This window comes from Paraglaciecola sp. G1-13 (assembly GCF_055809255.1).
Genome location: NZ_CM147903.1, coordinates 4,496,445 through 4,554,115, shown reverse-complemented (window position 1 = coordinate 4,554,115; position 57,671 = coordinate 4,496,445). Strand labels below are relative to the sequence as shown.

Below are 57,671 nucleotides of genomic sequence, written 5' to 3'. Positions count from 1 at the left end.
GTCTTTACATACTGCACAGGAGGGATCTACCAAATACTCGTGACTACAATATTCCTAATTTTTCTTTAAATTGTAATAATTACTTCTTTTTGCTCAGTCACTTATTTGCTAAGTTAAACAAAAAAGCGAGAAATATGATGATAGTCCGACGAACGTTACTCAAAGCCTTTATTACTTCTGCGATGGCGAGCGCGTTGATTCCGCTTACATCAGTAAGTGCCGCATCTTTGGCTGATGCTGGTGAGCGCTCAGTAAAAATTCGTAAACCCAAGCGCTTAAAGGCAGGCCAGACAATTGGGCTTATTGCTCCAAGCAGTAATACCTGGGAAGACGAAGAGATCTACTTCGCCATGGATATTATTCGCTCTTTTGGTTTCAAGGTGAAAACGGCCACTCATCTATTTGATCGTACAGCATATTTAGCGGGTACCGATAAAGACAGAGCGAACGACGTAAATAGCATGTTTGCTGATAATACCGTAGACGCTATTTTTTGCTTACGTGGTGGCTATGGCTCGCCACGAATTTTGCCTTATTTAGATTATGACCTCATCCGCCAAAACCCCAAGGTGTTTCTCGGTTATAGCGATGTCACTGCGCTGCTTAATGCGATTTACACTCGAAGCGGCATCATGACCTTTCACGGACCTATTGCGAAACAGAGCTTTACTGAGTACACCTTAGGTGAATTCAAAAGCGTGTTGTTCAATCCTGTGAAGAGTATGCCACTGGCCACACCGCCGGTGTTTGAACCCGCCGAAGGTCAAGCCGAGAAAGACAACCGTCTTACAACCGTTACCGAGGGGCAGGCATCGGGCGTATTAATTGGTGGCAATCTGTCGCTTATGGTGAAGTTAGTGGGTAGCCCTTATGAGCCAGATTACGCAGGCAAGATCCTATTCTTAGAAGACGTTGAGGAAGCGCCCTACCGGATCGACGGTATGCTAACCCACCTTAAACTGGCAGGTAGATTGGACAAGGTAGTAGGTATAGTGTTTGGTAAATGTACCGATTGTCAGCCGAGCAGCGGCCCGTCCTTTAGCGTTGAACATGTTCTAAAGGACCGTTTGGGTGACTTGAACGTGCCTGTGCTAAGTGGTGTGATGATTGGTCACATTAAAGATATGGCGACCGTACCTGTTGGCGCAATGGCAACACTTGATGCGAGCAAGCAACAATTAACGCTAGATGAAAGCGCGGTGCTTTAACACCGCGTTTAACCATCTATTTCGCGGCATAACTCCTAATAAACGCCGTTACTTACGACCAACTACGCATTTTATGACCATAAAATGCGTAAAAACCTATCATTAAATAACCCGGTAATAGTATCCAATAAGCTTGTTGGCTATTACTCGCTTGAGCCAATTGCCCATAAATAATTGGCATCAGCGCGCCCCCTGCAATACCCATGATTAAAATCGCAGAGCCTTTTGGGGTAAAACGCCCCAAATCCGCTAGGGCTAAAGGCCACAGCGTTGGCCACACCATGGCATTGGCCAAGCCCAGTAAGGCAATTAACGCGACGCTGTTTGGAATGACGGCGATCCCGGTCCATCCCCAGAGTAATTGCGCTAGCATGGTTTGCTCATTTGACGAGAACAGCAATAAAACAGTAATAACCAAACCGCTAATGGCACTGATGCGCAGGGCATTTGCTTGTGATACAAAGCGTGGGATACACACCAAGCCAAGAAAGTAACCCAACACCATAAAGCCCATAGTGTATGACGTGAGCGTGGTGGCGTTAGCGACTCCTATGCTCGCACCATATAAACCAATCGTGTCGCCGGCGATAACTTCCACCCCCACATAAAAGAACAGTGCGATGGCGCCAAGCACTAGCTGGGGAAATTGCCAAATTACGCTTTTAGTTTGATGACGAGCGCTATCTTCAAGCGCGTCTGACTCGTCATTGACAGGAGACTCTAGTAAAGCCAAATCGGGCAGCGAAATACGCGACAAACCACCGGCTAATGCTAGCAAGGCAATGGCCATACCCACGTATGGCGTAATCAATTGATGAGCCATGCTTTCGATTTGCAATTGCTGTTGCTCTGCAGGCAACTGATTGACAGTCGCTAGGTTGATGTCGCTAAAGCCGCCTAATACCCATGCGGTGAAAAGAATAGGCGCTAATATACCAGCGCCTTTATTGAGTAACCCCATAATCGCGATGCGCGCAGCAGCACTTTTGGTTGGCCCGACATTGACCACATAAGGGTTAGCAGCAGTTTGTAAGATGGTTAAGCCGCTGCCAATAACGAACTGCGCCACAAGGAATATCCAAAATTCTTGCAGTAACGCTGCAGGGATAAAACCGAGCAAGCCAAGGGCAATAATGCTTAACCCTAATACCATGGATGACTGATACCCGACCTTTTCCAAGATCATAGCCATGGGCAACGCCATCACCACGTAGGCAAAGTAAAAGCACGATGCAATCATCAGAGCTTGAGTTTCAGAGAGCTGACACACCACTTGTAAAAAAGGGATCAGTGCGCCGTTTAACCAAGTTACAAAGCCGAATATAAAAAACAGCAGTGCAATAATGCACATGGGCATAATGCTTGAGCGCGGCGCAGAAGTAGTGAGTGTCATGGGTTGTCCCTTATTCTTATGATTGTGGAATGAATTGACCTGATTGGCATAATGCCGTGATATTTAGCGCATCATCTAGTACAACAAAGTCCGCTTTTTTGCCTTTGGCAATAACGCCATGGGTGTCTTGTAAACCCAGATACTGAGCAGGTGTGGTACTGGCCATTGTGATGGCGTCTTCAAGAGGAATATGTAAATCGCGCACCGCATTTTTGATCGCGCTAAGCATGTCTAAATGGGAGCCTGCTAGCGTACCATTATCTGTGGTTAGTTTATTGCCAACGCGCGTGATCTTCTGTGTACCGAACATAAAGCTGTCATCGTCAGTGCCGATTAATCCCATGGCATCGGTAACCAGCATCATTCTTTCTTTCCCTTTGATTTTAATCGCTATTTCACTGCAAATTGGGTCAATGTGGTAATGATCTAGAATTAAGCCCGCATAGGTATCTGGTGTATTTAGCGCCACCCCTACCATGCCAGGTGCGCGTGACAGCATGGCTGACATAGCGTTGAATAAGTGAGTGAACCCATCTGCGCCGGCCTCAATTGCCTTGAGTACGGTTTCTGCATCAGCGTTGGAGTGGCCTAGGCATACTTTCACTCCATGCTGGCACAATTGTGTAATCACGTCTGGGCTAACATTTTCCGGTGCAAGTGTCACAATCACTTTCCCCAAATCTTTGCGTAAATAAAGGGCTAATTCATCATCTGTGATAGGGCGAATAAAGGCTTCATCATGCACGCCTTTTTTCGGTTTGCTTAAGTGTGGTCCTTCAAAATGCACCCCAAGGATCCCAGCCACATTTTGGTCAATGGCCTCAGCCATAATCTGTGCTGCGTGTTGCATGACAGGCAGTTCATCCGTGATCAATGTTGGCATTAACCCTGTGGTACCAAATTTGCGATGAGCTTGGCTCATCTGGGCTAAAGCTGCTGTGGAAGGTGACTGGTTAAACAGTACGCCGCCACCCCCGTTAACTTGTACATCGATAAAACCAGGTACCACTGAACCGGGGTAAAACGCCAAATGGGCGTCATTAGAAGATGTTGCTGTTATATTTTGGATGGTGTCTTGTTCAACGATTACAGTTTGGTTATTCAACCAGCCGTTTGAGGTCAGTAAGCGCTCACATCTAAATTGCATATCAATGGGTCTCTGTTATTTTTTTAAGGCCCTGAGGTCGGTCTGGATCTCGACCATAAGCTTGAGCGATACGCTCAATGTCTACATAGAAACGCAATACCACCAATAACGGCAGGCAACGAGGGTGCAGTGTAAGCTTAGGGTGCGACAGAGATACAACGCGACCCCCTTGTTGGGCGAACGTGTGTATCTGGTTACTATGCACGTCAGTTGTTTCATCTTCAACTTGAACATCAATGACATGGAGTTGATTAGCAAGCATGGCCGACGGGCCGTGCATAAACTCGGCGCTGCTGAAAGCTTCACAGTGTATCGCCAGAACTTCTTTTAATTTCAGCGCCATTTCACGGCTGATAGCGTAACCAAAACCGCGTCCTAACATGACGCAATGTCGAATCTCGTGCAGTAAATCAGGCGTTAGCTGCGCAGGCTGTGCGAGTACCTGTTCTAACGCGTCCGGCAGATTAGTAAGGCTATCGAGTAGCGCGGTGTTGTTATTCCAGTAGGCGCACAATTGCAGTAATGCACTCAAACTGGCTAAGTAGCTTTTGGTTGCGGCAACCGATTGCTCTAACCCCGCCCCCATTGGCAATACATAATCAGCTGCTTGGGCTAGGGGAGACTGTTCGTCGTTTACCAAGGCCAAACACATAGCGCCACTGGCTTTGGCTGATTTCACTTGATTCACAATATCAGGGCTACGGCCAGACTGGGAAATGGCAATCACTAAGGCGCCTTGGTGATTGACAGATTTATGGTAAATACCGAACACCGAAGGGGCAGACGCCATAACGGGTATGCCTAGCTCAGTTTCTAATAAGTATTTAGCGAAAACACCTGCGTGATCAGATGAACCACGGCCAATCATTAATACATAACTGGGTTTTCTCGCTTTTATTTGGCTGACGAGTGTTTCACACTGCTCGGCGTTACGAATGAGTTGCTGACGTATAACAGATGATGTTTGCGCCGTTTCTTGCGCCATGAAGCTACTCAATGGGAACCCCTTTTATGTTGATAAAGTGTACAGTGGATTTAGAATAATAAATTATTCTTTATTTTTCTATATTTTATAATAGTTATTTACAAATAGTCTGCAACTGGGTACTGTTTGGTTACTGCAAACTAACCACTTTTTTTATGATCACGACTGCCTTTGCATACATCAGTGTTTTACTCTTTATCGCGGGGGGACTAGCCCTAGTAGAAGAGAAAACCCGTTGGAAGTTATTCCATTATCTACCCGCCATCGTATTGCTGTATTTCACAGTCATGATGATGTCTACGCTGGGTTTATGGAGTAAAACAGCAGAGATCAATCAGGCGTATTCTTCCCTTAAGGCAAATATTCTTCCGGCTATGATCTTCTTAATGTTGCTGGACGCTGATTTACGTCAAATTAAACGCTTGGGCGGCAAGATGCTGTTGGCATTTTTTGCCGCAGCGATCAGCATTGGTTGTGCATTTGTCATTGGTTTTGCGCTATTTAAAGGCTTTTTAGCCCCAGATGCGTGGAAAACGCTAGCGGCGCTAAGCGGCAGTTGGATGGGCGGCACAGGTAATATGGCTGCGGTGCAAGCGGCGCTTAATGTGCCTGATTCCAGTATGGGTTACACCTTGCTAATTGACTCAATTGATTACGCCATGTGGGTCATGTTTCTGTTGGCGTTGGTTCCCCTCGCGAATCGTTTCAATCATTGGACTAAAGCTGATGGTAAAGCCTTAGAAGAAGTCAGTGCCAATTTAGCCAGTAAACAACAGGAATACACAGGCAATAAAACCACCTCTATGTTGGTTTTGCTGTCTGGGGCAATGTTGGTCTCCATCCTATGTCAGCATCTTGCTGCTGCTTTGCCTGTGACAGAATTTTTTACTAAAACCGCATGGACTGTGATGTTGGTCACCGTTTTGGGTGTTATTTGTGCAATCACTCCCATCAGCAAAATGTGGGGGGGAAAGAGTTATCATCCCTCATGCTGTATCTCATTATTGGCTTGATTGCTTCGCGTGCTAATTTCAACGAATTAACCCAAGCGCCTATATATATCTTGCTTGGCTTATTTATTTTGGCTGTTCACGGTGGGCTTATGCTACTGGTGGCCAAGCTGTTCAAACTTGATTTATTCACCTGCGGTATCGCGTCGTTGGCCAATATTGGCGGCGTGGCATCTGCTCCTATACTTGCTGCTGCTTATTCTCGAGCGTTAATCCCTGTGGGCGTGTTAATGGCCATGTTGGGTTACATAGTTGGCACCGGCGGCGGCTTATTGGTAGGGCGAGCGTTAGCATGGCTAAGCGCAGCGTAAACGGAGAACAATATGAAACGTATTTTATCAATCGGGCTGTTACTGGCATGCGCTTTAAGTGCGACTGCATTGCCTGCCAGTGCTCTACAGCATCCTACCAAAGACCTGCAAAAGAATTGGGGAACTGATGTGATGAATGTAACACAAGCTCAGTTGCACGCTGATCACTGGGAGCAGAAGCTAAAAAGTCCTGAACAACTAGTCATGACCCAAGAACAGATCAATGCGCATAACCAAGGGTTAATTGAGCATAACCGTTTTGTTAGCGATCCCCTAAGTAGCCCAGATTCACTTACTGACAAACAACTCACAGCGAAAATTCACAGCATCAGCAAAGTGCCCAAAAGTGCGCGCTATTTTGTTGGTGGACGCCAGTTAAGTGCTCAAGATTATGAGCTTTATCAAGACAATATGACTTTTGCCCCAGCACCGAATGGTCACAAAGTGGGATTTGGCTTAATGGTAAAGCGCGCAGCACTGCGTACCTTTCCAACCGATGATAGAGTGCTGAACTCAGGGATGGATGTGGACCTTGACCGTTTTCAAGAAAGCGCTTTGTTTCCAGGGGACGCAGTTGCGATCCTAACCTACAGCAAAGATAAGCAGTGGGCATTGGTGCAAGGGTTTAATTACCTCGCTTGGACAAGAGTCGAAAATTTTGCCCTTGGTACTAAACAGCAAGTTGCTGAATTTAAAGGCGAAAGCGATTTCGTTGTGATTACCGGAGCCAAGGTGTTCACTCAATACGTGCCTGACATGCCAGCAGTGTCTGAGCAACAACTTGACATGAGTGTACGTTTGCCTTTAGTTAGCGAAAATGAAGTGCCAACCGCGTTATACGCCCAAAACCCTTATGCCAATTACGTGGTTTGGTTACCCACTCGTACACCGCAAGGGAAGTTGAGCTTACAAAAAGCCCTTATCGGGCGAAGCCAAGACGTGCATTTGGGGTACATGGCATACACCAAAGCGAACGTTATTCGCCAAGCCTTCAAGTTTTTAGGTGAACGTTATGGTTGGGGGCATGATTATAACGGCCGTGACTGCACGGGGTTTGTGGGAGAAATTTATCGCTCGTTCGGCATTTTAATGCCACGCAACTCTGGTGACCAGGGTGGAACAGACTTCGGTATTGATAACCGGTTTTCCAAGCAATCCCCTATGGCAGATAAACTAGCGGCCATTGACGATTTAGAAATAGGTGACTTACTTTATATTCCTGGCCACGTGATGCTCTATTTAGGCGATGAGCAGGGCCAACCGTTTGTGATCCATGACGTAAAAGGCTTGGCGTATTTTGATGAGCATAAAAAGCTCTACAAAGGCACCTTAAACGGTGTGTCCGTCACGCCTTTGTTACCCCTTCGCCTGTCGGAGAAAAACAGCTATGTGGATCGTCTCTACAACATTAAGCGTATACGGTAAGCATTAATGAGCGCACAGTATTCTGGTTTAGATTGGTTAGTTTTTGTTGCTTATGGCTTGTTGCTACTGGGCTCAGGTTGGTTTTTTAATCGCCGCTCAGCAAACAGCCAAGATTACTTTCGTGGTGGTAACACTATGCCTGTATGGGCGGTGGCCATATCTGTGCTCGCCACTTCGCAATCTGCAGCCACTTTTTTAGGCGGCCCCGACCAGGGTTACCGCGGTGATTTGTCTTATTTAGCGACTAACTTAGGCGCGTTTGTGGCGGCGTTCTTTGTTGCCACTTTTCTTATTCCTAAGTTTTATAAATTTAATGTGTACACCGTATACGAATTGCTTGAAGTACGCTTTGGCCCCACAGCGAAGAAACAAGCAGGTTTGATGTATTTATGTGGCCGTATATTCGCGAGCGGGGCTCGTTTGTACATGGCAGCGATTGCCGTATCGATGATTTTATTTGCCGACATTGAAGCATCACATGTAGTGGCTGCAACCTGCATTTTGACAGTCGCTGGTCTGATGTACACAGTGTATGGCGGCATCAAAACAGTGATATACAGTGATGTAATTCAATGTTGTGTGTATGTGGGGGCAGCGGTAGCGGTTATTTATTGTTTGCTGGCGGCGATCCCCAGTGATATGTCCAGCATCATGGCGGTGCTTGCCGAGCCAGGAGCTGGTCAAGCATCGAAGTTGGCGTTATTCAAATTTGATTGGGATTTCAGCCCCTCGGGCGTGTTTAACATCTGGTCAGTGTTTACTGGTTTTGTGTTGCTAAATATCGCCGCATTTGGTCTTGACCAAGACATGACCCAGCGCGTGCTAACGTGTAAAAATGCCAAAGAAGGCAGTAAAGCCATGCTGTATTCCATTGTTATGGTGATTCCGATCATGCTGCTTTTCATTGTTATTGGCTTGTTGCTATATGTTTATTACCAGCGCCCAGATTTAATGCATAGCGGTGCTGCAGGCGAGGTTTTACCGACCTTTGAAGGTGAGCCAGTCACTATTTTTATGTACTACGTACTCAATCATATTCCTGCTGGCGTGAAAGCGTTAGTAACCGTTGGCATCATTGCTGCAGCGCTATCGACACTTAATTCAGGGTTGAATTCTATGGCATCAGTGCTGGTGCAAGACATTTACGCACCTTGGCAAAAGAAGAAAGGTAATCGCCATAGTGACATGCATTTCGTCAGCGCTGGGCGCGTGGCTATGGGGTTGGTAGCTGCAGCACTAGGCGCTATGGCCTGCTTATGCTTTTATTGGCAACAATATACTGACACACCACTTTTACAGTTTGCTTTGGGTGTCATGGTGTTCTCGTACAGTGGCTTATTAGGTGTGTATTTCACCGCCATCTTCACTAAGCGCGGTAGCCCACAAAGCGTGTTAGCGGCGCTCATTTGCGGTTTTATGACGACGCTTTTATTTCAGCCTTATATTATGACGCTGTACTTACCACAAGACTGGATAGTGCACATTGGATTTACTTGGCAACTTTGTATCGCCACATTGGTCGCAAGCCTAGTGTGTTTATCAGGCAAAGGCAGCAGCGAATCGCAATTTCAGGGACAGGAAGCATGAACCATTCAATTCAATTCATACTTGGCTTAGACGGCGGGGGCACAAAAACGGTTGCCCGGCTCGTTGACTTACAAACCTCAATGCAGTGGCAAGTGAATGCTGGGGCAACGTCTCTGAGTAATGATTACTCCTTGGCGTTAGCCAGTATTACAGATGCTTGCAGGCAATTATTAGAGCAGGCGGACTGCAGCGCCGAGCAGGTATCGGCTGTGTTTGGTGTCGCCGGTGCCGGGGATAAATCCTTGGTGGTTAAATTAGAGCGTGAGTTAGCCTTCAAATTTGCCAAATTAAGTGTGGTGTCTGACGCCAAGACCTCCTTGTACGGCGCTAATGCTGGCCATCCAGTGGCTGTTGTAGCACTCGGGACAGGGTCGGTTGGTATGCGTATGGATCATAACCGCAACGAAAAGATGATAGGCGGGTGGGGTTTTTGTATCGGTGATGAAGGTGGCGGTGCGAAACTTGGCTACTTAGCGGTTCAAAAGTTGCTGTTGGAAATGGACTTGAATGGGGTAGCAAAAAGCACGTTAAGTTTGTTTGTGGCCAGCCAAATTGGTTACAGTCGCCATTCAATCTTGCAATGGTTAGCGATGGCGAAACCAGCTGATTTCGCAGCGCTTGCGCCACATGTTTTCAACCTAAAAGAAGAGTGTGTGGTGGCGTTAGAAGTACTCACTGCCCATGCCACCATGATCGAAAAATTAATCAAGCGTACCTGCGGCTCAAGTGATTTACCCTTGGTGCTCATGGGTGGTCTGGCTGAACCGAGCCAAGGACTGCTAAGTGCGACTTATCGCAATTTAATTGTGCCAAGTAAGGGAAACTCTCTTGATGGCGCTTGTTTGTTGGCAAAGCAATTGTGCTCGCCTTCATCCACTAACTAACCGAACGTAATCAATTTATGACTCAAGTAAATTTGCTCAGTGAATTAAATAGCATCGCTTCTGAAGGGCGCAACATAGATACGCTCGACATAGACACTTTGCCCACTCTAGCGATTTTAGAAAAAATCAATCAGGAAGATCATAAAGTTGCTGCTGCGGTGAGTGCAGCAATGGCGGATATTACCTCTGGAGTTGAAGCTATCGTATCAAGTTTTAACCGAGGTGGCCGTTTGGTTTATATGGGCGCCGGTACGAGCGGGCGCTTAGGCATACTCGATGCGGTAGAGTGTATGCCAACCTTTAGCGTGCCAGAGGGAATGGTTATCGGCTTGATCGCGGGAGGCGAAAAAGCAGTGATACACGCCGTTGAAGGTGCAGAAGATGACCGAGCAATGGGCGTAGCTGACTTAAAAGCCCTTAATTTTAGTGATAAAGATACATTGGTGGGTATTGCTGCCAGTGGCCGTACGCCTTATGTGGCTGCAGGTTTAGAGTACGCCAAGCAGTGTAAAGCAACAACTATTGCAGTAAATTGCAGCCCTAACTCTGTCATCGGTCAGATAGCAGATATTGATATTTGTGCCCAAGTGGGCCCTGAAGTCCTGACCGGGTCTACACGCTTAAAATCAGGCACTGCCCAGAAACTCATACTTAATATGCTTAGCACGGCCAGCATGATCCGCATTGGTAAGACTTATCAAAACCTAATGGTGGATCTTAACGCCAGTAATCAAAAGTTGTATGCACGAGCGGTACGTATTGTGATGCAAGCTACTGACTGCGAAGAGCAAACCGCATATGAAGCCCTTGATCACGCGAATAAAGAAGTCAAAGTGGCGATTTTAATGATACTTACAGGTGTTGATGTGCAACAGGCTCGCGAAAAGCTTGCTCAGAAGCAGGGTTTTTTGCGCCATGCCATGTCGCAAGGTGAGTCATGAAGCTCATCTACTTAGCGCTATTTACCTTATTGCTAAGTGCATGTGTGACTTCTTCTCAGGTAGAAAAGGGTAGCCCTGAGGCCATCAAAGTTGCTGCCCAGCGCTCAGAAGCATATCTGCCGCAACTAAAAGGTAAACGTGTCGGCTTAGTGGTAAATCAAACATCCATGGTGGGCAACAGACACTTAGCGGATTATTTGCTTGATGAGTCAGTCAACGTCGCGCGAATCTTCGCGCCTGAACACGGTTTTCGTGGTGATCATGATGCAGGAGCGCACGTAAACAGCGAAATAGATGCAAAAACTGGTATTCCTATCACCTCTATCTACGGCAAATTTAAAAAGCCGCCAGTGGAAATGTTACAACAACTTGATGTGGTGATATTTGACATTCAAGACGTGGGCGTGCGTTTTTACACTTACATCAGTTCGATGCACTACATGATGGAAGCCGCAGCAGAGGCGGGTATTCAGTTTATGGTCCTAGACCGCCCCAACCCTAATGGGCGTTTCGTCGATGGGCCAATACTCGAGCCTAAATACCGCTCGTTTGTGGGCATGCATCCTATCCCCGTTCTACATGGTATGACGGTAGCTGAACTCGCACGTATGATCAAAGGCGAAGGCTGGATAAACCAAGCGCAATCGCTTGATTTGGTCACCATTCCAGTCGCTAATTACTCCCGTAATATGCACTACTCACTACCTGTTGCCCCGAGCCCGAATTTACCCAATGACCAAGCGATTGGTTTATACCCAAGTCTGTGTTTTTTTGAGGCTACGCCTATTAGTGTCGGCCGCGGTACTGACTTTCCATTTCAGGTGTTAGGGTTTGACGATATTGAGTTAGGCGAATTTGCGTTCAGCCCAGAATCACGCCCTGGTAGCGCGCTGCACCCCAAGCTAGAAGGGAAGGCTCTACAGGGGATAGATTTGCAAGAAAGCCCTGAGCGAGGCCTTAATTTAACCTGGCTGGTGGGGGCGCAGCAGCAATTTTCTAGCCGTGGTATGCACTTATTTGACCGAGCTGATTTTATGGATAAGTTAGCCGGTACAGATTCACTGCGTAACGCCATAGAAGCAGGCCAAAGCGCTGGCGAAATTAAACAAAGCTGGCAAGCAGGATTGGCCAACTTCAAAAAACAACGTCAGCCCTACTTGCTCTACCCTTAAAATATTTATTCAATAGCGCTCAAGTAAGCAACTGTGCTTCGTGTCTGCGCGGCTCAAAAGCAAACTTAGGTAAAGACATCAGACATATCTAAATCTCTGTGGTTAAATACAGCTTTTTTCACTTAAAGCACGATATAACGTTCACACATAACAGAGGGCAGTATGGCATCAGCAAAGTTTCACAATACCTTTAGGCAGTATCATAGATGGATGGGGTTTTTCCTTGCGGGTATCATGACGGTGTATGCAGTCAGTGGAATATTGCTCATATTTCGTAGCACAGATTTTATGAAATACGAATACACCACGGTGCATGAACTAGACACTCAACTGAGCTCTAAGGCGCTAGAAGAGGCTCTTCATCTGAAAGGGTTTAAAATTCAGGCTGAAGATGAACAAGCAATTCGTTTTAACTACGGCGCCTATCAAAAAGCCACGGGTGAGGCGGTTGTCACTAAAAAAGATTATCCCAAGGTACTAGCCAAACTTGTCAGTCTGCACAAGGCTACTACAAACAGCCCTTTGTTTATTTTAAACATTACCTTTGGTGTGGTGTTGCTGTTTTTTGTCGTCTCCGCTTTTTTGATGTTTATGCCAAAAGCGAAGTTATTCAAAAATGGAATGAAAATAGCGGCAGGTGGTTTTTTGTTTGCTTTGCTTGTGGTGATATTTGGTTCGTAAATATTTGAGTTTGAATTCATAAAAAAGGCCTCAATTGAGGCCTTTTTGTTAGGTGACTTTCGCGTTACTCAATACCGTTTGTACCGAGTAGTGCTTTTACCGAATAATGCTTTTAGGCTACTAAAACCGCCCTTGATAAAAGCAACTGCAACGAAAGTAATCAATATAGATGTTACATCGCGTATGACAGTGTTATGTAACCGAAGCGACCGATGTTTTCATATGCACCAGTCTTTTCGCCTGTGCCAGTCGTTCCAAATGGAAGGTCACGGTTGAATACGTTGTCTACGCCAACAGTCAGTGATAGACCGTTTTCAAATGCGTAGCCTACAGTGACGTCTGAAATCGCGTACGAGCCATATTCCATCAAGGAGCTACGGTTAGGGTTAACCGCGAGCTCTTGGTTGTCAAAGATGCTCACACGCTCTAGATAACGGGTTTTGATACCAGCTTGCCACGCATCAACCATGTAGCTCATGCTTAACATACCTTGCCACTCTGATTCACCTGCAGTACCAGCATATTCAACAAAATCAGACGTATCTTCTTGGAACGGATACTCTTTACGCTCAATCAGGTACGTACCAATTAGGTTAGTTTTGAATGAACCGCCAAGCGCATCAAAGTCATAGCCAAGTTCGAAATCCACACCCGATGCATCTTGACCTGAAAGGTTAAGGGAGAAGCTTCTAATTTGTGATATTTCACCACTTGCATCACGGGTAATAAGCGAGCAGTAATCATTGCTGACGCCGCTCGTGTTATCAACACAACGATCAAGAATGGTTTGCGAATCAACTGAAGAAATAGCGTCAGTCAATTCAATTTTCCAGTAATCAACGGTGGCCACAAAACCTTCAAGGTAAGCCGGCTGATAAACCACGCCCACTGTAGTACTTTTTGATTCTTCAGCGCGAAGGTTAATGTTACCGCCTTGCTCGCCTTCGATTCTGGCTTGGTCGTAATCTGAATCGAAGTCAGCAGGTACACCCAGAGCTGCACAGTTTGATGTGCGCGTTGAAGCGTCAGCCAATTGACCTAGCTCAGACGTTTTACAAGGATCGTCGATACTGAAAAACGTTTGGCTCGCTTCACCGTACAGTTCACTGATGTTAGGTGCGCGTAGGGCTGAGGAGTGGGTCGCTCGAACGCGTAAGTCTTCATACACTTGCCAGTCTAGACCTAGCTTCCAGCTTTTTGCATTACCGATAGTGCTGTAGTCAGCAATACGCAGTGCGGTTTCAAAGTTCAGATCTTGAATACCTGGTAGGTCGGTTAGCAAAGGCGCTGAAAACTCTACGTAAGCTTCTTTAACATCGAAGTCGCCTTTATCTTCGCCTAATACGTTGAAGAACGTACCTTCAGCGTTATCTGGCTCTTCAATTTCACTTTCTTCTTTGCGGTATTCAATACCCGCGGCAAAACCCACATAGCCCGCTGGTAATTCATATATACCAGAGTTGTTGACTGAGCCGCCGACAACCGTTTGCGTAATGGTGCTGTTGCCAACAGAGGTGGTGTTAACGTAGTTACGTGCAGCTTCGCTTGGCGCGCCGTCACCTAGTAGGTTTAATGGCACACAGCCTGCTGCTTGAGCTGCCGTATCACGACAGACAATTGAGCCGTCGTCAGCTTCAACCGCATCTACTGCATTATAGAAGTTGGCCAGTACAAGGTTATTCTTGTTGGCACGCTCAAGCTTGGTTTCACCACGCGTGATATAGGTTTCAAAACCCCAATCATCGTTGATGTAACCTTCAAGACCAGCCACAAACGCAGTGGTTTCACGTTCGTCATCTTCTGTACGACGGCCAACATCAGTCAACATCCGGTCGATAGTAATTTTAGTCAGATTATTTGCACCCATAAGGGCTAGCAAGTCATCTCCTGCATACGGGTTATCGTTTTGGATAGTGATGGCATCTGCCTCGCTTTCAAAGAAGAAAAACGCAGGCTGACCAACATTAGTCGAGCGAGTACGTGCGTACTTACCTTCAACATAACCACGGATGTTGTCGGTTACGTCGTAGCTCAATTTAAGGTTATAGTTGGTGCGGTCAAACTCAGGCTGAAGCTCGCTGAACTGATTCAAATTAATAAAATCACAGTTTTCACATGCTATGCCGTCTACGTTATCACCTAGGTATACGTCGCGTACTGAACCATTAGGGTTGAATGAATAGTAATCATCGCCAATGGCAAAGGTACCAGCATTGCTTAAAGCATAGATACCCGCATTAGGTGTGTAGATATCGTCAGGGACATCTAAAGAATCTCTATTGTCATCATTTTGCGCGGTGTTAGCTAGATTGCGGAAAGAAGTAGATGTCCATGGGTTATCTAAGGCGTTCAAGCTTTCTTGGCTGCTGTGCTCCACTGAGAAGGCGATATTACCGCGATCATCATTGAAGTTAGTGCCGTAAGAGAATGAATACTTGTCGTTGCTGTAATCGTGGTTGTCAGCATAGCCTTTGGTTGCGCTAACTTGTAAGCCTTCAATCTTGTCTTTAAGAATAAAGTTAACCACACCCGTTACCGCATCTGCACCGTAAACCGCTGATGCACCGCCTGTGATGATTTCAACGCGCTCAATCCAGCTGGTAGGAATGGTATTGGTATCAACCGAAGAGGTACCCGCACTGCTCGCTACGTGGCGCTTGCCGTTGACTAATACCAGGGTGCGTTCAGTGCCCATTCCGCGCAAATCAAGAAGGCTCAAACCGGCGGTGCCGATAAATTGACCTGAGTTTGATAAAGAGTAAGTACTTGCTAATGCGGGTAGCTCATTTAGTGCTTCACCGATATTCATCGCACCAGTATTTAGCAAACTTTCGCCGCTAAGTACTGTCACAGGTGAAGGTGCGATAGCGCCTTCACGAAGAATACGAGAGCCTGTGATTTGGATTTTTTCTACTGAGTTCGCTGCATCGTCGCTCTGTTGTGCCAACGCGCTGTTTGTCATAACTATTGAGCCGCCTAAAAGCGCTAGCTTTACGGCTTGAGTAATTTTATGCATATGTGTCCCTGAGAAGGTAATTATAGGAAAGATAAAGAATCTATCTGCTATAAGTGCAGATTGCGGCGAATTGTATGGGGCATTAGCTGTTATTTCAAACAAATATATCGTAAAAACTTTGTTAAACAGTGTTAACAACTATTTACATTGACTTTTAATTGACCGTTTCAAGGTGGGTAAATGAGCGAAAAGGCTAAAATTTGAGCGCTGTCGATTCGTACGAAAATTTAGTGGTGCTAAAGATTTCTAATACCATCAGTAAGTTAAGCTGAGAAATTTTGCAATAAAGTAGATTAGCGTTAAAACAGCCTTCATTACGGCTATTTAACGCCAAAAGAGCGAGCACTAAGGTGGAATGTTAAGAAGATTGCCTAAAGTCACTGACCACTGAGTTCGTTTTCTCAAGTAACTGGCGACCCTGTCTTGATGATTGAGTGATCGCAATAAACAATATGTCGATAATAAACTCTTGAGCAGTACGGGCCATTATCGATGACAAACGCGCTGACTCTTCTTCTGCTACTGAATATAGTTTGATATCTGCAAGATCAGATACTGGCGTTGCGCCATAGCGAGTTACCGTGATCACTTTACAGCTGTTTTGCTTGGCCTGTTTCACTACATTGACAATTTCACGGGTACTGCCGGATTCACTGATGGCAAACACTAAGTCGTTTTCAGACAAGGTAGCAGCAAAGGCCAATTGGGCGTGCATATCAGGCTCTTCAATGGCTAACATGCCAAGTTTTTGAAGTTTATAAGAGAAGTCTTTCCCTACCAGAGCTGAACCACCTAAGCCACAAATCAAAATGCGCTTAGCTGATTTGAGTAATTCCACAGCTTGGTGAAACGCGGCTTCTTCATTAAGGTTTTTAGTCTCGGTTAATACTGCGACTTTGCTGCTAAGTAGCTTTTCTGACACTTGTTTGAAGCTGTCATTGAGGGTGATTTTACCGTGTAGATTGCCCTCACTCGCAGTTGAATTTAATGCGTCTATTACCCCTAGTTTGAACGCTGGATACCCTTTGTATCCAAGCTTTTGGGCGAATTTCACCACACTAGATTGACTGACGCCAACGACATTCGCGAGTTCTTGAGATGACAGATCCCTTACTGCATTTGATGAACTAAGTACAAATTTAGCGAGCTTTAATTCGCTATTAGAAAGGGTATCTTTAATGGCTTTTATTTTTGTGAAAGTAGACATTAAGCAACTCTGAGTAATAATTTATTATTTAGTTTACCGTAATTTTAACAATTTACGCGTAAAAAATTGTGAATTTATGAGCAATTAGCTTACCGCTAGTGCCGATGTCCGGCAAAGATAAATCGATAATTTATTCAAACTCTTTTAGCGTAGTATAATTTAAAATTGTTTGTATTTTGCACATTATTCCATTGCGTTAAGCAATCAAAAGCCTAGCTAAAATTTCGATTTTGATACACAAAGTTCAAAACGCATCACTGACCACTTGACCGTTATACGCGGCGCATTGTTCGACGCGCTGCTTCTGTATTTTTGACAGTGAATTAAGATCAAAATAACCGTATTCACTGTGCTCGTCACTTAGACTTATGGCCTGTTTCCCCAAGTGAACTTTAAAAATGCAGGCCTGAGAGTTATATGCACTATGAAAATACACTCCAGAAAGGTACTCAACTTCCACCTGCACACCTAATTCTTCTTGGCACTCTCGCAGCAAAGCTTGATGAATGGTTTCACCAGGCTCAAGAGCACCACCAGGTAAACCCCAAGCACAATGACCATAAGTGGCCTTTAGCAATAAAACTTGTCCTGTTTCATTGAAAATAACGCCATGGCTGCTGATGCGAAATGTATCGTTAAACGCCATACACATCCCTCAATTTATCTGTTGTTAAAAGGATATTATTTAAGCTCGGTCGCAGTTCACGTTTCACATAAAATACCACAATCCATCATCAAGACAGTGCTGAGGCCAGAAAATTTCATTTAGTTAATGCTGAATCTTACCAATGCTAACTGGCAGCGATCCCGAGGCCTGTTGATTACCTAACAGAATATTGGCCAAAGCGCGATAAATAGGACCTTCGTAGTGGGCATGGGCTGCTCCGTTTTCATCTAATTGCTCAGTAACTTGGGTGTTATAAGCAAAGGTCGCCAAAATGCCATCCAGATAATCTGCGTACTGGGTAACTGCATAAGGGGTGCGCATACTCACCATAAGCGATTTTTGATGGGGTTTAATGTCTTTTAGCAAGGTGAGAAGCTTGGCATCCAGCGCTTCTTTATTCGGTCTTGAGCGCCAATCAGTAATATCGTCCATTCCCCCCATTTCAACCAAGCTTTGCTGCGGGGTAATATCGGTGTAAATCACTAATTGTGCGTCACGCTGAAGGGCACGAAGGTTATCTGTGGGCTCGCTCACTAAGCTGGCACAGCTCATTGTCAGCTCAGGCCGTGGGTCAAATGTGTTAAGTGCATCAGTTAGTGCAGTTGTCATGGCCATGCATTTACTCTTGTCTGGCATGACGAGATGAATGCGCTTAGTGGATTGGCTTATCGGCCATGCTTGCTGATTTTTAATTGCCACAATGGCGTTATCCGCTAAGTCTTGCTCTATTTGTAGATGAGCAGGCGCAGCCAATATACTTTGCGCCCGAGCAAGTGCTTTGGCTGGGGACAACAGGGCAGTATTAGACGGAATATAACTTTGTTTTAAGGTTTGAATACGCGCTACTGACGCCTCTATTTCAGCTAACGTTACGTCGCCAATTTGAACGGCATAAGCTAGATCAGCAATCATTTTTTTAAGCTTAGGAATGTCCTGTGCAGTGCGAATAGCCAGTGGCATTAGTGCGATGTCAGTACCCGCCTTGAATGTTTGCAATACCGCTTGGGTAGGCTCATAAAAATGGGCGATGGCGGCCATATCTAACGCATCTGTGATGATCACGCCCCGAAAGCCCATTTGGTCTCTGAGCAAGTCGGTTAAAATTGCTCGAGACATGGTAGCCGGTAGTATTGTTTTGCTGCCGTCAGTGGCGGTAAATGTTGAGCTATCAAGGGCTGGGTATTGAATATGTGCCGTCATGATCATGCCCGGATCGCCATTATCAATGGCGTATTGAAATGGCGCTAAATCTACCGCTTTTATTTTGTGTAAGTCATGTTCAACCAAGGGTAAGCCCGAGTGACTATCGGTGTTGGTATCCCCGTGCCCAGGAAAGTGTTTCAGCGCAGCAATAATGCCGTTTTGTTGCATTGCTTGCATTTGAGCTAACCCCAGTTCAGCCACCACTTGTGGGTCTTCCCCGAATGAGCGCACGTTTATCACTGGGTTTTCTGGATTGACGTTTACATCAACTGAAGGAGCAAAATTAACGTTAAAACCCAGTACGGCTAACTCTTTAGCAATCACATCACCGCTAAGCGTGGCAAAGTGCGTTCCATGTTCGGCGTAAGTGGCACCAATGGCCATATTGCCGCTAAATGCAGTACTAATATTTTGCGGGATGCGCACCACGCGCCCGCCTTCTTGATCGATAGAGATAAGCAGTGGAGAGTGCCCGCCACTGGCTGAGGCTGCTTGTAAGTCACGATTCAGGCGAAGCATTTGTTCTGTGTCGACCAAGTTATTGGCAAACAAGATTATGCCGCCTACACCTGTGTCAGCAATCATTTCTTTAAGGTCGTCGGGTAACGTGGTGACAGGTGTAGTGCAGCGCTGTGTGGTTGCATCAAGCTCGTTTTCATCACAGAAATAGCGAATATCGAGCATCAGTTTTTGCGCAACTAAGGCTTCAATTTTAGGATCGATTGATGGTTTGCTTGTGCATGAAATACAAGCGATAACGAAGAAAACGATGAAACACAAATGCACTGGCCTAAAGCCCATGACTCACTCCTGAGAATAAAAATATATGGCGGTACTTAGTTGTACCGCAATAAAATAACGCGTGAAGAAAATAAAAAAATCCCCGCCAGAAGCGGGGATAAACAAACAACTACCTGTATTCGCTAAGGTAAGTCGCTAAGCTGGGTTAGTAGTTTAGGCTAACCGAAAGTTGAACACGGCGAGGGTTAATTAAGTTTCGTGCCTCACCAAAGGTGGCGCTAGAAAGAATGGGTTGATAGTTATAACCCGTCTGTCTGTCGAAAACGTTAAACACATCGGCTTTAAACTGAAGCTCTAAGTCTTCGGTAATATTGAAGGCTTGGGCGTAGTTTAAGTCTAACTGCCAATGGCTTGATTCACGACGGCTGCCAGCAGGTTCAGAGTAACGAATAGTTGAGCTTGAATAACCATAAGCGCCACCGTCCCACTCTTCCCAAACATCGCCAGATTGGAAGACAAAGTTAAAACCGATGTCAGCGTTCCAATCTGTTGTGTAGTAACCCAATGCTTTTAATACATGAGGACGGTCACCATTTAAGGTACCTGACTTGCCATCCCACAACATGCGGCCGCGACCATCACCTAAGTTAGATGAGCCAACAAACAAGTTACCGTCAGACGCTGTACTGGTAATGTCTTGGTCGTAGTTACCGTAGTAATGGCTCCATACATAAGACACGTTCAAGTAGTAGTTGTCGCCGGTGTAATCACCTTCGATGCTCCACTCGTAGTAGGTGTTTTCAGCGCCATCTAGTTCAGCAATAACATAGCTACCATCACTTGCAGACAGTCCCATGCTGGAATATTGCTCAGCTAAGTCAGGAATAAACAAGCCTTTATCGCGCAAGTGTTCAGGTACGCCACCAAACGGGCCGTAATCGCCATAGGTGCGGGCGTTATTCGGTTGATCTTCCCACGCATGAAGCGCTTTGCGTTGACGTAAATGGGTGCGAACGAAGAATTCGTTTGATATGTATTTCGTCATACCAATAGTGATCTCGTCCGTGCGACGTGCATCCATGTCATCTTGGAACAATTTACCAGATGAACCGTTTGCTTCGGTATTACCAATAAACGCACCATCCGCATCAAAGTAAACCTTTTGGGTTGATTGATTGTTACGATCCCATGAGGCCGCGCGGGCTAAAGAGGTGGTATCCGGATTATAACTCGCAAAGTTAGCAAACACGGTATCGCGACCGTTATAGGCCCAAGTGATCCCAAGTCTAGGTTGGATCATGTCCATAAAATCAAGCTCATACATTTTGTACTTGTTGCCAGGATCGACTTCGTAACCTGATGCATTCGCTGAGTTTTCTCTTAGGCCTTGTCCGTACAAAGTATCGTTGCTGAACAAGAAACCAACGTTGTAAGTGAAGTCACCGTGCTCAATGGTATCGTTCACTTCAATGTTGATGATTTCGGACGTTGACGTTAGCGGATTTAAGTTTTCTTCACCATTTAAACTGTTGGAGTATACTGTTGCGCTGTAATAGATAGCTTCGTCTGTTTCAAAGTCGGTATCTACACCCAACCCGCCGTTATAGCTGATTGCGCCCCATCCATTTGAAAGTCGAGTAAGCACTTCTTCGCTTTCTTTCCACTGTCCACCAATATGAATATTGTGAACGGTATTGCCTAGCTCCATTTCGTGGTCAAGAGCGACTTCAAAGCTCTTACGAGAGAAATCTTGGTTATTAATAAGTGAAGCGCCACCAATATTACCGCCACCCGTTAATACGCCAGCATCATCGGTATAGCCATAAGCATCGATAAGTACTTGAGCTGTTTCTGCATCAAAACCTTCGTCAGTTCTAATCGTCGGAACAAAGAACAAACCTTGCTGATCAAGGTTATTCAAATCAAGAGAGCCTCCAATAGTTGGGATAACACCTGAAAAAATGGTGTCAGGACGGCTAGAGTTCTCGTTCTTAAAATCACTGTATTGGAAGGTTAGCGTCGTGTAGTCATCAATTATATATGAACCATCAATGGTGAAAATATCTTGCGATACTGAGCTACCTTCGGATGTTGAATCAGTCGCTTTTGAGTCGACTGAGTCACCGACAACGTCTTTATCAGAGGTTCTGTAGCTGACGTTTAACAATACATCTTCGGTAGGCGCCCAGGTCAATTTACCGAAATATTCATCACGGTCACTTTCGTATTGCTTGGTCGGTCCGTACGCCGTTTCTTTATTATCGCGTGTTATCTCAGGGCCAAAGTATGAACCATAAAAATACAATTCATCCTCAATCAATGCGCCGCTAACATTGGCACTCATCCACGTTTTGTCTTCTTCAAAAGTTGATGTGGTACTTTCTGTTGTATCACGATCGGCAGATAAGCTTGCAGGCTCGATACGATACTCTACGCTGGCATGAAACTCATTAGTACCTGATTTAGATAAGGTATTAATTGAAAGGCCGCCGGCACGATTGAAGCCGATTGCTTTTGCGCCCCCACGGTCAATCGATACATAGGCAACGTCTTGGGTCGATGGTTCAGATGCAAGGTTACCGTACATGGGTAATGATACGTCTACCCCGTCAAAACCATATTTGTTATCTCGACCTGAACCACCTGCTGATGGGCCAAGTGTGGCATTTTCTGAATACTGCACACCAGGAATAATGGCCAATAAAGAGCGATAATCTTGACCAGTAGGTACGCGAGATAAAACGTCTTCGCCCAAAGAATTAGTTAATGAAGAGTCTCCTTCACGGCTGATGCGAGAGCCGACAATTTGAATCACTTCGGTGCTATCAGCAGGTGCTGCTTCAAATGCCACATCAACGTTAGATGTTTGGTCTAACAATACGTCGACTTGGGTTTGACGAACCGTGCCATCGGCAGAGGTGAAGGTCAGGGTGTATTTACCAGGCTTAAGAGCCGGTAAAACATAGCTACCATCCGCTTTTGTTTTAACTGTTCTAGGTTTTGGCATCACGTTACTTGATGCGGTGACAGTGACATCGTTTACCGAAATATCAGTCGCTTGCGTTTCAACCTTACCTTTAATGCCACCAGCTTGTTGTGCCATAGCGGCGGGTGCGCCAGCTAGAGAGCTTGCTAGTAGTACAGCTGAGAGAGTGGTTGCGCGATTGTTCCATGCACCTTGCATGGCACGGTAAATCCGTTGTTGTATGAAATTTCTAGATTGTGTTGCCATGTGTTCACCTATTTGTTGCTTGTGCTTTTTTATTTGAGGACGACGACTCATAAGCCTTCATTAAGTAGTTTTTATTATTGTTGTCTGAGCATTTAACAAACAATATTTGATATCGTCAAGAATAATATGTTCTTTATTGTTGCTTTTTTAGTAATAATTTATCTTTAAGGAGAGTGCTTTAAATCCACAAACTGCCAGTAAATAGGGAGCGCACTAAGGTCTCAAGGTATGTTTTATTACCTTTTTAGTCCTTTACTGGATCCTAGAAGTTAGCTCGATCGAAAAACACATCTGCTGAAATACAGAAAATTTCCAAGGTTAGCCTGTGGATTGCGTGTCTGCTGAGCAGTGTTGATAATCTGTACATTAAGTTATGGAATTATTATTCAAATTATTTATTATATCTGTAATTAATTATTCAAAAGTGAGTGCTTTTGAGTAGAAATAGTGATCTGGAAGATTCACAGGCAACGGGATATCCTCAGTGTTATGAAAAAACGTATTACGAGTTGGCAGCGATCTGTCTTGATATGCATATTAACGGTAGCCATCGTCAGTTGTGCGACCCTACCGATTAGTGAAATGCCCTCAAAAAACTTTAGCCATCGGGTAAAGTTTCTAGTGATGCATTTTACCGCTATTGATTATCAAAAATCGGTTCACGCATTGGTGGATGAAGGCGGATTGAGTGCTCATTATCTTATCCCTGAATCTAATGATCCCAGTTATCTTAAAGACTCGTTAGAAATTCTCAAATTAGTAGATGAAGACAAACGTGCTTGGCATGCTGGTAACAGCGTTTGGCAAGGGCGCAGCGAATTAAATGATTCATCCATAGGCATCGAAATAGTCAATGTGCCTGAATGCCACTTTGACAAAGAGGCCAATACAACCTCTGAGCACGGCGAGAACCGCTTATGCGTATTTCCCGATTACGACCCGAAGCAAATCGAGCTATTAATTGCTTTAAGCCAACAAATACTGGCCCGTAATCCAGACATATCGCCTACTAAAGTGGTGGGGCATTCTGATATCGCTCCGTCGCGTAAAAACGATCCAGGCCCAAGATTTCCTTGGTTTGAGTTGTACCAAGCTGGGATAGGTGCTTGGTATGAAAACGAGACTTTTGAAGCCTATTGGCAGCGTTTTAATCAGTACCAACCGAATATTGGTCTAATACAAAGTGCTTTACGTGCCTATGGCTACAATGTGCTGGAAACGGGCATACGTGATGAACAAACAAGCAATGTGATCAGTGCGTTTCAGATGCACTTCTTACCCTGGCAAGTGACCGGTAAAGCAGACAGTAAAACTGCCGCCGCTGTGTTTGCTTTACTCGATAAATACTTCCCTAAAAAAGCCAAAAAATTGATGGCCCGCTACATTGACGAGCAAGTGGCTGAGTCAACAGAGCCGATGGTGGTAAAGCAGGGGCAAGTGGATGAAGTATTCCCCATGCAGGAACGCAGTACTCGGCAGTGGGTAAACGACCGTGAACGTTTTAAAGCGTACCAAGGGCGGGGTGAGATTCAGATTAATAGTCAAGGTGCAGAGCAAGCTGATATCTACGTTAATGGGCAAAAACTCAATATAGCGCAACCCTTTGCGCCAGACGAACGGTACCAGTATAGCTTGAAGCGTCGCACCAAAGACGGCACTAACACCTTGCGCGTAGAGAATATTTTACCTGAGGGCAGCGAGCTCAAAGTGACTATTCCGTCACCTATCCTAATGGACACCAGCACGTCTCAGCAAAATCGTTTTGCACAAGTCGATGCACTGATTCAGCGAGATATCAATAACGGATTCCCCGGTGCGGTATTGTTGGTGGTAAAGGACGGGGAAATCGTAAAACGAACCGCATACGGTGATGCGCGACAATACTCTGATGGTGGAGAATTGCTCCCCGAGCCGCAGAAAATGCAGGTCGATACGCTTTTTGATATTGCTTCGAACACAAAAATGTTTGCTACCAACTTGGCCTTGATGAAGCTGGTAAGCGCAGGCAAATTAGACGTCAATGCGCCTATTCAGCGCTACATGCCAGACTATCAAGGCGGCGGGCGAGAAACGCGTTTAGTGCGCGATTTACTCACCCATACCGCTGGTTACGCCCCTCAAGTGCGGTTTTTTACGCCTGAAAATGGCGTCAGTAAGAGCTTGTATTCCCAGAACCCACAGCGAACGGATCAGTTACTGCTAAACCGTGTGCCATTTGCCATGGGGCGCAATGTTAAAGCGGTCTACAGTGACACTGACTATATGTTACTGGGCATGTTGGTTGAGCGTATTACGGGAATGGGGCTAGATGCCTACGTCGAGCATCAGATATATCAACCATTGGGGTTGAGCAATACCTTATTTAACCCGCTATTAAAAGGCCGAGCAAAAGGTGAATTTGCCGCCACCGAAATACAAGGCAATAGCCGGGGTGGTCGTGTCAAATTCGATAATATGCGCGAGTATGTGTTGCAGGGTGAAGTGCATGATGAAAAAGCCTTTTATTCACTTGGCGGTGTAGCAGGTCATGCAGGGTTGTTTTCTACCGTAGACGATTTAGCCGTGCTGGGGCAGTTGTTATTGAACGGTGGTGGCTACGGCAAAACTCAAATCTTTGATGAAGCAGTATTACAGCAGTTTATTAAGCCAGAAGAGCGTAACGACAGTTATGGACTTGGCTGGCGCCGAGCAGGCCATGGCCAAAGCAAATGGCATTTCGGTCCTTACGCTAGTGCTCAGGCTTATGGTCATACGGGCTGGACAGGCACCGTATCAGTGATTGACCCCAAATATGACTTGGCTATTTTCTTGCTCACCAATGCACGGCACTCAAAAGTGCAAGAAGACGAAAGCGGCCATGTCGAATTTGCAGGTAAAACGTTTGAAACCGGCAAGTACGGCAGTGTGATTAGTTTGGTGTACGAAGCAATTCTAGACAGTAAATAAACGATGGGCAGCCTTGCTTCAAAGGCTAAGCCTGAAGCATTGCTCCCAAATACAAAACGCAAGGGTAAAGCCCTAACATGCATTTAAGGCAAGCAACACTATGATTTTCAGCGGTCGCAACAGCATTAATCTCATTATCTCATGTTTGTGTTTGGGTAGCGTGATATGGGCAACGACGACAGGAGCACAAGTGAAGCAAAATGAGCGTCATCAGCCGATCGTAAACACATCAAAAATAGACATGCAGATCAGCAAAATCATGGAGAGGTTACATATTCCAGGTGTGGCGGTTGGCGTGATCAAAAACGGTAACGTGGTGCTCAAGCAAAGCTATGGTGTAAAGAATATTCACAGCAATGAGCCTGTGGATGCACAAAGCCTATTTAAAATTGCTTCAAATACCAAAGCCTTTACCGCGGCCGCGCTAGCGATATTGGTTGATGAGGGCAAACTAAGCTGGGATGACCCGGTGGTAAAGCATCTGCCTGACTTTCAGTTACATGATCCTTGGATAAGCGCCCATTTTAGCATTACGGATTTGCTGACCCATCGAAGCGGGTTAGGCCTAGGGGCAGGAGATTTAATGCTGTGGCCAGAGCCTTCCAGTTTTAGCCGTCAAGAAGTAGTGCATAATCTGCGTTTTCTAAAACCCACAGGGCAGTTTCGCGCCGACTACGCCTATGACAACTTGCTGTATATCGTCGCAGGCGAAGTGGTCGCCGCAGCAAGTGGCCAGCCTTGGGAGCAATTTATTGAAAAACGTATTTTTGCGCCCCTAGGCATGCAGCATTGCTACGCGGGTCATGTTCCTCAATCGCAGCAAGCATTCGCGGCAACCCCGCATGGCATGGTGGATAATAAACTAGCGACCATAGTGCGTGATGTTGATACCAGTAAACCGAATGTATCAGGCGCCGCTGGTGGTATTCAATGCAGTCTAGACGACATGCTGATTTGGGCTCAAGTGCAGCTCAATCAAGGTAAAACAGCAGATGGAAAACAACTGTTTTCAACCACCCAGCACCAACAGATGTGGTCGCCAAAAACGATCATGCCGGTTTCAAGTACGGATCAGCGCCATAACCATAGTCACTTTAGTGCCTACGGCTTAGGTTGGCGCTTAAATGACGTAGACGGGAAGTTGCGAGTGCATCACAGTGGCAGCTTGGCGGGTATGTATTCCTACGTAAGTTTCTTTCCAGAACTTGATTTGGGCATAGTGGTGCTGACGAATCAGCAATCCAGTGCGGGGCGAAGTGCACTCATGTATACCTTGATGAAACCCTATTTAGGCGACAATGCAACAGATTGGCTAAAAGTGTTTGCCCCCAAGTTATCGCCGTCAAACAACAAGGCAGTAAGTAACTATATGGCGAATAACAAAACCGCTCAAAAAGCACAGCAACTTGTTGCTGTGACTGCTGGCTCCCTAAATGCAGCGTTAGGTGCTTATCGTGATGATTGGCTTGGGGATTTCTTTTTAGAGCAAAAAGACGGCCGTATTCAGTTACGCTCAAAAAGAGTGGTAAAGCTTGTGGGTGGGTTATACAAAGGTGATGAAAATGACCGTTTTTTGGTGCGCTGGGATGACAGAAGCCTAGAGGCAGATGTGTACGCCAAGCTCTACCGTGACCAAAACAATGCCATAACCTTTATGAAGCTTATTCCTGTGCATGCTAATATTGATTTTAGCTATGATTTTCAAGATCTTACTCTGTATAAAATGATTGAGTAAGCAACTGATTTGCATCGTTTTTTATCATTAATGCTTGGGCGTTATTAAACGCCCATTTTAACACAAAAATAAATATCACTTTTTCGCAAAAAAATGTTGATTTAATCTACGTAAAGCCTATATTCCGCTCCAATATCATTGCCCAGACCATCCTACTGATGTGGCAAGCATGAGCTGTTAATTTTCTAATTGATTTTGCTTGGCTTGTTACGTTGATGGCGTGTCCTAAATACAAGTCAAATTGCTATTTGGAGCGCTGTAAAATGTTTAAAACGATTGTTGTGGTGGATAATGCCGAAGGCTTCCCTGAGCTGGACGCGAGCGTTATTGATTTCGCCCAGTACCTTGCCGACTACCCTAAAGTAGGCGAGCCCAAAACCCGTATTATTAACCTATGTGACACAGATAAATATTTGAGTCAGGGTTACTATTGCTCACTGTTGGCTGAAGCACGTCAACACAAGGTGTTACCAAGCGTAAACACCATTAATGATTTGAGTGAATCACTGACTGACCAAAGCAATATGCTGACCCCAGTACCCAAATATATGAGCACGGACTTATACGCTCATATTGACGATGAGTTACCCCAAGAAATTTTAGTGTTTTTCGGCTGGTCGCAAAATGAGCGCCACAAACGTATTGCCAAACACGTGTTTGAACGTTTTCCTGCGCCTATTTTGCGGCTCACTTTTAGCCGCGACGAGAAAGGCTTGAGCGTACAGCCAAAAGCCTTGGGTATCCGTGAGATTGATTCAAGCTTGTGGCCGCTATTTGCTGAGCGTTTGGAGCATTTTACTCAGAAGTATTGGCGTAGCCGTAGCAACAAAAAACGCTTCCGTTGGGACATGGCTATTCTGGTAAACCCAGAAGAGAAAACCGCGCCTAGCGACAGCAAGGCAATCCAAAACTTTGTGAAAGCAGCAGAACAGGTAGGTATTAATGCAGAGGTGATCACCGCTAAACAAGGGCCCATGATCAGTCAATTCGATGCATTGTTTATTCGTGAAACGACCGCGATAAACCATCACACCTACCAACTTGCCCGCAAAGGTGAGCAAGAAGGGTTAGAAGTGATTGATGATGCAACCTCTATTTTGCGTTGCTGCAACAAGGTGTTTTTGCATGATGCGTTTAGCTACAACAAAGTGCCGTCACCGAAGAGTCGTTTTGTGTCTAACTCGAGCGACCAAACCTGTGAGCTGCTAGAAGCTGAGTTTAACTACCCTATGGTGCTAAAACTGCCTGAAAGCTCGTTCTCGATTGGCGTGTTTAAAGTTGAAAACTTGGTTGAGCTAAAACTTAAGTTGGTTGAAATGTTACGCCAGTCAGCCTTAGTGCTGATCCAAGAGTTCGTGTACACAGACTACGATTGGCGTATCGGTGTGCTAAACGGCCGAGCAATTTACGCTTGTCGCTACTTTATGGCGCGTAACCATTGGCAAATTTACAACCATAGCTCGAAGAAACACTTCTCTGGTGACTTTGAAACCTTGCCCACGTTTGAAGTGCCTAAACCGGTGCTCGATGCAGCGGTAAAAGCCAGCGCCATTGTGGGTAAAGGTTTATACGGTGTAGACATCAAACAAGTCAACAATCAGGTTTACGTGATTGAAGTGAATGACAACCCAAGCTTAGAGTCGAAAGTGGAAGATTTGTACTTAGGTAAAGAGCTATACATGTTGGTGATGCAAGAATTCGCTAACCGTCTTGAGTTACGAGGCAAATAAGATGTCCCTGGGACACAAATTACAGCAACAATCGTCATCTGAAAACGCAGTGGCTGAGGACAATAACCCCACGCTGAGTAGTGTCAACACTGTAAGCATTCGTAATGCACGTGTGAATGACATTGCCCAGCTGGTGGAATTAGAAAATGCCAGTTTTCAATCTGACCGTTTGAGCCAGCGCCGGTTTATGCATTGGCTTAAGGCGACTGACAGCCACAGAGTTTTTATGGTCGCAACGGATGGCGAAAACGTATTGGCTTATGGTCTGGTGATCATGCGTAAAGGCACGCGCTTGGCACGCTTATACTCCATTGCAGTGAGCATTACTGCGCAAGGTATGGGTGTGGGTAGAAAACTACTATTGGCCCTTGAGCAGCAAACCCTTGAGCAAGATAAACTGTTTATGCGCCTTGAAGTCGCAACGAATAACATGGGTGCGATTAAGTTATACGAAAGCTTGGGTTACCGTAGTTTTGGTACGTACGCCAATTACTATCAAGGCTCGATAGATGCGCTGCGAATGCAAAAACCGATTCGCCAAAGTCTATCTTTGCAAACCTTGCCTGAGTACCCCTGGTATCAGCAAACCACGGAGTTTACCTGTGGCCCGTCGTCTTTGATGATGGCTATGGCCAATCTGAATGGCGAATTGGATATGTCGCAATCATTGGAGTTGGACATTTGGCGTCAAGCAACAACGATTTTCATGACCTCAGGTCATGGTGGCTGCCATCCAATAGGATTGGCGTTAGCCGCACATTCTTTGGGGTTCGAGGTAACGGCTTATGTGAATACCAAGGCGCCATTATTTATTGATGGTGTGCGCAGTGAGCACAAAAAGTACATCATGCAAGCGGTGGATAGGCAATTTTTACAACGAGCTGAAGCTCAAGGGATTAAAATTATATATACCGATCCTGATGTGAAAGCCTTGCAAAAAGGGCTCTCTAAAGGGGCAGCGGTCATTAGTTTAATTAGTACCTATCAGCTAGATGGGAAAAAAATACCGCACTGGGTAACAGTTACACACATAGATGAAGATTGTTTATACCTACACGACCCAGATCCTGATGATCTGCACCCGCAACCGATGGATTGTCAGCATATTCCCATTGCGCGGGAAGACTTTTTCAGCATGTCTGCCTTTGGTAAGAGCAAATTGCGTACAGCATTGTTGATTACCAAAAAATAGTTTAAAAACAATTTGTTATCATTAAAGGTCTGCTAAGTGTAGGCCTTCTTTTTTACAAATAAGCTTTTTTTTGTCCTTTCAATTGCCATGATTGAGGGTGAACCAAGGCAGTAAAAAAATCGTACAGCACTTAATTAGTTAATGTCTGCTTATTTGGTCTGAGGATTGCTTAAGTTAACAGTTGTAAAATTAACCTGAGTTGGCTCGTGATCCCTCCCATACACAAAGTATGTCTGTGATATAGTCCCTATTAAGCAAATACGGCTAGTTACACATGAGGGTAAGCAATCAGTTTACTCTACAGTTTTTGTTAATCCTTTAGCGAATTAACTCGGTCATCAGGCCGCAAAAATAACGAAAGCTAGAGATAGGATTACAAATACCCAACAAGAAGGAATCAACGTGTCTCAAATATTATTGGTCGATGATGATAAGGAATTTACCGACGTAGCGAGTAATATTATCGAGTTTTTAGGCCATGACGTCGAAATAGCTAATAATTTAGAAGAAGCTTACAACTGTATCGAGTTTCAGCGCTTCGACCATATATTGCTCGACTTCATGTTACCAGACGGTAGTGCGTTGCATCTAATAGACAAATTAAATACTCAGGACAAAGTCCCATTTGTGACCTTGATCACTGGACACCCATCGGTAAAAAGCATCATTTCCGGCATGTGCGGGCCTAACGTTAACTATCTTGTTAAACCATTACAGCGTGAAGATTTGGAACTGGTGTTATCAGGCAAAACCAAAGCTGTGAAAAAAGCCAAATCATCTTCTATCACTAGGCACTTTGGTTGTTTGGTGGGCGAGTCTGCTCCTATGCAAGAACTCTATGAAATGATTGAGCGGGTGGGTAAAACCAATGCCAATGTCATGCTAATGGGCGAAAGTGGTGTCGGTAAAGAAGTCGTCGCCCACGCTATCCATACTGCAAGTGATGTTGAAGGGCCCCTTGTGGCAACCAACTGTGGCGCATTATCCCGAGAGCTCATTGGTAGCGAGCTATTTGGTCATGAGAAAGGTTCATTTACTGGCGCCGTAGGGCGTAAAATTGGTGTATTTGAGCAAGCCCAACAAGGCACTTTGTTTCTTGATGAGATAACGGAAATGCCATTAGAAATGCAACCTAACTTGCTGCGCGTGTTAGAAAGTAAACGCGTTACCCGAGTCGGCGCGGTAAAAGACACGCCAGTTGATTGCCGGGTGATTTCAGCCACCAACCGCACAGTTGAAGAAATAGCCCAAAGCAAGGTGTTGCGCGAAGACATATACTTCCGCTTAGCTGTATTCCCCATCACGATCCCGCCACTGCGTGAACGTCTGGCGGATATTCCACTCTTGGCCACTGCTTTTATCGAGCAATTAAATGCAGAAAATGACACAAATTTTGCCTGGCAGAATGCGCAATTGGATCAATTAAAAGCGTATGGCTGGCCAGGTAACATTCGTGAATTGCGCCATGCTATCCATAGAGCCTTCATCATGAGTGACCCTACAGGTACAGAAGTCACTTTGCCTAAAAACTTTGAGTCCCCGTTTGCTAAAAACCAAACGTCGACCAATCAGGTTACCGCTGGGCAAACGATTGATGATGTTGAAAAAGAACTGATCCGGGTGACATTGGAAAAGGTAGAAGGCAACAAAACCCTAGCCGCTGAAATGCTTGGCATCAGCACCAAGACTTTATATAACCGTTTAAATGCTTGGGAAAACCAAGCTCAGGGATAAATCATGCAACCAACACAAGGCGCGCAGCCCGTCACAACAAACTCTTTGATACACGATGTGCGTAATCCATTGAATCGCATCTCTATGCAAGCTGAAATGGTTAAACTTGTGTTGGAAAATGACATGCCCAAGGAAAAGGCAATTGCTGCCTTGGATAAGATCCTCGTCGCCTGTCAAGACAGCAGCGCGGCGTTACAAAAGCTGGCTGAGCATTCACGCTCAGGTGCCGAGTCTTAATTTTTCACCTGTTTCGAATAAAGCACAAACAGCTCATTTTTAAAGGACGATCATGCACGTTAAACGCCTATTTGGTAATACCACTGCGACTTGGATCATTATTTCCATCATAGTGGTGGGCATCATAGGGACAAATCTATCCATTGCATTAAACACGGTTAATCAGCTTTCTACCGTGCAAACCGATTTAGATAAAACCAGCAATATTATTGTACGCCTTGAAAGCCTGCATTTGTCCGTAGTGGTCGCCGAATCAGGCCAGCGTGGGTATCTATTGACCGAGTACGAAGAATACCTCAACCCTTATCATGCTGAATTGCAGACCCTTGACGAGAAGATTGCGTTAGTCAAAAACATCAAGTCAGGTGTAGCGGGGCAAAAAGAGCGTATTGAAGAACTGCTGATACTCGTAAATGAAAAAATCACAGAGCTCACCTCCACAGTGGATTTAGCCTTAGAAGATCGCGAGAAGTCGGCGCTTAGGCAGATTATGACCAACCGAGGGCGTGATCTTTACCGTGAAATCCGTAAATCTATGCAGCAGTTAATCGACAGTGAATATCAGCATAGGCAAGCACTGTACACTCAGTTAAAAAGAATACAGCGCGACGCCAAAGTCAACTTTGGGGTATCGGCTATCACTAGCGGTTTGTTGGTTATCGGCATGTTTTTAATGGCTCGCATTAATTTACGAATTAGCAATCGCTATCAAGACGATCTTGAAGAGCAGAATGAGTCATTGCAGGAGAAGGTCGATCTGCGCACTCAAGAGTTAACCGTCTACTCAGAGGAACTCAGCCGAAGTAACCGAGAGTTAGAAGATTTTGCGTTTGTCGCTTCCCATGACTTACAAGAGCCTTTGCGAAAAATTCAAGCCTTCAGTGATCGCCTGACCACTATTTATAAAGACCAATTGGACGAGCGCGGTGTCGATTACATTAAGCGAATGACCACAGCTGCTTTTCGAATGTCGACTTTAATTAACGACCTGCTAGAGTTTTCCAGAATTACCACACGTGGAAAAGAGTTTGTTGAGGTTGAATTAAACAGTGTCCTAGATGAAGTCTTAAACGACTTAGAAATTGCCATTGCTGAGACAGGTGCGCAAATCGACGTCGCTCCGTTACCAAAAGTGTGCGCAGACCCTAGTCAGATGTATCAGTTGTTTCTTAACGTATTATCAAACGGATTAAAGTTTCACAAAACGGACGTTGCACCTGTGATCTCTGTATCAGTTGAGCAAAAAGACTTGCGTGATGAACTTCAACATGTTGATGTGCCAAGTTGCATTGTGACGATCAAAGATAATGGCATCGGTTTTGAGCAAACCTATGCGGATAAAATATTTTCACCTTTTCAGCGACTTCATGGTCGCACAGCGTACAAAGGAACGGGAATTGGTTTGGCGGTGTGTCGCCGCATTGTTGAGCGTCATGGTGGTACCATCACAGCGCTAAGTAGTCCAGATGAAGGGGCTGAGTTTACCATCACCTTGCCGATTGACGCCGTTGTTAACAAATATATGGGAGAGTAGAGTGCCTTTTACAAAAGCTAAACCAATCGTAATATTAATGGCAGATGACGATGAAGACGATCGTCTGCTCGCACAAGACGCCTTGCGCGAAAGTCGCGTACTAAATGAATTGCACTGCGTGGAAGACGGTGTACAGCTGCTAGAGTATTTGCGCAAAGAAGGTAAATACAGCGAAGCTGACGCCGCCCCAAGACCAGGGTTAATTTTACTTGATTTGAACATGCCTCGAATGGATGGTCGCGAAGCGCTCGAGCAAATTAAACTCGATCCAAATTTGCGCAGTATTCCTATCGTTATTTTAACCACGTCAGCCCAAGAAGAAGACATGGTGAAAGGCTACGACTTAGGAGCTGCTTCCTACATCACCAAGCCAGTCACTTTTGAAGGCTTGGTCGCTCTGATGAGTGCGCTAGGTAAGTACTGGGTTGAGTTCGTAGAATTACCTACCAGCAACAATTAAGGTCAGCCAACACGCATGTCAAACTCAATCTCTCGCTTACTACTCGTCGAAGACGATGAAGATGATTACATATTAGCGCGAGATTATATCGAGCAACTCAGCACGCTTGAGTTTGAAATTGATTGGGTCACAAATCAGCATGATGCGTTAGCAAAAATGGCTGAAAACCAGCACGATATCTGTTTGTTGGACTACCAGCTTGGGGCCGAAAACGGTCTAACAGTGTTAAAACTAGCAATTGAAGCTGGGTTTACGTCACCTATTATTATGCTCACAGGCCAAGCTGATGAAGAAGTAGATATGGCTGCGCTGGATGCAGGCGCGGTTGACTATATTATCAAAAGCGAATTGAGCAGTAGTCGCTTTGCACGGGCTATCCGCTACGCTTTGGCGCGGCGAGAGATTGAAAAAGAACGTGTCGACAGATTAAAAGCAGAAGCCGAAAACCGCTCTAAAGACAGATTTTTAGCGCACTTAAGCCATGAGCTACGTACGCCGCTAACGTCGATTCTAGGTTACACCGAATTGTTGATGGACTCTAAAATCGGTCAATCTGCTCAGTCCGAGTTGTCGATTGTATTGAACAACAGTAAACATTTATTAAGCCTGCTTAATAACATGCTCGACTTGTCTAAAATAGCCGCCGATAAGCTTGAGCTTAATCTCAGTGAAGTTAATTTAGATGCTTTAATTGCTGATGTTTACGCCCTGATGAATATACCTGCGACAGATAAAGGTCTGACCCTTTCCGTCATTTCAGATACCCCTCTACCACTGAAAATTACCACCGACGCGACCCGTTTTCGCCAAGTGTTGATTAACCTGATAAGTAATGCCATCAAGTTTACAGAGCAAGGCAGCGTCACCTTACGTCTGTGGTGTGAAGACAAACCCGGTTGTGAATTTTTACACTTTTCTGTGACTGATACCGGCATCGGTATCCCTGCAAATCAACTCAATAGTGTGTTTAAACCATTTGAGCAGGTTGCTGATGTAGTCTCAAGACGGCAAGGCGGAAGCGGGCTAGGCCTTGCAATATGTAATGAGTTAGTCGCTAAGATGGGCGGAGAAGTTAGCTTGCATTCTACCTTTGGCGAAGGAAGCTGCTTCACGGCTTTTATTCAAACAGGTGACACTAAGCGCTCTCCACACGAGTTACTGAGTTTCGATGCAAAACCATCAACGACGAAAGAAGTGAAAACGCTCAATTACGAGGGGCGTGTGCTAGTCGTAGATGATGTAAATGACATTCGCATGTTGGTAGGGCATATGGTGCAAAATTCTGGCCTGAAAGTGGAATATGGGCGAAACGGATTAGAAGCGTTAGACAAGGTCACTGATGCAAACAATGACGGCGACCCATACGACTTGGTCTTGATTGATATCCATATGCCTGTGATGAATGGCTCAGAAGCCATCAAGCAAATTCGCTCCAGTGGCATCCATTCCCCAGTGGTGGCCATGACCGCAGCCACTATGAAAGGTGTGCGTGACCAATTAATTTCACAGGGTTTTACTAACGTTCTTGAAAAACCAATCAACCATGATGCGTTACTGAAGGTGCTAGATGCACACCTGACAGCGGTTAGTGAGCCCATTCAAGTCGAAACTACCGATGCGTATGACAACGATGCCTCACAGCAGGATGAAAGTTCCGAAAGGCAACATTTCTTGCTGGTTGAGGACGATGTGGATGCCGCTGATATTACGGCTCTATTGTTAGAAAGTTTAGGTATAGATGTACATGTTGCCCATTCAGGCCAAGAATGTATGGACGTATTCAATCAGCGTAATGATTGGAGCAAAGTGTTGATGGATTTAAATTTGCCAGATGCCAGTGGGTTAAATTTGGCCAAAGAGATCCATAAAACATCTCCTCAATTAGAATTGGTGTTATTGAGTGGCGAAGAGCCCGATGCACAGAGTATGGCAGATGCCGATATTACGAAATTTATTCTAAAACCCATCAATAAAAAAGTGCTAAGCGATTTGGTGGAAGACTAGCTCCAGTTTAGTCGAGAGCCCTTATACCTTTCAATTTAGCTTCCACACGACTCCTTTATACTCTTCAATACTTACTTCTTAATACTCCCCAATAAAAAATCACATAGTGAGCGAATACGCCGCGATCCAGATGGCAGGCCCATCACCACAAATTACGATCTTCATTAATGGCCTTATGCTCAAGGCGCTTCATGGGCTCTATTCTAAAGGCTCTGTGATTAGGAGGCGCATTGAAGGGGGTGAATTGGTTTAACAGGTGTGTCACCGTTGCGCTTTTCGCTGGGTGATAACCGATAACCGATAACCGATAAACGAGGTTAGCTCGGTGAGTGAATCCGTTGGGGCCACAGATAGTAGCAGTATCGAGTGTGTTTAACGCACGGCCCCAACGAAAGGGGTAGTGAATTAGCGCTGTATAGCAAAGCTAGCATTCAGGCTAATTCTACAATTTGTATCGTGCCAGTGTTTGGCACGTTCGCTGCCGCAAACTAGAGCGATATATAAATGAAATACAAGCAAACCTTGCGCCAAATATATTAGTTGCTGAATTTTAAAGGTTTTTCAATTTTCTGTTTGTTTTTTGTGCACCAAATAGTGAAGAAATGCGACACCAAAGTAGCCTTTACTCACTGCAGCAAATCCGTAACAGCATTAAGAGCCTGCCAAAGCAGGTTTGGGCTTGACGAATTTTTTAAGTAGTACGGGCAGTAATGTGGTGTCGGTTATAAACGCCAATAGCATGGCTAAGCAGGTTAATAATCCAAAGAGAATGCTTGGCACAAAGTCGGAGAAACTGAGTAACGAAAAACCTACAGCGATAATCGTCGTCGTATAAATCAATGCAAAACCGACAGACTTGAATGTATTTTGAACGGCCTGCTGGCTGTCATTAGACTCTTTATTCAACTCTTCTAGGTAGCGGTGCACAAAATGGATTGTGTCATCTACCGCGATCCCCATAGCAATGGCTGAGATGGTGATGGTCATTAAGTCCAGGGGGATGGCTAGCCATCCCATCACTCCCAAGATGACCAAAGTCGTCAGTATGTTTGGAATAACCGCGATAATGGCGACTTTAAATGAGCGAAATATTACTAGTAGCACTAGTGTTAATGCACCAAAGACCAAGCCTAGTGTCATAATCTGGGAGGTAAACAACCGTTGTAAAATATCTTGATACAGTACAAATAAATTCGTCAGGCTGTAGCTGTCAGGCGCTATTTCTAACATGTCTAAGTCGTCACGAAGGGTCTGCAAAAACTCTGCACGGTTAAAGTTCTCTGTGCTGTCTTGAATACGTGTGCTAATACGCAATTGTTGATTTTCAGGGTTAAAGTAGGCGCCAAGCAGCTGCTCGGTGAGAGAATCATCCAGTAATGTGTAAATGACGGTTAACTCGTACTCGGTCAGTGGCTTGCCCTGATTAACCTTTTTTGCTAACTCGGTGAAGTTAACCACTGAGGTAATATTGCCAGTGGCTTCATACTGGCGCATCACATGCTGAATTTTTTGTAGGGTCTGCACTGTCTTAGCACTCATGACCAAATCATCGCGACGCTCGTCTTCAGGGATGGTGTAAATCAAGTCCAAAGGCGTTGACCCACCGAATTCTTTGTCAATAAACTCCAACTCCGTGCGTACTTGCGTGGATTCTTTAAAATAATTTAGGAAGCTGTTCTCGACATCTAATTTTAGCACCCCAAAAATTGCTCCGCCGCCTATAACGAGGGTGGTTAATACAATGAAAGTGGGGCGCTTCAAACTAAAGGCGCTAAGTCCTGATACCAACCACTGACTCAGGCGGCCTTCGTGGCTGTCACCCTTGCGCGTAAATGATGCCAGTACCGCAGGAAACAGGATTAAACTTGCGCTGATAGACACTCCCATTGCTACTATCATCATCCAGCCAAAACTCACTACGGGCTGAATGCCACTAAAGAGTAAAGAAGCAAAACCCACGCTGGTGGTAATACCTGCATATAGGCAGGGTTTGAATTTATTGATAAACGTTTGACGTAGCAGGTCTTGCTGATTCGATTCAGTATCTGCTGCTTCTAATTGTCTAAACTCGACGATGAGATGCACGGCTACGGCCAGCGTGAGTATGAGCTGCAGTGCAATAAAGTTTGATGAAATGACTGTGGCTCTAAAATCTAACACACCGAATAACCCGACGGTCAGCAATACACTTAAACCGCAGCAGAGAAGTGGCAAAACAACCCAACGTATTTTTCTAAACAATACAAACAGTATGAGACATATCGCCAAGCCGATAGCACTGCCAAATAACAGTAAATCGCTTTGTATGATGTCAATCATTTGCTGGCCGAGTACATAGGCTCCACCTAAGAATAGATCGGCGTCGTCTTTAAACGGTTCTATGATCTGATAGATCTGCTTTATCTCTTGCTGACGAGTGAGTTTGAGTTGTTCTTCAATGGGTTGCGCCTTCGCTTTCAAGGCTTCAATTTTCTGCTCGTCTTCTTCGCTTAGCTCGGTGTTCTCGCCCTGTAGAATGCCCTTTTGGATCGCAATAATTTGACTCTGTATATCCAGTAGCTCTTCGTTGGGCTTAAACACGATCTGCATGGCGGTGGCAGTTTGGTCTTGATTCACCAAAAGGTCAGTAAATAACGGGTGATCAGTAAAGACCTGTCGCATTCTATCTGGCGAATACCGATTGGCTTGCCATGTAAGCTGTTCTGGCTTTAAGTTTGGGTCCAGTTCATTCGACAGTGAAAGAAGAGGAACATTCAGAATATTAGTTACGCCGCCGACTCTGGGTAAGTCTTTAAACTCACTGGATATTTGTTGGATATCATTAAACGTTTGTTGGCTAAACAAGGCGTGATTCTTTGGTTTGTATGCGACCAAAATAAATTCTTGAGGAGAGAATCTTTCGTTTACCACCTGAGTCTCAACGAACATCTTATTGTTTTTTATCAGCAGAGTATCGGCAGATGCATCAATTTTAAATTGCTGCGCAGACCAAGCGGCTAAAGTGCCGGCCAATACAGAAACAACAAGAATAAGCTTGGCGTGGCGAATAATAAAATTGGCTAAAAAGGCACTCATTACTTGCTTACTCCTGCGGTGATGCTGGCGCATCATCCGCTACGCCAGTCGGTTCTACTGCAGCGCCATTTTGTAATTCTGGGTACTGTTGATCGCGAAGCATGCTTTGCATATACAAATTACGGAAGAATACATAGGGATCGTCTGTTTCACTGCGTAGCTGCTCGTAGGTGGGAGCTTCTGGGGCGAATGCGTGAAACCCTCCATATGCTTGGATGTATAGAGTCTCGGGGTTTTCGGTAGCATATTGAATGGGATGGAATACAGATTCAGTGATAGTAGAAAAGCCGTTTCGCAAGTCGGATTGGCCTAATACAGGGAGTACTAAGTAACTGCCGTATCCCACGTCATAGTTGACCAATGTGTCATTGATGGTCGACACTTTCTCATTAATTTCGAACCAAGATGTCGCTGGGTCAAAGAGCCCTAATATGCCTACGGTAGAGTTAATCAAAAAGCGACCAACGCTCTTACCACTGTCGCCTACATCCCCTTGAAAGAGCTGATTCAGCGCGTTGAGCGGTTCACGTATATTACTAAAAAAATTGCCCACACTATTTCGTACAGGATCGGGAACGACCTTTGTGTAACCTTTTGCCGCTGGAATTAGAACGTACTCAAACAATTTATCATTAAAGGCAAAGATGGGACGGTTGATAAACTCTAACGGATCTTCAAACGCTGCGTTCTCGCTAAAACTAACCCCCTGAACACTCTTTTCAGCGGGATAACTTACCACAGTAGGTTCGATGGTTTGTGAACCATGAGAGCTATTAATAACCAGCTCACTTTGGGTCTCGTTTGTTTCTTGAACTTGGTTCTCGCTTTGCTCTGGTGAATGAGAGCTACAAGCACTGAGGAATAATGCAGCGCTTAGCACCGCGCCTACAATGGGCATGTTACAAAAATAATGTGAGCGCAAACTGTAATTCCTCTAGAAGTAAACAAGATTGAGTAAAAAATCCGCTGTGTTATTGATTATTTATGGGCTTTTACACAATAGGGTGGGTAATGGGATACAAAATCCATTCCATCTCTAAGTTTATGAATTGTATTAACTTATTTGAACTTCTCTGTATATCTGTCAATTCTGTGAGAAAATTATACCGACTGAATATGACAAAGTTACCGATTTAACAGGATTCGGGTTACAGAGACCTAACGTTCACTATTGTCTCTGCTTCTTATATTTAATTAACGTTTATATATCATGCAGTTAAGCCATATGGTTTAGTACTTGCAGAGAGGCAAAAGAAATTTACATTCGCTCCCTAAGGATAACTTATGCAGTACAAATCAATACTTTTTGGCCTTGTGGCCGCGGTTTCACTTCTATTTGTCGGTGGTTGCTCTACTACAACACAAGCAACTGTCACTCAAAAGCGTCAGGCTGTTCAAACCATGAACGATAAGGTGTTAACAGAGTTGTTTGCATTAAAGCCTAGTGTGCGTTCTCAAATAAATAGCGCTCCTGGCTATGCGGTATTCGACAACGCGAACGTGAATCTTATTCTAGCTAGTTTTGGCGGCGGTTATGGCGTGGTAACGGACAATCAAACCGGCCAGAAAACCTATATGAAAATGGCAGAGGTGGGGCTAGGTCTAGGCGCTGGCGTCAAAGACTTTCGCGCCGTTTTTGTTTTCCATAACGAAGCAGTCATGTCACGGTTTGTTGAGGAAGGTTGGGCGTTTGGTGCCCAAGCTGATGCTGCCGCCAAGGCCGGTGATAAAGGTGTAGCTAAAGGCGGAGAAGTGACCGTAGATAACATCACTATTTATCAGTTAACGGAAAGTGGATTGTCTTTACAGGCGACGGTAAAGGGTACTAAGTACTGGAAAGACAACGAACTTAACTAAGTTGAACTAACCAGCGCCAACGTTATTTATTTGTACCGGCGCTAGTTTGCGTAGTCGTTGCTTCGACTGTGGTAGTCAATGTGTGAATCTGCCCAACTTGCAACAATGGTGCGGCGTCGAGCGCTTCAGCATCCATCATTTTAGCGATGCGTTGCATCGTTGATACTAGTTGGGTTTGCTCCCACTCATCTAACGACTCGAAGCGATTAATGAAATGCTCTTGCAATAAAGTGGGAGCATTTTTAAATGCAGCTGAACCCGACTCGGTTAAACGTACACCTACTTTGCGCTTATCAATTTGTGAACGTTCTCGCACCACATAACCTCGGGCTTCTAGTCTGTCGAGTATGCTAGTGACAGTCGCTGAACTAAGGTTAATGTGATTAGCAATATCTTTGACCATAACGTCATCGTTATTGGCAATCTCTTGCATGACGATAAGCTGAGGGCTGGTTAACCCAGACTCTTTACTGAGCTTCTTGGAGTAAAGGTCAATTGCCCTTATTACGCGTCTTAGCGACACTAATAACTCATCGTATTTTTTCATTATGGGTACCTGCTTAGTCATTAACGGCGAACCCTAGCAAATTTTCCCTTGAATGCAACCTAAAGCACTTTTTCTCAAGTGAAAAAGTGTAAAGGACCGATCTTGCTCTAGGGTTGAAGGTATCTATGCTAGCAGCGATCTAACTTACTCAATTTATGACGTTTTTCAGGGCTTGGGTTATCTTTTGACTCAGCTAGATCCGTATTTATATTTGATCTTTGGACAGTAATTGAGCATAATGCTTCGTGTACTAATTAATTGACCTGTAATTATCAGTGCACAACTCATCATTTATCACGGAGACAAAATGAATACGCTTAAAGCGATCGGTAGTACGCTTACTAAACCTGCCACTTTATTTATAAACGCTATTTTTCATAAAACGAGCTTTTGGTTATTAACCTGCGCTTCTCTTCTCGTTCTTGCTACCCACAACCAATCTCGCGCTCGCACAAAAAGCCAAACTTCCACAAGCCATTAATTAATACAATATGAGTTACATTTCTTTAGCAGTATATTTTATCGCTATGCTGGGGATAGGTGTGTTCGCTTATCGCCGTTCGACTAGTGATATGTCTGGCTATATCTTAGGTGGCCGCCAAGTCAGCCCTCAAGTCACTGCACTTTCTGCAGGGGCATCAGACATGAGTGGCTGGATGCTTATGGGGCTTCCTGGAGCCATGTTCGTTAGCGGGTTTGATAGCATGTTTATTGCTATTGGCTTGTTAGTCGGCGCGCTGGCTAACTATATTTTGGTTGCCCCGAAATTACGGGTTTACACCGAGGTTGCCAATGACGCTCTGACTATTCCTGAGTTTTTCGCCAAGCGCTTCAACAATAAGACAAGCAGTATCCGAATCATTTCTGCGGTGATCATTGTGATGTTTTTCACTCTCTATACCTCTGCGGGCTTGGTTGCTGGGGGCAAGTTATTTGAATCTGCTTTCGGTTTAGATTACCAACTTGGGCTATTTATTACCTTAGGCGTTGTGGTGTCTTACACTCTGCTGGGTGGCTTCTTGGCGGTATCGCTAACCGATTTTGTTCAGGGCTGTATTATGTTCGTTGCTTTGGCTTTAGTACCCATTGTTGCATACCAACATTTTACCAGTAGTAACGAAATGCTCGACTTTGCGTATCAGTCAATCCCGACATTCTCTCAGTCGATGAGTGATATAACCGCTCTTGGTTTGGTGTCTAGTTTAGCGTGGGGATTGGGGTATTTTGGTCAGCCGCATATTATTGTGCGATTCATGGCTATTCGCTCGGTGCCTGCGGTTAAAACGGCACGTAATATTGGCATGAGTTGGATGACGGTCACTATTACAGGCGCACTGTCTACTGGCTTGGTTGGCGTTGCGTATGCTAATAAATTTAACTTAGCAGTGGATGACCCTGAAACTATCTTCATTATTTTCTCAGAATTGCTATTTCACCCGTTGATCAGTGGCTTCCTATTAGCTGCGATTTTAGCGGCTATCATGAGCACCATTTCTTCGCAATTGCTGGTATCAGCCAGTTCTTTGACCGAAGACATCTACCGCCTCAAAGCGGGCAATGAAGTCAGCGATGAGCAAACCGTAAAAATGGGACGCTATGGCGTTGCAGGTGTAGCAATCGTCGCCTTGTTACTATCACTGGATAGTAACAATAGTATTTTATCATTGGTCAGCAATGCGTGGGCCGGCTTTGGCGCCGCATTCGGACCGTTAGTGTTGTTTTGCTTGTACAAAGCAAATTTAACCCACAAAGCTGCTGTAGCAGGCATCGTATCCGGCGCTGTAACCGTGTTGGTTTGGATTTATGTGCCACTGCTACCCAACGGACAAACGCTTTCCAGCGTGATGTACGAAATTGTCCCAGGCTTTATTGTAAGTGCTGCTGTTATCTGGCTGGTGAGTCAGTTTGGTGAAAAACCAAGTAAAGCCACAGCGGCTATGTTCGACGAAACCAATCAGGTTTTAGCCAAACAACATTCAAATTAAGGAAACATTCAATGGATCTTTCACAATGGAAACGCGTTGTAATAAAAGTAGGCAGCGCGCTAATAGCGCCACACCGTAAAGGGTGTAGCAGTCATTACTTGCTCAGTATCGCGCAATTTATTGTGCGCCTAAGAGCCAATGGCGTTCAGGTTGTACTGGTATCATCAGGGTCAGTGGCAGCAGGTTCGCATTTGTTCCCCGAAACGGACAATGTAGATATCGCTTTGAAAAAAGCCATGGCCGCAGCCGGTCAAACTGAAATGATGGCCACTTGGGACAGACTGTTTGACTTCCCAACGGCACAAATTCTATTAACCCATGGTGACCTACGTGACCGTGAGCGTTACGTGAGTATTCGTGAGACAACGTTTACGCTTTTAAATAACGGTGTACTGCCGATTATTAACGAAAACGACACCGTCACCACGGATGACTTAAAAGTGGGCGACAACGATAACTTGTCAGCCATGGTAGCAGCCTCAGCTGATGCTGATGCACTTATCATTTGCTCAGACGTCGACGGATTGTATGACAAAAACCCCAATACCCATGATGATGCGGTATTACTACCTGAAGTCACAACAATTGACAGCCGCATTTTTGCCATGGGTGGCGGCGCAACGAGTGCTGTGGGAACAGGTGGAATGAAAACCAAAATCGAAGCAGCTGAAAAAGCCACTTCTCATGGTATCGATACCTTCATTGTCAATGGATTTAAGGCAACCACCTTCAATACTTTACTTGAGGGCAAAAACCCTGGCACGCACTTTAGGCCTTACGCTAAACCCATGCAGGAAAATGTGCATTGGATGACGCATACCGCGTCAGAACAAGGTGAAGTGGTAGTCGATAACGACTTTGACACCACTTTTGCATTAGAGGGTGAACAACTCACCAGTGATGAGATTGTCGAAGTAAACGGTAATTTCTCAGTGGGAGACACCATTTTATTGAGAAAAGATGACGGGACGCGAATAGCGAAAGCGCGTTCGAATTACAGCAGTTGTTTGTTGAGTTTCATTGCAGACCAGGATGATCGTGAATTTGCCGATGAATTCCAAAATAGAACAGGTCCTATCATCTCGAAAAAGAATATCGCTGTATTGGAGAAACAATAAGCATGATTAAAGAATTAGCACAAAAGGCAGCGAAAGCGGCAAAAGTACTGGCAGTATTAGACGAAAAAACCAAAAACCAAGTTTTACAGGACATGGCGGATGCATTGCGTACTAACGCAGACGTTATATACGCGGCCAATAAGATGGATTTAGCGCAAGCCGAAAAAGACGGCTTAGGCGCTGCTATGATCGACCGCCTCACCTTAAATGAAGAGCGCGTAGAAAGTATGGCCGCAGGCATTGAAACCATCGTCTCTCTACCAGACCCTGCAGGACAAGAGCGGATCATTGGCGAGCGCCCTAACGGCTTGAAAATCAGCAAAATGCGTATTCCATTAGGCGTGGTATGCATGATTTATGAAGCACGCCCGAATGTAACAGCTGACGCAGGCGCTTTGTGTTTTAAATCTGGTAACGGGGTTATTTTACGTGGTGGTAAAGAAGCCCTAGGCAGCAGCAAAGCCATTGCCGCGATTTTACAAGACGTGTTGCAAAAGCACAGCTTGCCCGTTGAACTTATTACCGTTGTACCAGATCCTGACCGTGAACTGATGATGGTATTGATGCAGCAAAGTGATTATATCGACGTGATCATTCCGCGCGGTGGTGAAGGTTTGATCCGCCACGTGACCGACAACAGTAAAATACCGGTTATTCAACATTTCAAAGGTGTGTGTCATCTTTACATAGACAAAGACGCAGATTTACAAACTGCCATCGATTTGTTGGTAAACGGTAAGACACATCGCACAGGCGTATGTAATGCACTTGAAGGTCTGATTGTGCACAAAGACATTGCTGAGCAGTTCTTACCATTGGCTGCAGCTGCCTTACACAGTAAAGAGGTCAAAATTAACGCAAGCGCGCAAGCAGCAAGCTATTTTGATAACGCCAAGGTCATTCAAGATGATGAGTTCGGTGAAGAATACCTGGATCTCGAAATTGCGGTAGGCATCGTCGATGACTTAGACGCAGCATTTGAACACATAACCCGCTTCGGCAGCCATCACACAGAGGTTATCTGTACTGCTAATGAGATAACGGCTAAGCGTTTTCAGCGCAGTGTTGATGCGTCAGTAGTCATGGTAAATGCATCTTCTCGCTTCTCGGATGGCAGTGAGCTAGGGCTTGGTGCTGAAATAGGCATAGCAACGACTAAGTTACATGCTTATGGGCCAATGGGGCTTGAGTCATTGACGGCTGAGAAATACTTAGTCAGTGGCACTGGTCAAGTTCGCGCCTAAAAACTTCTTTTTCGGTTTAGGAAATAAGCCCCTTGAGTGCCTCACCTGAGGTTGGCTAGGTTCCTGCATTGTCACTCGGTATTCATTGAATTTTGAGTGCCGAGGCATGCTAAACAGCAATCGATTAAGACTATTCAATGGAGTTAACACGCAAGTGTTAACTCCATTTTTGTATGTTTATTTGATAACCCACGTATGGCTTTCATTGAGCGCTGCGCATGGTCACGACACTCACCTATGGCTTATGCCTACACAAGAGTGACGACCATGAATCAGCTTCAAGACAAAGATCGCGAACTGGCCCCCTTAGAGCGAAAGTTTAATCACTTCATTTGCTCGTTCGAGCAGTTTTTTAAAAGCCAAGCGACTGCCAGTATCACTTTACTGCTAGCCGCTATTGCCGCCATGGTGATTGCTAACTCACAGTGGCATGAAGCCTATGAAGAAATAAGCCATATGGCGTTTAGTATCTCTCTGGGGGATTTCGCCATTAGTCATTCCCTGCATACATGGGTGAATGACGGCTTAATGGTGTTGTTCTTCTTCTTGCTTGGCTTAGAGATCAAGTACGAATGCTTGGTAGGGGATCTAAAAGATTTTCGTGACTCAAGTCTTGTTATTGCCATGGCAATTGGCGGTATGTTACTCCCCGCTGGCATTTACGCCGGGGTTGCGCTAACCGGAGTGGACGAAGCGTTGCGTGGTTGGGGAATACCCATGGCCACTGATACTGCTTTTGCATTGGGCATTCTGGCATTACTTGGCAGTAAGGCACCGCGCTCGGCAGCGGTAACCTTGTCAGCTTTAGCGATTGTAGACGACATGGGCGCAGTAGCCGTCATTGGCTTGTTTTACACTGAAAACATACACCTAACCTCCCTCATGTATGCGGGCCTGACGTTAGGCGGCCTGTTCGCGTTAAATGTACTTGGTTTTCGTCGGCCTATTTTTTACCTCGTTGGGGGCATTCTGCTGTGGTGGTTTGTGTTGCAATCAGGTGTACATGCAACCGCAGCAGGTATTTTGGCTGCGCTAGCTGTCCCTACAAAGCCTTACGCGCAAAGTACTTGGTTCGCTACTAATATGCGTAGTGTATTAAATCGTTTTGAGAAAAATGACCGCAAGGATAAATCCATTTTAGAGCAGCAAGATCAGCATGAATTAGTAGAGCAAGCTCAAGATATTGCCGCCATGACAACCACACCAATACAACGCTGGGGCCATGTGCTAAATCGGCCTGTCAGCTTGATCATTCTGCCCATTTTTGCGTTTATTAACGCAGGGGTGGCACTACCTGATGACCTCAGCAAAATATTCGACTCGGTGGTCTTTATTGGGGTTGCCAGCGCTATGGTACTAGGGAAAGTGATTGGCATTAGTGTGTTTGCTTGGATAGCTGTTAAAAGTGGCTTCTCTCGCTTGCCTAATGGGTTAGCATTTGGACATGTTTTCGCACTGGCATGCTTAGCCGGGGTGGGCTTCACTATGTCATTATTTATTGCATCACTGGGCTTTGCTGGTCATCCTGAATTATTGGCGCAAGCCAAATTGGGTATCTTGGCCGGCTCCGTCATAGCAGCCATAATCGGTACGACTTTATTTCTAATGATAAAGCATAAAGTGCACGAAGAGCCTAAAGACGAGCGGCATAACAAGGCAGGCTTACCGCAGACTGACCAAGAGTAGTTGATCTTAAAAAAGGTTCTAAACATACTGAGCTTACTGTTATTCGCCTATCAAGGGTTCAACTTTGAGTCAGAACAGCAATGTTAACGCCTTTTTGCGCTTGGTTGTTATATCGACAATGACCAAACTGGCGGATATTCTCATATCCGCTAAAACTACCTTACCTTGGGTGCTCACTAGCATAGGTGCACCGAGTTGGATGATTTCTCTGTTAGTCCCCATTCGAGAATCTGGCTCACTTATTCCCCAGTGGCCGCTTAAGCATCGAATCGAACGCTACGTTAAACGCCAACGCGTATGGCGTGTGGGTGTGCTGGTGCAAGCATTGGCGATACTAGGCATGGTGCCGGCAGTGGCGATGTTAGATGCTTTTTACGCTGGCTCCGCTATTCTCATTTTGTTGGTGATACTCAGTCTGGGGCGTGCTCTATGTTCGTTGACCATGAAAGATATGGAGGGCGTGTTAATCAAAAAGGGTCGCCGGGGCAAATTAGTAGGGATAGCCAGCGGAATTTCTGGCTTGTTGTCTTTGCTCAGCGCCGGGGCACTCATTCTAGGTAAAGAGCAGTTTGAACAAGTTTGGTTGCTGTTTATCGTGGGGTTCGCCAGCATATTGTTTATCGCAACGCTACCCTTATCGTTGGCGTTAAACGCTGAGGTCAAATCAGAAAGTGATCGCGGCGGGGACTCTTTTTTGCAAACCCTGAAAGGGGACGCTGCATTAGTGCACTTAATCATTAGCCGTTGTTTATTGCTGCATAGCGCTTTAATAGCCCCATACTTCGTTAGCATCACCACAAGTCAAGACGATACCTTTCAGCTACCTTATTTTATCGCGGCCAGCTCATTAGCCGCGTTTTTATCTTCCTATGTCTGGGGTTCATGGTCAGACAAAAGTGCAGTGCTGACTATACGTATTGCCAGTGTGATATGTGTGGTAGCAGGCGGAGTGTTCTATTTTTGCTACCAGATGGGTTCGCTTTGGCTCAACGTTGGTTTATTCTTTTTGCTCTCGGTGGGATACGCAGGAGTTAGAACGGCGCGCAAAACCTACTTGCTGGATATTGCCAACGGCGATACCCGCACCCAATATGTTGCGACCGCCAATACGGTTGTCGGTTATGTGTTGCTCGCTTTTGGCGGTTTTTATGCTGTGGTTTACCCGATGATAAATGAACACATTATTGCTTTGATGACAGGCTTTTTGATCCTTGGTCTTGCTCAAAGCTACTGGCTTAAAAAAGAGAAGTAGCGCGAGCGATTTCGCGACTCGCTCAAAGAATGTTTTGCCCTTGCTCTGGATCACGAGCCTGCTTTGCTTGCTCGCGTATGTCATGGGTGTCGCTGCTTAAATCATCTTGATGCTCGATGGCATCGCTATCTTGCTCAATGGCTTCTTTGTTAATGGGCAAAGAGCGTAAGGCTTGAGGTTCATCAGTCAAGCTACTCTCCTGTGATGATATTTGATGAACTGGCACACCTTGAGGGAAGATTATCTCACGCGCATCGTCTGGCATACTGATATTGTTTCTTTCAAATTCGCGCATGATTAAGCGCATTAACATTGAAGACACTTTAAGCAGGCTATATTGCTGAGCATCGATCCAAAAATAGACCTTTAGGTTCACCGTAGATGAGCCTAATTCGTCCACCAATACTTGAGGCTCGGGGTCTTGTAAAATGGTAGGTTGCGAGCTAAGCACCTTTGTGGCCAATTGTTGAGCCTCCAAAATACTGGAGTCATATCCAATACCGATAGTGAACTTGCCTCGCATTTTCGGGTTGGCAGTGAGATTACGTATAATATTTTTATAAATAGTCGCATTGGGAATTTGAATGTGATTACCATCGAAGTCGACTAAAGTCGTCGCCCTTGCTGTTACTTGCTTTACAATCCCTAACTGCCCCTGTACCTCAATGACATCGTCAATTTTAAAGGGCTTTTGCACGCTTAGCAGCAAACTCGAAATAAAGTTCTCCGCGATATCACGAAACGCGAACCCAAGAATTAAGCCCATGACTCCCGTGCCGCTGACAATCGCGATAGCAAATTCACTTAAGCCTGCAAATCTTAAGAATACATACAGACCAAGTAAAATAATTAGCAGGCTGATAGTGCGCCGCGTCACAAGCCTAATCAATTCACTCTGACTTACGTATCCGATAGGCCTTACAAGCAAAGTAGATACGGGCCTCGCGAGGGCATAACAAATAATAAAGAATACCAACCCCAGCGTGAGCATAGGTAACGCCATCACAACGTTGTGCCACAAATGAGTGACATCTGCCCATACATCCAACGGCTGCGTCATTAGAGGCTCTTCAGTTGTATTTTCCTGAGCGAAGACGGCGGGCACGAATATGGCATAGGTTAATAATAATGACATAACAACAACGGCGTTTTTACAAGAGCGAATAATTAAGTGCATATGCCACCTGACAGTTTCTAATGCGCATAGAGCATGAAGTTCGAATTAAGTGTGAGGCAAGATAGGTGCCACGCCGATTTCAGTGTACAAAATAACTAAAGGATATGCCCGTGAGCATTAATCGTGGAGAAACAGCAACCAGCCCAAGTCAAATTCCATTTTCTGGATGGTGGGATATTTTACGTCGTACCGTGAAAAAAATGCTCGATGACAACCTATCTTTGATTGCCGCAGGGGTCGGTTTCTATTTCTTGCTGGCAGTATTTCCATTATTGGTGGCTTTTATATCGATATATGGCTTGCTGGTCTCGCCGGATGAACTGCAACAGCATTTGAACCAACTTATAGGGGTCGTGCCGGACCAAGGTCGGCAAATTATTTCGCAGCAAGTTGAACGCATCATGAGCAAATCAAATACTGCATTAAGTACGGGGGTGGTGTTCAGTACTCTATTTGCGGTGTGGAGTGCGAGTAAGGGCGCCCAAGCGATGGTAACCGCATGCAATATCACCTATGGGCAAAGCCAAAATCGTGGCTTTTTAATGATGCTCGTGATGCGTGTATTATTAACTGCCAGCGCAGTCATGTTACTTGTAGCTGCGCTTTTTACCATTGCGGTGTTGCCCATTTTATTCTCGTATGTGGGCCTGCATCATTACGCCAGCGTACTGGTGCAGTGGCTAACTTGGCCTTTCTTAGCACTGGTATTTAATTTGGCGCTTTCCGCTTTTTATCGCTACGGCCCTCACCGAAGCACCGCTAAGTGGCGCTGGGTCACCCCCGGGTCTTTATTGGCCAGCACATTGTGGGTTGCCTTTTCATTCGCGTTTTCATTCTATCTTGGGCAGTTTGGCCAATACGACAAAATGTATGGCTCTCTTGGCAGTGTAGTGGTCCTGTTAATGTGGTTCTATCTAACGGCCTATATCATTTTACTGGGGGCAGAGTTTAATGCTGCCATGGAGCATCAGACTGAAAAAGACAGTACCCACGGCCACGACAAAGCCCAAGGTAACAGAGGGGCCCATGTCGCGGATACTCGCCCAGATGATTTAAAAGAAAAAGAAGATTAGCGCTATACACAATTTATATTTGCTACTTTTAGAAAGTAGGAACGCTAATTGCCTACTTAATCATTAAGTACACGTTATTTACTTTTAACCACAAGCATATTGATGAAACAGGAGCGTTATTATGGATTTAATAAGAATACTGATTGCTATTTTACTACCACCTCTAGGTGTGTTCCTTCAAGTAGGCCTAGGCGGCGCGTTCTGGTTGAACATACTGTTGACGTTGTTGGGCTACATCCCAGGTATCATTCATGCGGTCTGGATTATCGCTAAACGTTAAACCATTTACATGACCTAAGAAGGCAAGCTGTAAAAATGCCCCTTAGGTGTGTAAATTCTACCCCAATTAATCCTAATCACCCGCGTCCAGCGGGTGAATACTTTGTATCTCGGAGCGGAAAATGGCACATCGTCGGCGTAAAACTGCGATAACCCTAATCAGCTTAGCGGTCATCTTGGTCGCGCTAAGACTGGTTGCCCCTTACGCAGTGCAAAAAGGGGTAAATTATGCCATTAGGACCACCCCAGGGCTGAGCGGTCAAGTGGGTGACGTGGATATCGCACTCTACCGCGGCGCGTATCAAGTTGAAAATATCGAACTCACTCTAGTGGATGGTGACCTACAAAAGCCGCTAATTAGTATTCAGCAACTCGATATTTCTGTGCTTTGGTCTGCGTTGCTTCGCGGCAACATCGTCTCTGAAATGACTTTTCTAAAACCCCAGTTTTACTACGCAGATGATGTACAGCAAGAGGAAAAAATTAATCAAGATGTGCAAAACGAGCAAACTTGGATAACATTAGCAAATCGCTTAGTGCCCTTTTCCATTGACCGGATTGATATTATTGATGGTCGCCTCACATTTGAAACCATAAGTGCCAAGCGCAAGACCTTGACCGAAATCACGGATGTACACGGCCAAATTACCAACTTAACGAACAGTAAGCAGCGTTCTGGCTCATTGGTAACACACCTCGCGCTAGATGCAGAAATTGCTGGGGTCTGCCCATTAGCGGTTTCGGGCTCTTACGATCCTTACGCGGCCAAGCCGACTTTTAATGTAGATGTGGAAATGCAGCGTTTACCGGTTAAACACATCGACCACCTCATCAGCTTTTATTCCCCCTTTGACTTAGAAGCAGGGCAAATTGATTTTGCAATGGAGTTTGCTTCCAAGCAGGGGGATGTTAGCGGCTACGTAAAGGCTGGGGTGTATGATTTATCGGTGTTTGACTGGCAAGAAGACGTAGTTAAAGATGGCGACAACCCATTTCAGTGGTTGTTTGAGGCCGCCGCTGGCGGTATCGCTGAGCTGTTTGAGGGCGGAAAGAAAGACCTTATTGCCACTCGTGTGCCTTTAAAGGGCAAGATAGATGATATTCAAACCCCGCTTTGGCCTGCAATAGGGGCTATTATTAAAAATGCATTCATTAAGTCACTTGATATCAAAGTTGATAAAGTTGTGTCTCTACCTGCATCAACAACACAAAAAGATATACCCAAGCGACTGTTTGCTTACACTACAACCTGAATGTCTAGGTTAAAAACAACCTGGTTCTACTGATAGCCAATGACTAAAACCGAGAGCGAAGATGTTTACAACCTTGATAATTTCAACCAGTTTTTTAATACTGCTGACGTTCCTGCCACTTTTACCCAGTGATCACTGGATTGTGCGCGTCTGGGAATTTCCCAGACTACAAATAGCGGTGTTGCTGATTATTAACCTGCTGGTGATCGGCAGCTTCTATCACCAAAACCTGTCATATATGGCTGGTATGCTGGTGACGAATTTTGTTGCGCTGGCTTATCAAATACATTGGATTTTGCCCTACACGCCAATTGTGCAACCCATGGTCCCAATGAATGACTCTGCGGACCCGAAGCGCAGTATTAAAATCATTAATTCAAACGTATTAATGACAAATCACGATGCCCCCAAGCTTCTCAAGCTGGTGGATCAAGAAAAGCCACATATCTTAGTCACGCTTGAAACTAATCAGTGGTGGCAAAATGCTTTGTCACCACTACATGATGATTACCCCTATCGGGTGAATTTCCCGCTAGAAAACCTTTACGGCATGCATGTGTTTAGCCGCTTGCCTCTGAGTGACATTAAAACCGCTGAGCGAGTAGAAAAAGGCGTGCCCTCAGTGCACTGCATTGCGACTTTAGAAAGCGGCGAGAAAATACGTTGCCACTTTGTGCATCCAGCACCTCCAAGCCCAACAGAAAATGAAGAAGCCACTGAACGAGACAGAGAGTTACTTGGCCTAGCTAAGGAAATAGCTAGCACCGATAGCGAAACTGCTTTACCAGTGATCGTCAGCGGAGATCTAAACGACGTGGCATGGTCACCCACCACGCAAGCATTTTTGCGCGTAAGTGGTATGTGCGACCCGCGCATTGGTCGAGGGGCCTTCAACACATTTCATGCGCAGCATGTTTTAGCGCGCTGGCCTTTAGACCATGTTTTTCACAGCGAAGACTTTGAGCTGGTGAATTTGTCGCGTTTACCAGAAATAGGCTCTGATCACTTTCCGCTGCTGACCGAACTCTGCCTCAAATAAAACCCTCAGAGGCGAGTTCAAGTTCGGAAACTTGTTCCTTTTCGAATTGTAAATATTTCAACTTTTAGTTACATATCAAATTATTTCTTTTTTAATGTCAATTGAAAAGTGCATATAAATCAGTTGGTTAAAGTTTTTTATTGGTGTGGCACGATTAGCGCATTAACTCATTCGACATTCAGATTCGAATACAGTATTGAATACTAAGGAGATTACTATGTTAGGTTGGGCATTAACGTTTTTAATTATCGCAATCTTAGCTGGTGTAATGGGTTTCGGCGGTATAGCTGGAACGGCTGCAGGAATTGCAAAAATCATTTTCTTTGTATTTCTAGTGCTATTGGTACTATCGTTGGTAGCAAATGCTATTCGCGGTAAAGGCCCTAAAGTCTAGATATACAAAACACATTTATTTATAACTAACGATACGGAGATTCATTATGAACTTACTTAAAAAATTTACTCTTTTAGCCATGGTTTTCAGTTCACTTACTTTGGTGACAGCGTGTAACGACAACAATGCTGAGAATGCAGGTGAAAAAGTCGACGAAATGATGACTGACACAGGCAACGCAATCGAAGATGCGTGTGAAGATGTGAAAGAAGGCGCAGGCGCTGAAGACAACGATTGTTAATCTGCTCAGGTAGATGAACAAATTGATTTAATGAAAAGGGGTGCTTGCACCCCTTTTTTAATGCTTATACTAATACAACGACCTCAGCGAACGTTACACCTAAATGTGAAGCTCAATAGGCGAAAGCGCGACAGAGGTTGTTCAACTACAGGCTACTTCAGCCTAGGAGTGTGCAAAATGTTGATGCAAATCACTATCGTGTTTTTAATTATTGCGGTCGGTGCCATCGTTGCTTTGTCGGGTGCCATGAGCGGCGGTTTTCTTACTACGTTTTTTATCGCATTTGGGCTTTTCGTGGTCGTAGCCCTAGGTGCAGCAATGGTCGCAGCAAAAAAGAAAAATACAAACAACCACTAACCGCTGGCGTTTGAGTGTAGCCAGAGCACCCACAGTCGCATGAGTTTTATAACGGTGGCTCTGGTCCGCACTAAGTAATCTCTTATCAAAATAGGTACACACTGGATGTCAGTACATATGAACACACGGATCATCACGCTATGGGAAACCATCCGTACCAGCTTTTGGTTTGTGCCATCAATTATGGCGCTTATTGCCATTGGCTTATCCCAGGCAGGCCTCGCTTTCGATCGTTTCGGCGCTGACAGTGAGCTAGATATACTCGCTGATTTTTATCAGACCACTCCCGAATCAGCCCGAGCTTTGTTAACCACCATAGCTACCGCCATGATAACGGTCACTAGTATTGCGTTTTCCATCACGGTTGTGGCGCTGACCTTAGCTTCTTCACAGTTCGGCCCTCGGCTTATTCGTAATTTTATGATGGACACGGGTACCCAATGCGTTTTGGGCTTCTTCCTGTCTACGTTTATTTATTGTTTACTGATTATTCAGGCCACCAAGTCTTTTGAGCAACAAGAATTCGTGCCTGGCATCAGCATTCTCACCTCCGTGTTACTCGCAATCGTTGGAGTAGGGGTGTTGATTTATTTCATTCATCACGTAGCTAGCGCAATTCAGGCAGATAACGTCATTGATAACGTCTATCGCGAACTTAACGACATTATTGAACGCTTATTCCCGAAAATTGAAGAGCCAGACGAGGCTGATACGACTGCAGAACAGCGTGTCTACACAGCACCAGATTTCGACCAGATTTACCCTAATAGCCAAGCTATTCAATCGACGAGCAGCGGATATGTACAAACCTTGGACATAGAACAGCTACGAGCCTTGAGTGAAAACAGTGATATGGCGCTGAGCGTACATTACATGCCAGGAGACTTTGTAATGCGAGGCTCTGTGATCGCCATCGCTTATTTTAATGGTGCTACGCTTTCTTGCCAACCTAGCAAGATTACCGAATTGGTGCGTTTAGGCTCTCATCGCACCCCAGTGCAGGACGTGGAGTTTGCAATCCGTCAATTGGTTGAGATTGCCGTTCGCGCCTTATCACCCGGTATTAACGACCCTTATTCAGCTGTAACCGTGGTAGACAAGCTTAGCGCTGTGTTGTGCACACTCACCGACAAACCCTTTCCGCCAACTATCTACGAAGACGACAACGGCATAACTCGACTTCAATGCAAGCCCGTGGCTTTCACTGGGTTGGGTGAAGCGGCGTTTAATCAGATCCGCCAATATTCGAAAGACAGCCTAGCAGTCACCATTCGTTTACTGGAAGGCTTAAGCAGTATTTTGCGTTTTAGCCGTAGCCCCGAGCATAAACAGTTCGTTCGCCAACAGGCCGCTATGATTGAACAAATACAGAGCAGCTCACAACTAGCTGAGCATGACTGGTTGGATATAAAGCGCCGCCTAGATGATATAAAGCGCCACCTAGACAGTGACAGCAGCTAACAGAGTCTTGCAACGATCACTAAAGCGTTGCAACGATCAGCAAAGCGTAGTGATAGGCAGTCAGTAACGGCTGCAAATAGCGTTGAAAATATTTCACGTTAATCTGCTCTATCTCACATCTCTTATTGTTTATTCTATACATATCAATTGGTTACTTTTTGGCATGGTATTCGAATAGGTTAATCCACATGTTCACCGCGTTGTCTTGCTCAAAGTCAGCGCTCCAACAGAAGGACTGATTTATGAATTCATCAACATTCGCTACGCCAACAATACCGACTCCAGGATTCGGTACATATCGCCTAAAAGGGGATGATGCCAAACTGGCGGTAGAGAACGCGCTTGATGTGGGTTACCGTCATATTGATACCGCACAAGCTTATGAAAATGAAGCTGAAGTCGGTGATGCTATTTCCGCCTCTAAAATCTCTAGAGGTGAGCTCTTCGTCACGACTAAAGTGTGGTTTGATAACCTCAGTGCCGATAAATTTATAACGAGCGTGCAAAATAGTCTGACTCAGCTCAATACCGATTATGTTGACTTACTGCTCATTCACTGGCCGTCACCGGACAACAAGGTATCGATGGCAGAATATCTTAAGGAACTAAAGGCGTGCAAAGAGCGCGGTCTGACGAGACATATCGGTGTGTCCAATTTCACCCAAAGCCAGCTTGATGAAGCCCTGTCGATTTTAGGTAAAGATCATATTCTGACCAATCAAATCGAGGTACATCCTAACTTTCAAAACAAAGAGCTGGTGGCATACTGCCAACGCAACAACATTCAAGTAACCGCATACATGCCCCTAGGTGTGGGTAAAGTGATGGAAAATGACATACTGAATGACATCGCCAGTGCCCACGATACAACATCATCTGCGGTCGCATTAGCGTGGTTAAGTCATAAGAAAATCGTGGCGATCCCTTCATCCACCAATGTGAACCACATGCGTGACAATCTCACGGCTAAGCAAATGATGTTAACTGCCGAAGAAATCGAAAAAATCGATGGCATTGAACCTCAAGAACGTATTGTTGACCCTGACTTCGCACCAGACTGGTAAAGATACCTATTACGTGCTCACGAAAGTCTTAACCTGAGGTCGATTTGTACCAACCCCCGTAAATCATTAATCGTTCAGTGAAAAATAAAAAACGCCTCTGCCTCTTTTGAGTTAGAGGCGTTTTCATGTGTGTAGTAGGGCCATTTTACGTTTTAACGCTTACTCAATCTTCACTTTCACCTTCAAC

43 protein-coding genes and 1 pseudogene are annotated in these 57,671 nt (G+C 45.1%); 32 read left to right on the top strand and 12 right to left on the bottom strand.

Going from position 1 to position 57,671, the window contains the following annotated elements; translation table 11 throughout:
• The first annotated feature begins 134 nt into the window (after positions 1 to 134).
• On the top strand, positions 135 to 1,208 hold the full coding sequence (locus tag AC0L6N_RS19340) for a S66 peptidase family protein (protein ID WP_473476980.1): 1,074 nt from the start codon (positions 135 to 137) through the stop codon (positions 1,206 to 1,208).
• 52 nt (positions 1,209 to 1,260) lie between these two features.
• Here AC0L6N_RS19340 and AC0L6N_RS19335 read toward each other — a convergent pair whose 3' ends face one another.
• From AC0L6N_RS19335 to nagB-II, 3 genes are read right to left on the bottom strand one after another with little or no spacing between them, the layout of a single operon-like run.
• A complete protein-coding gene (locus AC0L6N_RS19335; protein WP_473476978.1) occupies positions 1,261 to 2,601 on the bottom strand; it encodes a sugar MFS transporter in 1,341 nt (446 codons plus the stop codon).
• Positions 2,602 to 2,617: 16 nt separating this feature from the next.
• A complete protein-coding gene (nagA, locus tag AC0L6N_RS19330) occupies positions 2,618 to 3,748 on the bottom strand; it encodes an N-acetylglucosamine-6-phosphate deacetylase (protein WP_473476976.1) in 1,131 nt (376 codons plus the stop codon).
• Between the two features lies 1 nt (position 3,749).
• Positions 3,750 to 4,733, bottom strand: a complete 984-nt coding sequence (gene nagB-II, locus AC0L6N_RS19325) for a glucosamine-6-phosphate deaminase NagB-II (RefSeq protein ID WP_473481387.1) — start codon at positions 4,731 to 4,733, stop codon at positions 3,750 to 3,752.
• A gap of 155 nt (positions 4,734 to 4,888) precedes the next feature.
• Between nagB-II and AC0L6N_RS19320 the strand changes: the two are divergent.
• From AC0L6N_RS19320 to AC0L6N_RS19290, 7 genes and pseudogenes are all read left to right on the top strand, one after another.
• A pseudogene (locus AC0L6N_RS19320) lies at positions 4,889 to 6,054 on the top strand (DUF819 family protein).
• A gap of 12 nt (positions 6,055 to 6,066) precedes the next feature.
• A complete protein-coding gene (locus tag AC0L6N_RS19315) occupies positions 6,067 to 7,479 on the top strand; it encodes an SH3 domain-containing protein (RefSeq protein ID WP_473476974.1) in 1,413 nt (470 codons plus the stop codon).
• Between the two features lie 6 nt (positions 7,480 to 7,485).
• On the top strand, positions 7,486 to 9,066 hold the full coding sequence (locus tag AC0L6N_RS19310) for a sodium:solute symporter (RefSeq protein ID WP_011576860.1): 1,581 nt from the start codon (positions 7,486 to 7,488) through the stop codon (positions 9,064 to 9,066).
• Positions 9,063 to 9,950, top strand: coding sequence for a glucosamine kinase nucleotide-binding domain-containing protein (locus AC0L6N_RS19305; protein ID WP_473476972.1), 888 nt, complete (start codon positions 9,063 to 9,065; stop codon positions 9,948 to 9,950). Before AC0L6N_RS19310 ends, AC0L6N_RS19305 begins: the two co-directional genes overlap by 4 nt.
• 17 nt (positions 9,951 to 9,967) lie before the next feature.
• Entirely contained in the window at positions 9,968 to 10,891 is a 924-nt protein-coding gene (murQ, locus tag AC0L6N_RS19300; RefSeq protein ID WP_011576858.1) for an N-acetylmuramic acid 6-phosphate etherase, read from the top strand.
• A complete protein-coding gene (locus AC0L6N_RS19295) occupies positions 10,888 to 12,063 on the top strand; it encodes an exo-beta-N-acetylmuramidase NamZ family protein (RefSeq protein ID WP_473476969.1) in 1,176 nt (391 codons plus the stop codon). The genes murQ and AC0L6N_RS19295 overlap by 4 nt, the downstream gene beginning before the upstream one ends.
• A gap of 162 nt (positions 12,064 to 12,225) precedes the next feature.
• On the top strand, positions 12,226 to 12,744 hold the full coding sequence (locus AC0L6N_RS19290; protein WP_473476966.1) for a PepSY domain-containing protein: 519 nt from the start codon (positions 12,226 to 12,228) through the stop codon (positions 12,742 to 12,744).
• Positions 12,745 to 12,916: 172 nt separating this feature from the next.
• On the opposite strand, the gene AC0L6N_RS19285 is transcribed toward AC0L6N_RS19290, so the two are convergent.
• The 5 genes from AC0L6N_RS19285 to AC0L6N_RS19265 form a co-directional block, all read right to left on the bottom strand.
• Entirely contained in the window at positions 12,917 to 15,760 is a 2,844-nt protein-coding gene (locus tag AC0L6N_RS19285; RefSeq protein ID WP_473476964.1) for a TonB-dependent receptor domain-containing protein, read from the bottom strand.
• A gap of 358 nt (positions 15,761 to 16,118) precedes the next feature.
• Positions 16,119 to 16,967 carry a MurR/RpiR family transcriptional regulator gene (locus AC0L6N_RS19280; RefSeq protein ID WP_006991515.1) on the bottom strand — a complete coding sequence of 283 codons (849 nt, stop codon included), beginning with the start codon at positions 16,965 to 16,967 and terminating at the stop codon, positions 16,119 to 16,121.
• Between the two features lie 244 nt (positions 16,968 to 17,211).
• A complete protein-coding gene (locus tag AC0L6N_RS19275; RefSeq protein ID WP_473476961.1) occupies positions 17,212 to 17,613 on the bottom strand; it encodes an NUDIX hydrolase in 402 nt (133 codons plus the stop codon).
• Positions 17,614 to 17,736: 123 nt separating this feature from the next.
• A complete protein-coding gene (locus AC0L6N_RS19270) occupies positions 17,737 to 19,638 on the bottom strand; it encodes a glycoside hydrolase family 3 protein (RefSeq protein ID WP_473476959.1) in 1,902 nt (633 codons plus the stop codon).
• 145 nt (positions 19,639 to 19,783) lie between these two features.
• A complete protein-coding gene (locus AC0L6N_RS19265; RefSeq protein ID WP_473476957.1) occupies positions 19,784 to 22,810 on the bottom strand; it encodes a TonB-dependent receptor in 3,027 nt (1,008 codons plus the stop codon).
• A 489-nt stretch (positions 22,811 to 23,299) separates the two neighbouring features.
• On the opposite strand from AC0L6N_RS19265, the gene pbp4b reads away from it, so the two are divergent.
• From pbp4b to AC0L6N_RS19220, 9 genes are all read left to right on the top strand, one after another.
• Positions 23,300 to 25,756, top strand: coding sequence for a penicillin binding protein PBP4B (pbp4b, locus tag AC0L6N_RS19260; protein WP_473476955.1), 2,457 nt, complete (start codon positions 23,300 to 23,302; stop codon positions 25,754 to 25,756).
• A 100-nt stretch (positions 25,757 to 25,856) separates the two neighbouring features.
• Positions 25,857 to 27,491, top strand: a complete 1,635-nt coding sequence (locus tag AC0L6N_RS19255) for a serine hydrolase domain-containing protein (RefSeq protein ID WP_473476953.1) — start codon at positions 25,857 to 25,859, stop codon at positions 27,489 to 27,491.
• Positions 27,492 to 27,754: 263 nt separating this feature from the next.
• A complete protein-coding gene (locus tag AC0L6N_RS19250) occupies positions 27,755 to 29,221 on the top strand; it encodes a RimK family protein (RefSeq protein ID WP_473476951.1) in 1,467 nt (488 codons plus the stop codon).
• A 1-nt stretch (position 29,222) separates the two neighbouring features.
• Positions 29,223 to 30,413: a peptidase C39 family protein gene (locus AC0L6N_RS19245; protein ID WP_473476949.1), complete on the top strand. Its 1,191-nt coding sequence runs from the start codon at positions 29,223 to 29,225 to the stop codon at positions 30,411 to 30,413.
• 402 nt (positions 30,414 to 30,815) lie between these two features.
• A complete protein-coding gene (locus tag AC0L6N_RS19240) occupies positions 30,816 to 32,147 on the top strand; it encodes a sigma-54-dependent transcriptional regulator (RefSeq protein ID WP_473476947.1) in 1,332 nt (443 codons plus the stop codon).
• 3 nt (positions 32,148 to 32,150) lie between these two features.
• A complete protein-coding gene (locus tag AC0L6N_RS19235; RefSeq protein ID WP_473476945.1) occupies positions 32,151 to 32,384 on the top strand; it encodes a histidine kinase in 234 nt (77 codons plus the stop codon).
• 52 nt (positions 32,385 to 32,436) lie between these two features.
• A complete protein-coding gene (locus AC0L6N_RS19230; protein ID WP_473476942.1) occupies positions 32,437 to 33,918 on the top strand; it encodes a sensor histidine kinase in 1,482 nt (493 codons plus the stop codon).
• A 1-nt stretch (position 33,919) separates the two neighbouring features.
• A complete protein-coding gene (locus tag AC0L6N_RS19225) occupies positions 33,920 to 34,378 on the top strand; it encodes a response regulator (RefSeq protein WP_011576844.1) in 459 nt (152 codons plus the stop codon).
• Between the two features lie 15 nt (positions 34,379 to 34,393).
• Positions 34,394 to 36,382 carry a response regulator gene (locus AC0L6N_RS19220; RefSeq protein WP_473476940.1) on the top strand — a complete coding sequence of 663 codons (1,989 nt, stop codon included), beginning with the start codon at positions 34,394 to 34,396 and terminating at the stop codon, positions 36,380 to 36,382.
• Positions 36,383 to 37,033: 651 nt separating this feature from the next.
• Here the strand turns inward: AC0L6N_RS19220 and AC0L6N_RS19215 are convergent.
• Together AC0L6N_RS19215 and AC0L6N_RS19210 are read right to left on the bottom strand one after the other, a co-directional pair.
• Positions 37,034 to 39,457: an efflux RND transporter permease subunit gene (locus tag AC0L6N_RS19215; protein ID WP_473476937.1), complete on the bottom strand. Its 2,424-nt coding sequence runs from the start codon at positions 39,455 to 39,457 to the stop codon at positions 37,034 to 37,036.
• Positions 39,458 to 39,464: 7 nt separating this feature from the next.
• The gene (locus tag AC0L6N_RS19210) at positions 39,465 to 40,355 is read right to left on the bottom strand and encodes an MlaA family lipoprotein (protein ID WP_473481385.1); all 891 of its coding nucleotides are present in this window, start codon (positions 40,353 to 40,355) and stop codon (positions 39,465 to 39,467) included.
• A 386-nt stretch (positions 40,356 to 40,741) separates the two neighbouring features.
• On the opposite strand from AC0L6N_RS19210, the gene AC0L6N_RS19205 reads away from it, so the two are divergent.
• Positions 40,742 to 41,314 carry a lipid-binding SYLF domain-containing protein gene (locus AC0L6N_RS19205; RefSeq protein WP_473476935.1) on the top strand — a complete coding sequence of 191 codons (573 nt, stop codon included), beginning with the start codon at positions 40,742 to 40,744 and terminating at the stop codon, positions 41,312 to 41,314.
• A 22-nt stretch (positions 41,315 to 41,336) separates the two neighbouring features.
• Here AC0L6N_RS19205 and AC0L6N_RS19200 read toward each other — a convergent pair whose 3' ends face one another.
• A complete protein-coding gene (locus AC0L6N_RS19200; RefSeq protein WP_473476932.1) occupies positions 41,337 to 41,861 on the bottom strand; it encodes a MarR family winged helix-turn-helix transcriptional regulator in 525 nt (174 codons plus the stop codon).
• A gap of 491 nt (positions 41,862 to 42,352) precedes the next feature.
• Between AC0L6N_RS19200 and putP the strand changes: the two genes are divergently transcribed.
• From putP to AC0L6N_RS19175, 5 genes are all read left to right on the top strand, one after another.
• On the top strand, positions 42,353 to 43,846 hold the full coding sequence (gene putP, locus AC0L6N_RS19195; RefSeq protein ID WP_473476930.1) for a sodium/proline symporter PutP: 1,494 nt from the start codon (positions 42,353 to 42,355) through the stop codon (positions 43,844 to 43,846).
• Positions 43,847 to 43,857: 11 nt separating this feature from the next.
• Positions 43,858 to 44,964 (top strand): glutamate 5-kinase, encoded by a 1,107-nt coding sequence (gene proB, locus AC0L6N_RS19190; protein ID WP_006991535.1) that lies wholly within the window; start codon positions 43,858 to 43,860, stop codon positions 44,962 to 44,964.
• Between the two features lie 2 nt (positions 44,965 to 44,966).
• The gene (locus AC0L6N_RS19185; protein ID WP_473476927.1) at positions 44,967 to 46,208 is read left to right on the top strand and encodes a glutamate-5-semialdehyde dehydrogenase; all 1,242 of its coding nucleotides are present in this window, start codon (positions 44,967 to 44,969) and stop codon (positions 46,206 to 46,208) included.
• A gap of 267 nt (positions 46,209 to 46,475) precedes the next feature.
• Positions 46,476 to 47,894: a Na+/H+ antiporter NhaA gene (nhaA, locus tag AC0L6N_RS19180; protein ID WP_473476924.1), complete on the top strand. Its 1,419-nt coding sequence runs from the start codon at positions 46,476 to 46,478 to the stop codon at positions 47,892 to 47,894.
• Positions 47,895 to 48,012: 118 nt separating this feature from the next.
• Complete coding sequence (locus AC0L6N_RS19175) at positions 48,013 to 49,146, top strand: MFS transporter (RefSeq protein ID WP_473481383.1); 1,134 nt, start codon at positions 48,013 to 48,015, stop codon at positions 49,144 to 49,146.
• Between the two features lie 22 nt (positions 49,147 to 49,168).
• Here AC0L6N_RS19175 and AC0L6N_RS19170 read toward each other — a convergent pair whose 3' ends face one another.
• A complete protein-coding gene (locus tag AC0L6N_RS19170) occupies positions 49,169 to 50,323 on the bottom strand; it encodes a mechanosensitive ion channel family protein (RefSeq protein WP_473476921.1) in 1,155 nt (384 codons plus the stop codon).
• Positions 50,324 to 50,433: 110 nt separating this feature from the next.
• On the opposite strand from AC0L6N_RS19170, the gene AC0L6N_RS19165 reads away from it, so the two are divergent.
• The 9 genes from AC0L6N_RS19165 to dkgB all read left to right on the top strand — a co-directional run bounded on the left by AC0L6N_RS19165 (position 50,434) and on the right by dkgB (position 57,484).
• Entirely contained in the window at positions 50,434 to 51,396 is a 963-nt protein-coding gene (locus tag AC0L6N_RS19165; protein ID WP_473476919.1) for a YihY/virulence factor BrkB family protein, read from the top strand.
• A gap of 121 nt (positions 51,397 to 51,517) precedes the next feature.
• Positions 51,518 to 51,676: a YqaE/Pmp3 family membrane protein gene (locus AC0L6N_RS19160; RefSeq protein WP_006991541.1), complete on the top strand. Its 159-nt coding sequence runs from the start codon at positions 51,518 to 51,520 to the stop codon at positions 51,674 to 51,676.
• A gap of 121 nt (positions 51,677 to 51,797) precedes the next feature.
• Complete coding sequence (locus AC0L6N_RS19155; protein ID WP_473476916.1) at positions 51,798 to 52,928, top strand: DUF748 domain-containing protein; 1,131 nt, start codon at positions 51,798 to 51,800, stop codon at positions 52,926 to 52,928.
• A gap of 61 nt (positions 52,929 to 52,989) precedes the next feature.
• Positions 52,990 to 53,967, top strand: a complete 978-nt coding sequence (locus AC0L6N_RS19150) for an endonuclease/exonuclease/phosphatase family protein (RefSeq protein WP_473476913.1) — start codon at positions 52,990 to 52,992, stop codon at positions 53,965 to 53,967.
• Between the two features lie 217 nt (positions 53,968 to 54,184).
• Positions 54,185 to 54,361, top strand: a complete 177-nt coding sequence (locus AC0L6N_RS19145) for a DUF1328 domain-containing protein (RefSeq protein ID WP_006991544.1) — start codon at positions 54,185 to 54,187, stop codon at positions 54,359 to 54,361.
• 46 nt (positions 54,362 to 54,407) lie between these two features.
• Positions 54,408 to 54,602, top strand: coding sequence for a hypothetical protein (locus tag AC0L6N_RS19140; protein ID WP_006991545.1), 195 nt, complete (start codon positions 54,408 to 54,410; stop codon positions 54,600 to 54,602).
• Between the two features lie 177 nt (positions 54,603 to 54,779).
• Positions 54,780 to 54,959, top strand: coding sequence for a hypothetical protein (locus tag AC0L6N_RS19135; RefSeq protein WP_041714140.1), 180 nt, complete (start codon positions 54,780 to 54,782; stop codon positions 54,957 to 54,959).
• A 105-nt stretch (positions 54,960 to 55,064) separates the two neighbouring features.
• Positions 55,065 to 56,420 carry a DUF2254 domain-containing protein gene (locus AC0L6N_RS19130; RefSeq protein ID WP_473476909.1) on the top strand — a complete coding sequence of 452 codons (1,356 nt, stop codon included), beginning with the start codon at positions 55,065 to 55,067 and terminating at the stop codon, positions 56,418 to 56,420.
• A 242-nt stretch (positions 56,421 to 56,662) separates the two neighbouring features.
• Positions 56,663 to 57,484 (top strand): 2,5-didehydrogluconate reductase DkgB, encoded by an 822-nt coding sequence (gene dkgB / locus AC0L6N_RS19125; RefSeq protein ID WP_473476906.1) that lies wholly within the window; start codon positions 56,663 to 56,665, stop codon positions 57,482 to 57,484.
• The last annotated feature ends 187 nt before the right edge of the window (positions 57,485 to 57,671 follow it).

What these genes read in the sequence shown, in the direction of transcription:
- AC0L6N_RS19285 (WP_473476964.1), bottom strand. Translation starts at nt 15,760, where the DNA reads ATGCATAAAATTACTCAAGCCGTAAAGCTAGCGCTTTTAGGCGGCTCA.
- AC0L6N_RS19145 (WP_006991544.1), top strand. Translation starts at nt 54,185, where the DNA reads ATGTTAGGTTGGGCATTAACGTTTTTAATTATCGCAATCTTAGCTGGT.
- nagA (WP_473476976.1), bottom strand. Translation starts at nt 3,748, where the DNA reads ATGCAATTTAGATGTGAGCGCTTACTGACCTCAAACGGCTGGTTGAAT.
- AC0L6N_RS19135 (WP_041714140.1), top strand. Translation starts at nt 54,780, where the DNA reads ATGTTGATGCAAATCACTATCGTGTTTTTAATTATTGCGGTCGGTGCC.
- AC0L6N_RS19235 (WP_473476945.1), top strand. Translation starts at nt 32,151, where the DNA reads ATGCAACCAACACAAGGCGCGCAGCCCGTCACAACAAACTCTTTGATA.
- murQ (WP_011576858.1), top strand. Translation starts at nt 9,968, where the DNA reads ATGACTCAAGTAAATTTGCTCAGTGAATTAAATAGCATCGCTTCTGAA.
- nhaA (WP_473476924.1), top strand. Translation starts at nt 46,476, where the DNA reads ATGAATCAGCTTCAAGACAAAGATCGCGAACTGGCCCCCTTAGAGCGA.
- AC0L6N_RS19335 (WP_473476978.1), bottom strand. Translation starts at nt 2,601, where the DNA reads ATGACACTCACTACTTCTGCGCCGCGCTCAAGCATTATGCCCATGTGC.
- AC0L6N_RS19270 (WP_473476959.1), bottom strand. Translation starts at nt 19,638, where the DNA reads ATGGGCTTTAGGCCAGTGCATTTGTGTTTCATCGTTTTCTTCGTTATC.
- AC0L6N_RS19305 (WP_473476972.1), top strand. Translation starts at nt 9,063, where the DNA reads ATGAACCATTCAATTCAATTCATACTTGGCTTAGACGGCGGGGGCACA.
- AC0L6N_RS19275 (WP_473476961.1), bottom strand. Translation starts at nt 17,613, where the DNA reads ATGGCGTTTAACGATACATTTCGCATCAGCAGCCATGGCGTTATTTTC.
- AC0L6N_RS19150 (WP_473476913.1), top strand. Translation starts at nt 52,990, where the DNA reads ATGTTTACAACCTTGATAATTTCAACCAGTTTTTTAATACTGCTGACG.
- AC0L6N_RS19200 (WP_473476932.1), bottom strand. Translation starts at nt 41,861, where the DNA reads ATGAAAAAATACGATGAGTTATTAGTGTCGCTAAGACGCGTAATAAGG.
- dkgB (WP_473476906.1), top strand. Translation starts at nt 56,663, where the DNA reads ATGAATTCATCAACATTCGCTACGCCAACAATACCGACTCCAGGATTC.
- AC0L6N_RS19215 (WP_473476937.1), bottom strand. Translation starts at nt 39,457, where the DNA reads ATGAGTGCCTTTTTAGCCAATTTTATTATTCGCCACGCCAAGCTTATT.
- AC0L6N_RS19130 (WP_473476909.1), top strand. Translation starts at nt 55,065, where the DNA reads ATGTCAGTACATATGAACACACGGATCATCACGCTATGGGAAACCATC.
- AC0L6N_RS19280 (WP_006991515.1), bottom strand. Translation starts at nt 16,967, where the DNA reads ATGTCTACTTTCACAAAAATAAAAGCCATTAAAGATACCCTTTCTAAT.
- proB (WP_006991535.1), top strand. Translation starts at nt 43,858, where the DNA reads ATGGATCTTTCACAATGGAAACGCGTTGTAATAAAAGTAGGCAGCGCG.
- AC0L6N_RS19245 (WP_473476949.1), top strand. Translation starts at nt 29,223, where the DNA reads ATGTCCCTGGGACACAAATTACAGCAACAATCGTCATCTGAAAACGCA.
- AC0L6N_RS19255 (WP_473476953.1), top strand. Translation starts at nt 25,857, where the DNA reads ATGATTTTCAGCGGTCGCAACAGCATTAATCTCATTATCTCATGTTTG.
- AC0L6N_RS19205 (WP_473476935.1), top strand. Translation starts at nt 40,742, where the DNA reads ATGCAGTACAAATCAATACTTTTTGGCCTTGTGGCCGCGGTTTCACTT.
- AC0L6N_RS19160 (WP_006991541.1), top strand. Translation starts at nt 51,518, where the DNA reads ATGGATTTAATAAGAATACTGATTGCTATTTTACTACCACCTCTAGGT.
- pbp4b (WP_473476955.1), top strand. Translation starts at nt 23,300, where the DNA reads ATGAAAAAACGTATTACGAGTTGGCAGCGATCTGTCTTGATATGCATA.
- putP (WP_473476930.1), top strand. Translation starts at nt 42,353, where the DNA reads ATGAGTTACATTTCTTTAGCAGTATATTTTATCGCTATGCTGGGGATA.
- AC0L6N_RS19310 (WP_011576860.1), top strand. Translation starts at nt 7,486, where the DNA reads ATGAGCGCACAGTATTCTGGTTTAGATTGGTTAGTTTTTGTTGCTTAT.
- AC0L6N_RS19290 (WP_473476966.1), top strand. Translation starts at nt 12,226, where the DNA reads ATGGCATCAGCAAAGTTTCACAATACCTTTAGGCAGTATCATAGATGG.
- AC0L6N_RS19140 (WP_006991545.1), top strand. Translation starts at nt 54,408, where the DNA reads ATGAACTTACTTAAAAAATTTACTCTTTTAGCCATGGTTTTCAGTTCA.
- AC0L6N_RS19155 (WP_473476916.1), top strand. Translation starts at nt 51,798, where the DNA reads ATGGCACATCGTCGGCGTAAAACTGCGATAACCCTAATCAGCTTAGCG.
- AC0L6N_RS19185 (WP_473476927.1), top strand. Translation starts at nt 44,967, where the DNA reads ATGATTAAAGAATTAGCACAAAAGGCAGCGAAAGCGGCAAAAGTACTG.
- AC0L6N_RS19170 (WP_473476921.1), bottom strand. Translation starts at nt 50,323, where the DNA reads ATGCACTTAATTATTCGCTCTTGTAAAAACGCCGTTGTTGTTATGTCA.
- AC0L6N_RS19250 (WP_473476951.1), top strand. Translation starts at nt 27,755, where the DNA reads ATGTTTAAAACGATTGTTGTGGTGGATAATGCCGAAGGCTTCCCTGAG.
- AC0L6N_RS19230 (WP_473476942.1), top strand. Translation starts at nt 32,437, where the DNA reads ATGCACGTTAAACGCCTATTTGGTAATACCACTGCGACTTGGATCATT.
- nagB-II (WP_473481387.1), bottom strand. Translation starts at nt 4,733, where the DNA reads ATGGCGCAAGAAACGGCGCAAACATCATCTGTTATACGTCAGCAACTC.
- AC0L6N_RS19175 (WP_473481383.1), top strand. Translation starts at nt 48,013, where the DNA reads ATGACCAAACTGGCGGATATTCTCATATCCGCTAAAACTACCTTACCT.
- AC0L6N_RS19295 (WP_473476969.1), top strand. Translation starts at nt 10,888, where the DNA reads ATGAAGCTCATCTACTTAGCGCTATTTACCTTATTGCTAAGTGCATGT.
- AC0L6N_RS19210 (WP_473481385.1), bottom strand. Translation starts at nt 40,355, where the DNA reads ATGCCCATTGTAGGCGCGGTGCTAAGCGCTGCATTATTCCTCAGTGCT.
- AC0L6N_RS19265 (WP_473476957.1), bottom strand. Translation starts at nt 22,810, where the DNA reads ATGGCAACACAATCTAGAAATTTCATACAACAACGGATTTACCGTGCC.
- AC0L6N_RS19220 (WP_473476940.1), top strand. Translation starts at nt 34,394, where the DNA reads ATGTCAAACTCAATCTCTCGCTTACTACTCGTCGAAGACGATGAAGAT.
- AC0L6N_RS19315 (WP_473476974.1), top strand. Translation starts at nt 6,067, where the DNA reads ATGAAACGTATTTTATCAATCGGGCTGTTACTGGCATGCGCTTTAAGT.
- AC0L6N_RS19340 (WP_473476980.1), top strand. Translation starts at nt 135, where the DNA reads ATGATGATAGTCCGACGAACGTTACTCAAAGCCTTTATTACTTCTGCG.